General features: G+C 44.1%; 43 protein-coding genes and 1 pseudogene (2 of these 44 cut by a window edge). 21 read left to right on the top strand and 23 right to left on the bottom strand.

Going from position 1 to position 57,671, the window contains the following annotated elements; translation table 11 throughout:
- On the top strand, positions 1-18 hold the 3' end of the coding sequence (locus IOD06_RS05550) for a histidine phosphatase family protein (protein ID WP_194619796.1). Its footprint begins 741 nt before the window's first position; only the last 18 of its 759 coding nucleotides appear in the window; its start codon lies beyond the left edge, outside the window; the stop codon is at positions 16-18.
- A gap of 109 nt (positions 19-127) precedes the next feature.
- Entirely contained in the window at positions 128-997 is an 870-nt protein-coding gene (locus IOD06_RS05545; RefSeq protein ID WP_227669931.1) for an SDR family oxidoreductase, read from the top strand.
- A 140-nt stretch (positions 998-1,137) separates the two neighbouring features.
- Here IOD06_RS05545 and IOD06_RS05540 read toward each other — a convergent pair whose 3' ends face one another.
- The 5 genes from IOD06_RS05540 to IOD06_RS05520 form a co-directional block, all read right to left on the bottom strand.
- Entirely contained in the window at positions 1,138-2,841 is a 1,704-nt protein-coding gene (locus IOD06_RS05540) for an AMP-binding protein (RefSeq protein WP_194619794.1), read from the bottom strand.
- 768 nt (positions 2,842-3,609) lie between these two features.
- A complete protein-coding gene (locus tag IOD06_RS05535; protein ID WP_194619793.1) occupies positions 3,610-5,307 on the bottom strand; it encodes an AMP-binding protein in 1,698 nt (565 codons plus the stop codon).
- A 557-nt stretch (positions 5,308-5,864) separates the two neighbouring features.
- A complete protein-coding gene (fetB, locus tag IOD06_RS05530; RefSeq protein WP_194619791.1) occupies positions 5,865-6,656 on the bottom strand; it encodes an iron export ABC transporter permease subunit FetB in 792 nt (263 codons plus the stop codon).
- Positions 6,657-6,733: 77 nt separating this feature from the next.
- Positions 6,734-7,576: an ATP-binding cassette domain-containing protein gene (locus tag IOD06_RS05525; protein WP_194619789.1), complete on the bottom strand. Its 843-nt coding sequence runs from the start codon at positions 7,574-7,576 to the stop codon at positions 6,734-6,736.
- A 12-nt stretch (positions 7,577-7,588) separates the two neighbouring features.
- Positions 7,589-8,182 carry a hotdog domain-containing protein gene (locus tag IOD06_RS05520; protein WP_194619787.1) on the bottom strand — a complete coding sequence of 198 codons (594 nt, stop codon included), beginning with the start codon at positions 8,180-8,182 and terminating at the stop codon, positions 7,589-7,591.
- A gap of 221 nt (positions 8,183-8,403) precedes the next feature.
- On the opposite strand from IOD06_RS05520, the gene xthA reads away from it, so the two are divergent.
- From xthA to IOD06_RS05505, 3 genes are all read left to right on the top strand, one after another.
- Positions 8,404-9,228, top strand: coding sequence for an exodeoxyribonuclease III (xthA, locus tag IOD06_RS05515; RefSeq protein WP_194619785.1), 825 nt, complete (start codon positions 8,404-8,406; stop codon positions 9,226-9,228).
- Between the two features lie 47 nt (positions 9,229-9,275).
- A complete protein-coding gene (argJ, locus tag IOD06_RS05510; protein WP_194619783.1) occupies positions 9,276-10,499 on the top strand; it encodes a bifunctional glutamate N-acetyltransferase/amino-acid acetyltransferase ArgJ in 1,224 nt (407 codons plus the stop codon).
- Positions 10,500-10,879: 380 nt separating this feature from the next.
- Positions 10,880-11,278, top strand: coding sequence for a DUF4377 domain-containing protein (locus IOD06_RS05505; RefSeq protein ID WP_010202007.1), 399 nt, complete (start codon positions 10,880-10,882; stop codon positions 11,276-11,278).
- Between the two features lie 120 nt (positions 11,279-11,398).
- On the opposite strand, the gene IOD06_RS05500 is transcribed toward IOD06_RS05505, so the two are convergent.
- On the bottom strand, positions 11,399-12,832 hold the full coding sequence (locus tag IOD06_RS05500) for an L-serine ammonia-lyase (protein WP_194619781.1): 1,434 nt from the start codon (positions 12,830-12,832) through the stop codon (positions 11,399-11,401).
- A 541-nt stretch (positions 12,833-13,373) separates the two neighbouring features.
- Here IOD06_RS05500 and IOD06_RS05495 point away from each other — a divergent pair.
- Positions 13,374-14,792, top strand: a complete 1,419-nt coding sequence (locus IOD06_RS05495; protein ID WP_194619779.1) for a solute carrier family 23 protein — start codon at positions 13,374-13,376, stop codon at positions 14,790-14,792.
- 98 nt (positions 14,793-14,890) lie between these two features.
- On the opposite strand, the gene IOD06_RS05490 is transcribed toward IOD06_RS05495, so the two are convergent.
- Positions 14,891-15,823, bottom strand: a complete 933-nt coding sequence (locus IOD06_RS05490; RefSeq protein ID WP_194619777.1) for a DMT family transporter — start codon at positions 15,821-15,823, stop codon at positions 14,891-14,893.
- Between the two features lie 491 nt (positions 15,824-16,314).
- On the opposite strand from IOD06_RS05490, the gene IOD06_RS05485 reads away from it, so the two are divergent.
- Positions 16,315-17,355 carry a WG repeat-containing protein gene (locus tag IOD06_RS05485; protein ID WP_194619775.1) on the top strand — a complete coding sequence of 347 codons (1,041 nt, stop codon included), beginning with the start codon at positions 16,315-16,317 and terminating at the stop codon, positions 17,353-17,355.
- 104 nt (positions 17,356-17,459) lie between these two features.
- Here the strand turns inward: IOD06_RS05485 and IOD06_RS05480 are convergent, their stop codons facing one another.
- Together IOD06_RS05480 and IOD06_RS05475 are read right to left on the bottom strand one after the other, a co-directional pair.
- Positions 17,460-18,491, bottom strand: coding sequence for an alpha/beta fold hydrolase (locus tag IOD06_RS05480; RefSeq protein ID WP_194619774.1), 1,032 nt, complete (start codon positions 18,489-18,491; stop codon positions 17,460-17,462).
- Between the two features lie 27 nt (positions 18,492-18,518).
- Positions 18,519-18,683 (bottom strand): rubredoxin, encoded by a 165-nt coding sequence (locus tag IOD06_RS05475; RefSeq protein WP_010201990.1) that lies wholly within the window; start codon positions 18,681-18,683, stop codon positions 18,519-18,521.
- Between the two features lie 329 nt (positions 18,684-19,012).
- Between IOD06_RS05475 and IOD06_RS05470 the strand changes: the two genes are divergently transcribed.
- Complete coding sequence (locus IOD06_RS05470) at positions 19,013-19,582, top strand: adenine phosphoribosyltransferase (RefSeq protein ID WP_010201988.1); 570 nt, start codon at positions 19,013-19,015, stop codon at positions 19,580-19,582.
- Between the two features lie 82 nt (positions 19,583-19,664).
- Here the strand turns inward: IOD06_RS05470 and IOD06_RS05465 are convergent, their stop codons facing one another.
- Positions 19,665-20,132 carry a hypothetical protein gene (locus IOD06_RS05465; RefSeq protein ID WP_189585060.1) on the bottom strand — a complete coding sequence of 156 codons (468 nt, stop codon included), beginning with the start codon at positions 20,130-20,132 and terminating at the stop codon, positions 19,665-19,667.
- 108 nt (positions 20,133-20,240) lie between these two features.
- Positions 20,241-21,182 carry a transaldolase gene (locus tag IOD06_RS05460; RefSeq protein WP_194619771.1) on the bottom strand — a complete coding sequence of 314 codons (942 nt, stop codon included), beginning with the start codon at positions 21,180-21,182 and terminating at the stop codon, positions 20,241-20,243.
- A 492-nt stretch (positions 21,183-21,674) separates the two neighbouring features.
- Here IOD06_RS05460 and pheA point away from each other — a divergent pair, with 492 nt between their 5' ends.
- From pheA to IOD06_RS05430, 6 genes are all read left to right on the top strand, one after another.
- A complete protein-coding gene (gene pheA / locus IOD06_RS05455; protein ID WP_194619769.1) occupies positions 21,675-22,850 on the top strand; it encodes a prephenate dehydratase in 1,176 nt (391 codons plus the stop codon).
- A gap of 93 nt (positions 22,851-22,943) precedes the next feature.
- The gene (hisC, locus tag IOD06_RS05450) at positions 22,944-24,074 is read left to right on the top strand and encodes a histidinol-phosphate transaminase (RefSeq protein ID WP_194619767.1); all 1,131 of its coding nucleotides are present in this window, start codon (positions 22,944-22,946) and stop codon (positions 24,072-24,074) included.
- Between the two features lie 157 nt (positions 24,075-24,231).
- Positions 24,232-26,523 (top strand): bifunctional prephenate dehydrogenase/3-phosphoshikimate 1-carboxyvinyltransferase, encoded by a 2,292-nt coding sequence (locus IOD06_RS05445; RefSeq protein ID WP_194620400.1) that lies wholly within the window; start codon positions 24,232-24,234, stop codon positions 26,521-26,523.
- Between the two features lie 261 nt (positions 26,524-26,784).
- Positions 26,785-27,747 carry an EamA family transporter RarD gene (rarD, locus tag IOD06_RS05440; protein WP_189585068.1) on the top strand — a complete coding sequence of 321 codons (963 nt, stop codon included), beginning with the start codon at positions 26,785-26,787 and terminating at the stop codon, positions 27,745-27,747.
- A 50-nt stretch (positions 27,748-27,797) separates the two neighbouring features.
- Complete coding sequence (gene folB, locus IOD06_RS05435; protein ID WP_194619765.1) at positions 27,798-28,235, top strand: dihydroneopterin aldolase; 438 nt, start codon at positions 27,798-27,800, stop codon at positions 28,233-28,235.
- Positions 28,225-28,758, top strand: a complete 534-nt coding sequence (locus IOD06_RS05430) for a 2-amino-4-hydroxy-6-hydroxymethyldihydropteridine diphosphokinase (protein WP_227669930.1) — start codon at positions 28,225-28,227, stop codon at positions 28,756-28,758. Before folB ends, IOD06_RS05430 begins: the two co-directional genes overlap by 11 nt.
- Positions 28,759-28,797: 39 nt before the next feature.
- On the opposite strand, the pseudogene IOD06_RS05425 reads toward IOD06_RS05430, so the two are convergent.
- The 10 genes and pseudogenes from IOD06_RS05425 to IOD06_RS05380 form a co-directional block, all read right to left on the bottom strand.
- A pseudogene (locus IOD06_RS05425) lies at positions 28,798-28,878 on the bottom strand (IS5/IS1182 family transposase); the annotation flags it as partial.
- A 1,242-nt stretch (positions 28,879-30,120) separates the two neighbouring features.
- Positions 30,121-31,032, bottom strand: coding sequence for a serine O-acetyltransferase (gene cysE / locus IOD06_RS05420; RefSeq protein ID WP_194619762.1), 912 nt, complete (start codon positions 31,030-31,032; stop codon positions 30,121-30,123).
- Between the two features lie 195 nt (positions 31,033-31,227).
- Positions 31,228-32,094 carry an RNA methyltransferase gene (locus IOD06_RS05415; protein ID WP_194619760.1) on the bottom strand — a complete coding sequence of 289 codons (867 nt, stop codon included), beginning with the start codon at positions 32,092-32,094 and terminating at the stop codon, positions 31,228-31,230.
- A complete protein-coding gene (locus IOD06_RS05410; protein WP_010198455.1) occupies positions 32,094-32,474 on the bottom strand; it encodes an Hpt domain-containing protein in 381 nt (126 codons plus the stop codon). The genes IOD06_RS05415 and IOD06_RS05410 overlap by 1 nt, the downstream gene beginning before the upstream one ends.
- A 72-nt stretch (positions 32,475-32,546) precedes the next feature.
- Positions 32,547-36,284: a DNA polymerase III subunit alpha gene (dnaE, locus tag IOD06_RS05405; protein WP_194619758.1), complete on the bottom strand. Its 3,738-nt coding sequence runs from the start codon at positions 36,282-36,284 to the stop codon at positions 32,547-32,549.
- 289 nt (positions 36,285-36,573) lie between these two features.
- Complete coding sequence (locus IOD06_RS05400; RefSeq protein WP_194619756.1) at positions 36,574-38,022, bottom strand: sodium:alanine symporter family protein; 1,449 nt, start codon at positions 38,020-38,022, stop codon at positions 36,574-36,576.
- Between the two features lie 89 nt (positions 38,023-38,111).
- Entirely contained in the window at positions 38,112-39,608 is a 1,497-nt protein-coding gene (locus IOD06_RS05395; RefSeq protein WP_194619755.1) for an aldehyde dehydrogenase, read from the bottom strand.
- A gap of 106 nt (positions 39,609-39,714) precedes the next feature.
- Positions 39,715-40,581: a 4-hydroxy-tetrahydrodipicolinate synthase gene (dapA, locus tag IOD06_RS05390; protein WP_194619752.1), complete on the bottom strand. Its 867-nt coding sequence runs from the start codon at positions 40,579-40,581 to the stop codon at positions 39,715-39,717.
- A 104-nt stretch (positions 40,582-40,685) separates the two neighbouring features.
- The gene (locus tag IOD06_RS05385; protein ID WP_194619750.1) at positions 40,686-41,933 is read right to left on the bottom strand and encodes an FAD-binding oxidoreductase; all 1,248 of its coding nucleotides are present in this window, start codon (positions 41,931-41,933) and stop codon (positions 40,686-40,688) included.
- Between the two features lie 130 nt (positions 41,934-42,063).
- Positions 42,064-43,086 (bottom strand): proline racemase family protein, encoded by a 1,023-nt coding sequence (locus IOD06_RS05380; protein ID WP_194619748.1) that lies wholly within the window; start codon positions 43,084-43,086, stop codon positions 42,064-42,066.
- Between the two features lie 303 nt (positions 43,087-43,389).
- On the opposite strand from IOD06_RS05380, the gene IOD06_RS05375 reads away from it, so the two are divergent.
- Positions 43,390-44,205 (top strand): AraC family transcriptional regulator, encoded by an 816-nt coding sequence (locus IOD06_RS05375; RefSeq protein WP_227669928.1) that lies wholly within the window; start codon positions 43,390-43,392, stop codon positions 44,203-44,205.
- Between the two features lie 10 nt (positions 44,206-44,215).
- Here the strand turns inward: IOD06_RS05375 and ggt are convergent, their stop codons facing one another.
- Positions 44,216-46,162 carry a gamma-glutamyltransferase gene (gene ggt, locus IOD06_RS05370; RefSeq protein ID WP_227669927.1) on the bottom strand — a complete coding sequence of 649 codons (1,947 nt, stop codon included), beginning with the start codon at positions 46,160-46,162 and terminating at the stop codon, positions 44,216-44,218.
- 259 nt (positions 46,163-46,421) lie between these two features.
- Here ggt and IOD06_RS05365 point away from each other — a divergent pair, with 259 nt between their 5' ends.
- From IOD06_RS05365 to IOD06_RS05355, 3 genes are all read left to right on the top strand, one after another.
- The gene (locus IOD06_RS05365) at positions 46,422-48,494 is read left to right on the top strand and encodes a hypothetical protein (RefSeq protein WP_194619746.1); all 2,073 of its coding nucleotides are present in this window, start codon (positions 46,422-46,424) and stop codon (positions 48,492-48,494) included.
- A 44-nt stretch (positions 48,495-48,538) separates the two neighbouring features.
- Positions 48,539-50,176, top strand: a complete 1,638-nt coding sequence (locus tag IOD06_RS05360; RefSeq protein WP_194619744.1) for a hypothetical protein — start codon at positions 48,539-48,541, stop codon at positions 50,174-50,176.
- 79 nt (positions 50,177-50,255) lie between these two features.
- Entirely contained in the window at positions 50,256-50,609 is a 354-nt protein-coding gene (locus IOD06_RS05355) for a hypothetical protein (protein ID WP_194619743.1), read from the top strand.
- Between the two features lie 154 nt (positions 50,610-50,763).
- Here the strand turns inward: IOD06_RS05355 and IOD06_RS05350 are convergent, their stop codons facing one another.
- Positions 50,764-51,300: a Spy/CpxP family protein refolding chaperone gene (locus IOD06_RS05350; RefSeq protein ID WP_194619742.1), complete on the bottom strand. Its 537-nt coding sequence runs from the start codon at positions 51,298-51,300 to the stop codon at positions 50,764-50,766.
- 267 nt (positions 51,301-51,567) lie between these two features.
- On the opposite strand from IOD06_RS05350, the gene IOD06_RS13785 reads away from it, so the two are divergent.
- The 3 genes from IOD06_RS13785 to IOD06_RS05335 form a co-directional block, all read left to right on the top strand.
- Positions 51,568-52,266, top strand: coding sequence for a response regulator transcription factor (locus IOD06_RS13785; RefSeq protein WP_194619741.1), 699 nt, complete (start codon positions 51,568-51,570; stop codon positions 52,264-52,266).
- A gap of 14 nt (positions 52,267-52,280) precedes the next feature.
- Positions 52,281-53,882 (top strand): cell wall metabolism sensor histidine kinase WalK, encoded by a 1,602-nt coding sequence (locus tag IOD06_RS05340; RefSeq protein WP_227669926.1) that lies wholly within the window; start codon positions 52,281-52,283, stop codon positions 53,880-53,882.
- 429 nt (positions 53,883-54,311) lie between these two features.
- Positions 54,312-57,671: the 5' portion of a YadA-like family protein gene (locus tag IOD06_RS05335; protein ID WP_194619739.1), read on the top strand. The gene runs 2,649 nt beyond the window's last position; the window shows 3,360 of its 6,009 coding nt (coding positions 1-3,360); the start codon lies at positions 54,312-54,314; its stop codon lies off the right edge, out of view.

Below are 57,671 nucleotides of genomic sequence, written 5' to 3'. Positions count from 1 at the left end.
TTTGTCACTTGGCGATAGACGAGAAAACTGTTATTTTGGCGACATACAAGGCGCTGAATACATGACCGCGATTTAGTGGTTAGGGCGTGTGAAAGCTATTTCGTTATCGATATACAAAGGATTGTTTATGAAAAACCAATTAATGAGCTTAGTCACGAAAGGTACTAAGCAAAGTCAGCAGCAGGTATTGAGTGCGATTCAACCGTCACGCTATCTTAAAGGCTTAAATAAGCAGCAAGTAGGGCGTGATAAAACCATTTTAATCACTGGTGCTAGCTCAGGCTTAGGCGAGGGCATGGCTCGACTGTTTGCCAAGCTTGGCTACAACCTCGCTATCTGTGCCCGTCGTACTGAGCGCTTAGAGAGCTTGAAGTCAGAGTTGATGGCAGCTTATCCCAATATTCGTGTTGAATATCGAGTATTAGACGTCAGTGACTACGATGCAGTTTTTGAGGTTTTCGATGCTTTTGCCGCTGACTTTGGTGGTATCGATCGTGTTGTGGTCAATGCTGGTGTCGGTGAGAGTCGCCGTATCGGTAAAGGTCGTTTTGAGACCAATCGCCGCACTGCTGAGATTAACTTTATTTCAGCGCTGGCACAGTGTGAAGCCGCCATGGGTATTTTTCGAGCACAGAATAGCGGTCATTTGGTGGTGATATCGAGTATGTCAGCGATGCGCGGTCTACCTAGGCATCTGACCACCTACGGTGCGACTAAAGCCGGGCTGGCTCATTTGGCAGAAGGTATTCGAGCTGATATGATGTTGACCAAATTGCCGATTAACATTTCTACTATTTATCCCGGCTATATTCGTACTGAAATCAACGAAAATGCCAAGCCGTTACCGTTCGAAGTAGACGTGGATACGGGTACTAAAGCAATGGTTGCTGCAATCGAAGCGGGTGTTCAAGAAGCTTGCGTGCCTAGCTTGCCTTGGTCTATGGTCAGTCAGGCAATGAAACATTTACCATTACAAGTACTCAATAAACTGAGTTAATGGTGTTTAGATTGACATAAATTTAGACAATAAAAAGCCCTTTACAGATGATGCAGAGGGCTTTTTATTATGGAGTTATTACTGATGCATCCATTTAGCAATACATCAACAATAAACCTTATGGTAAGGCTTTATCTTCATTATGAGAAGGTTTGTGGGTTGTCTAGCATATGCTGCTCACGTAGCTTTTGACGCAGTACTTTACCCACATTACTCTTAGGCAGCTCACTCACAAACTCAATATGACGCGGACATTTATAACCAGTCAAATTATCTAGCGCAAACTCTTTGATATCGCTTTTGCTAACATTATTGTCTACAGGAACGATATAAATTTTAACCGCTTCCCCTTGGTTTTCATCAGGAATACCAATCACTGCACAATCAATAATGCCATCACAATCGAGCATGACAGATTCGATTTCATTCGGAAAGACGTTAAAGCCTGAGACCAAAATCATGTCTTTTTTGCGATCTAATAAGGTAATGTAGCCTTTTTCATCCATGCTAATGATATCGCCAGTACGGAAATAACCATCGCTAGTAAAGTCATCGCTGTTGTCTTTGTTGAAGTAACCTGACGTGACATTTGGTCCTTTGATGCACATCTCACCCGCTTGATGTAGACCTAAACGTTCACCGTTGTCGTCCACAACGATGATGTCGACGCTAGGGACTGGGATGCCGATTGTACCGTTGAATTTACGGTCAGTGATGACGTTGGCAGTACCTGCTGCGACACCTTCGGTCATGCCCCAACCTTCAACCATTGGACAGCCAGTCACTTCTAACCAGCGTTTAGCCGTTTGCTCGGTAGCAGCCATACCACCAGCTTGCGAAATACGCAACGAGCTAAAATTGAGATCTTTGAAGTTTGGTTGATCGAGCAGGCCTTTAAATAGTGTATTAACCGCAGGAAAAATATGGAAGGGTTGTTTTGACAGTGTTTTGACAAAGCCTGGCATATCACGCGGATTTGGTACTAAAATAAAGGTATATCCTGAACGCATACCCAATAGGCTAAGCATAAAAGCAAAAATATGATAGAGCGGCAGGGCCATAACCATATTGATATAAACTTCATTGATATCTGAAGTCACAGGGCGATACCACGCCTCTGACTGTAGCGCTGCTGCTACTACGTTACGCTGCGACAGCACAGCACCTTTAGACAGCCCTGTGGTACCACCAGTGTACTGTAAAATAGCCTTTTGCTCTAAAGAGGTCTTTTGTGCTTGAAACGGTAAGTTTCTGCCTTTTTTGAGAACGTCAGGGAATTTGGTTACCTCGTGCTTAGGGTCGTCAAGCTTGTACTTGGGTACAAGGCGTTTTACTTGACGAATAACCGTATTGACCAAGATCCCTTTGAGACCCATCATATCGCCCATTTTTGAGAGGACAATACGTTTGATGGCTGTCTCATCGATGACTTGCTCAAGTGCTTGGGCAAAGTTATCGACCACAAATATAATCTGAGCGCCCGAATCATTCAGTTGATGACGCAGCTCACGACCAGTGTAGAGCGGATTGATAGGTGTGCAAATATAACCTGCGCGCAAAATACCAATCATCGTTGGCAAGTACTGCGGCACGTTTGGCATCATGAGGGCGACCACGCTGCCTTTGGGAATACCTTGGGCTTGCAACCATGCAGCAACCGCTAGTGAGGCTTTATCAACGTCTCCATAAGTGTGTGTCACACCCATGCAGATAGACATTGGATGCAGACGGAAGCGATCAAAGCATTCCTCATAGAGTTCTATCAGGTTTTCGTACTGATCAGGATCGATTGTCTTGGGTACGCTTGCAGGATATTGAGCAAGCCAAGGTTTATTCACGGTCATATTTAGCGTCCTTAAATATTAATATAAGTTAAGGTCTTATAAGAAAGTAGTCACATCCCTGTCAACAACATAAATCATTGCATGGTAAGCAATGCAGTGCTGAGTGCTATCCTAACTATTAACTGACTGCTAACATACGGTGGCCTTTATACAATTTTGTCCAATCACAAAGAATGATCTGCCTTGTAGATTAAACGGTAAATAAGTACATTTGATGATTAAAATGTCACTTAAAAAATATCGTCATGCCTCAATAACCCTTGTAAGTCACTTTCAATAAAAACCTTATCAATTAAAACTTTAGAACATTGACTGACATATTTTGGCAACACACTAACACAACTACAACTGAATTCGATATTATGATAAGCGTACTTCACAGTCCATATATAAATTTGATAAATGAAGTCATATGTGTTGTAAATCAAAAAGGATGAGTGGTAGATAAGTTGGGATAAGCTGTTCTATATCGCAGAAAAAATAACTAAGTCTTATTTCTTTATGTCCTGTGCCGTTCTAAACGGCAGCGCTCAAGGAGTATGCTTTGAAGTTACTGTTACAATCTGTTGATGTTTTTTTCCGAACAGAATCCTATCTTGGTGGTTAGGATAATTTGCTCATTAGAAAAAGTAAGATGTTCAGCAGACTCTAAGCTTAGGGCTTGTCCTCATTTTGAATAGCTGAGAAAAAAAGCGCTTCACAATTTATGTGAAGCGCTTTTTATGTCTAGATTTATGTGACTGCTATATGTAAATCTATTCAGCTTGTTTATGACTGAGGATGATCTGCATCATGCCTTTCACGCAATTTTTGACGCAATACTTTACCGACGTTACTCTTTGGTAGTTCGCTGACAAATTCGATATGACGTGGGCATTTATAGCCGGTCAAATTATCCAGTGCAAACTCTTTGATGACACTTTTGGTGACGTTATTATCCTCTGGCACGATATAAATTTTAACCGCTTCGCCTTGATGTTCGTCAGGAATACCAATGACTGCACAATCAATAATACCGTCACACTCGAGCATCACAGACTCAATCTCATTCGGATATACGTTAAAGCCTGAGACCAAAATCATATCCTTTTTACGATCTAATAAGGTGATATAGCCTTTTTCATCCATGCTGACGATATCACCAGTACGGAAGTAACCATCGTTGGTAAAGTCATCACTACTGTCTCTGTTGAGATAACCTGACGTTGTGTTAGGACCTTTGACACACATCTCGCCAGCTTGGTTCAGACCCACACGATTGCCATCATCATCGATCATAATGACATCGACACTAGGAAGTGGTAAGCCGATAGTGCCGTTAAAATTGCGGTCAGTTACTAAGTTATTAGTACCTACTGCCACACCTTCAGTCATACCCCAGCCTTCAATCATCGGACAACCCGTGACCTCCAACCAGCGTGCGGCTGTTTGCGGAGTGGCTGCCATACCACCTGCCTGTGAGAGGTGCAGGGTGCTAAAATCTAAATTTTTAAAGTTTGGATTATCAAGCAATCCTTTAAATAAAGTATTAACGGCAGGGAATATATGGAACGGCTGTTTTGATAAGGTTTTGATAAAACCTGGTATATCTCGCGGGTTAGGTATCAAGATAAAAGTGTGGCCCGAGCGCATGCCTAACATACTAAGCATAGAGGCAAAAATATGATATAGCGGTAAAGCCATAACCAGATTGATGTATACCTCGTTAATTTCTGAGGTAATAGGGCGGAACCACGCTTCAGACTGCATAGCAGCGGCTACGATATTACGCTGAGTTAAAATGGTTCCCTTAGACAGACCCGTTGTACCACCGGTATATTGTAAAAAGGCAGTTTTATCCAAAGACAGTTTTGGTTTTTGGAATGGCAGGTTTCTACCTTTTTTGAGGACGTCAGGAAACTTGGTTACTTCATGCTTAGGATCATCAAGCTTGTATTTAGGTACGAGACGTTTTACCTGACGAATGATGGTATTCACTAAGATACCTTTTAGACCCATCATATCGCCCATTTTTGAGAGGACAATACGCTTAATATTGGTCTCGTCGATGACTTGCTCAAGCGCTTGGGCAAAGTTATCAACCACAAAAATAACCTTAGCACCTGAGTCATTTAATTGATGGCGCAGCTCACGACCCGTATAGAGTGGATTGACAGGCGTACAGGCGTAACCGGCACGCAAGATACCAATCATCGTCGGCAAATATTGCGGGACGTTTGGCATCATCAGTGCAACCACCGTGCCTTGAGGTAAGTCTTGAGCTTGTAACCATGCAGCAACGGCTAGTGACGCCTTGTCAATGTCATCATACGTATGAGTAACGCCCATACAGATACTCATTGGATGCATGCGGAAGCGATCAAAGCATTCTTCGTATAGCTCTACTATGCTGTTATATTTATCTGGGTCGATCGACTTCGGTACGCCTGCCGGATATTGGGCAAGCCAAGGTTTATTTAACGTCATAGTCAGCGTCCTTGCGAGTTAATATAGGTTAAAGTTTAGTGAGAAAGCAGTCATATCCGCATCAACAAAATAAATCAGTGCTGACGTGGACTGGTGTCCGCTAAGAGCGATAACATCCTTATTTATCAACTGGTTGGTAAAGTTTTCGCTATTATATGGTTCTAATTAACTATTTTTGGGGTAAATAATTAACTAAGATGAAAAAATGGCTGGGTAACAAAAACAGTATTTATTCCGAATATTTTTAATCTGTTATTTACAACCAAAGTATCAAAAGAACGATATATTTAAACAATACATTAGCATGAATATGGTTTAAAACAATACCAGTATGTGATACTGAGTAGTACATAAAATATACTAAGAGATACAGTTGATATGTGATGTAGGAGAAACAAGTCTAATTATGATGAGGTTGATAATCTATCAAAGCGCTATTTCAAAACTATAGCCGACTTTCAATAAAATAGATACGTCAATAAACATGTGTCACTAAAATTGAGGCTATGAAAATTTGTCACAGTAGACTGTATCAATTCTAAAGTCAGCCGCTTGTATTACGGTGAAAGGAACTGCTCACGTTTATTAAAAAAACGCCGATAAATAAGCAACGCACTAATAGTGCATCCTAAAGTGCTGCTAACACAGATTAAAAACATCGTGACAATTTGATAGCGTACCGCTTGAGTAGGATCTGCACCCGCCAATATTTGTCCTGTCATCATCCCTGGCAGGCTGACAATACCAACCACCAGCATAGAGTTCAACGTTGGGGTCATACCATTGATGATGGCCGCTCGTATCTGCTCATGCACGGCTTCAAAGGGCCTGGCAGAGAGGCTGAGCATCATTTCAATACGTCCTTGCTGCTCATGAAAAGCTTCAATCAACTGATTGCTGGTCAATGAGATGGCGGTTAAAGAGTTGCCTAGTATTAAGCCCAATATAGGGATGACGAATTGCGGCGTATACCACGGCTGCACTCTTAATATCACAAAGATGGCGATACTGGTGACCAATACGGCTGATAGGCTGACAGCGAGGAGGGTATCGATGAATAAACCTTTGTAGCTGCGTTTGACACGATTTTTGGCTGCACCTCCTGCAATCAAGGTCATGATAGTCAGTATGAGGAGGACTTCATACCATTGCTCACGAGCAAAAATCCATGCCAGAATCAAACCGATAAAGCTCAGCTGAACTATAGTACGAACAGCCGCCGTTAATAGTGTTTTGGTTAATGTTAAGCGTAGTCGCCATGACAGGATAAGGACGATAATAATTAAGCTGCTGGCAAGCGCAATATCACCGTAAGTGAGGAATATTTGCATATCATCCGTACTGCTCATAGCTGCTCATTATTAATGTCGTTAAGGTGAGGGAAATAAGTATTAGGGGCAGTCACGATTAAAAGTCGATTATGAGATTAGCGCATTTTGGTTAATACGCCTGCCTGCATGTGCCAATGCCTGTCGGCTAATGGCATGATATCTTGTGTATCATGAGTCACCCATAATATGGTGCGCTGTGCATCGCCGCGCAACCAGTTAACCAGTAGATTCACTAGCTGGGTTGAGGTATCGATGTCTAAAGCCGCTGTAGGCTCATCTAATAACAATACCTGTGGATTTAGTTGCAAAAGACGTAAGGTATTGACCAGTTGGCGCTCGCCACCAGAGAGATGACTTGCCTCTTGTTGTAAAAAGTCAGCACTGCGCTCTAGCTGAACAAGCTGAGCGATATGCCAGTCGATATCAAAGTCAAGATGTTGATGCGCTTGTAGGCGATAGGGCATCTGTAAGTTTTCAAGCACACGGCCTTCTAGCAGCTGTGGGTTTTGAGCCAGTAGGGCGATGCGTGTGCGCCACTGGGTCGGCGGTGTATCATGAATGCTTTTATAACTGTCGCTATTTGATGCATCATGACGGCGCAAACAAATCTCACCGCTGCTCATCGGTAATAATCCTGCAAGCACACGTAGCAGTAAAGATTTACCGCTGCCAGAAGCGCCTGTCAAAACGGTTATTTCCCCTGCTAACAGTGTACCGCTAATGTCATTTATCAATACCTTTTTATGCGTCGGCAACCTCTGATCGGGGGTCGAGATTTTTTTAAACTTGGTCATCCATTTATCGTAGATGGCAGACACATTATGGATTTTCGTTTTAACTGCACGCTGTTGATCACCAGTGTTGATTGGCGTGATACGTTTGCTATGTACCCAGAGGTGTTCAAATTCAACAATAGGTGTGTCAGTATCAAGGCTCATAGGTCAGAATCATTATGCATTTATAGGCTGGTCGATGGCTTCTTGTAAAGCATCACGTAGCTTTTTTGGGACACGAATCGGTCGCATGGGCGAGGCGCTAGCCACGGCAGTATCCGACTCGTCATGAGAGACAGGCTCTGTCCTGACTTGATTTTGCACACAAGCGATGACGATTTTGGTGCTGCTCAATAAACTGTTTTTAGCGTTGGCATTGTCATTCGTATGATCGGTAGAGGAGCTGTCTGAGACATGACGATGAATGCTCTGGTAAAAAATAATGCTGGCAGGTTTTAATTCGACTTTATCGATACGTACATTAATGATTTCATCTAAAAGAATGGCTCTTTTGTATTGCAAGTCTGCTTGACTCACGACAAAATGCTGTACTTGACCATCATCGGTCTGCAAGAAATACCCATTTAAACCCAGTTGACCAAACCAGTCACGGCGGCAGTTTTCAAAAAACACCAAGTGATTGGCATGGTAGACTATACCGCCAGCGTCAGTATGATTAATATAGACATTGTAGTCTTTGGCAAATAACGGCGTAGTTTCATTTGCTGTCGTTGGTAAGGCGTTGGTAGTTTTGCTAATAGTGGTTGTCATAACAATGCTCAATAATTATTTTAATAAGTGTTCCGTGATAGCCATGATTCGATACACAAGATTTGATAGCAATCATACGAATAACAACTACTCTAGCGTAAGATATCAGGGCGCGCAACAGCTAGGTCAGTCTGCCTCTGTTATGATAGGGTTTTATGTATAGTCACATCTCAGCTCTGTATATTAGCACCGTATTTTCATCAATTAGTATAGGATAATTTATGACCCGTTTTGTCAGTTTTAATATCAATGGTATTCGTGCTCGTCAACATCAGCTGGAGGCGGTACGTGAGGTAATCGATCCTGATGTGATGGGTCTACAAGAAACCAAAGTACACGATGAGCAGTTTCCATTAGAAAACATAGAAAGTCTTGGTTACCACGTAGAGTATTTTGGGCAAAAAGCCCATTATGGCGTGGCACTCTTGTCCAAGGTTGCGCCAATATTTGTACAAAAAGGTTTTCCTGGCGAAGATGTCGAGTCGCAGAAGCGTTTTATTCATGCACGATATGAGTTTGACGGTCGTGAAATCGACGTACTCAATGGTTATTTTCCACAAGGAGAAAGCCAAGATCATCCGACCAAATTCCCTATGAAGCGGGCTTATTATGCAGATTTGATGGCTTATATTGATGCTTTGAAGGCGGAAGGGCGCTCGCTCATTATTATGGGTGATATGAATATCGCTCCAGAAGATATCGACATTGGTATCGGCGAAGTCAATGCAAAGCGCTGGCTTAAGAATAGAAAAACCTCATTTTTACCAGAAGAGCGCGAATGGTATGCAGCCCTGATGTCACGCGAGCTGACTGACACATACCGTCTGTACTATCCAGAGAGTACAGAGTTATACAGCTGGTTTGATTATCGCAGTCGTGGTTTTAACGACGAGCCTAAGCGCGGTCTACGTATCGACCATATCTTGTGCACCTCAGACCTAGTCGATGACTGCGTTGACTCTGGTATCAGCTATGAGCTACGTGCCATGGAAAAACCGTCTGACCATGCACCGATTTGGTCGGCATTTAACTTAAGCAAACCCTAATAGTATTCTATTTATAACTATGAAAATTGAAAAATAAGGATGCCTCTATGGCTGTTGGAAATATTGCAGTACCGAATACCATTTATCCAATTGACGGTATCAAGTTAAGTGCTACTGCCGCAGGCGTACGCTACAAAGATCGTGATGATTTGGTCGTGATTGAAATTGCTGAGAACGCAACCAGTGCGGTCGTCACCACTAAAAACACCTTTTGTGCCGCGCCAGTGCGAGTGTTACGTGAGCATTTTGCTAAGGCTAGCCCACGTTATTTGGTCACCAATACTGGCAATGCCAATGCAGGGACGGGCGCTGATGGCAAGCGCCGCGCTGTGGATATCTGTACAGCGCTGGCAAGTAAAGCTGGCGTGGCTGTCAATTCTGTATTACCGTTTTCTACTGGAGTGATTGGTGAGCCATTAAACAGCGAGGCGGTCATCGCTGGTTTAGATGAGGCACTTGCCAGTTTAGCTGCTGATAATTGGCTGGCGGCGGCGAATGGTATTCGCACCACAGATACGATTCCTAAGCTTGCTAGCCAAAAAATCGACGTGGCGGGTGTCAGCTATCATATTACGGGCATGTCAAAAGGCTCAGGTATGATACGACCAAATATGGCGACCATGCTAGGCTATGTGGCAACAGATGCCAACATTGCTGCTGACTTATTACAAGAGATGTTAAGCGCCATTAATGAGCAGTCTTTTAACCGCATTACCGTCGATGGTGATACGTCAACCAACGACTGTTGTGTGTTGATCGCCACAGGTACAGCCAGCACTGATATTATTGACAGCACAGAACATTCCCATTATCAGCCTGTTTTTGAGGCATTAACCGAAGTATTTGTTCGTCTGGCACAATTAATCGTGCGTGATGGGGAAGGCGCTACCAAGTTTATGACTGTCAAAGTCACTGGCGGTAAGATGACGCAAGAATGCTGCGATGTGGCATACGCGGTTGCACATTCACCACTAGTCAAAACCGCATTCTTCGCCAGTGATGCCAACTGGGGTCGTATCCTCGCTGCAGTAGGTTATGCGGGTATCGAAGATTTAGATACCGAGCAAGTCGATGTCTATCTAGATGAAGTCATGATTTGCCAAAATGGTGGTGTTGCGCCTAGCTATACGGAAGCGGCGGGCAAAACGGTCATGAGCCGTCCTGAAATTACCATTCATATTGATTTGGCACGTGGCGACGCTAGCGATACGGTTTATACCTGCGATTTGTCTTACGATTACGTCAAGATAAATGCCGATTATCGTAGCTAATTATCGAAATGGATGTTAATTAAGGCGTCCTCTTAATCTGAACGAAAGCGATTAAATGGTCGGAGTAATGATTACTTCGGCCATTTTTTTGCAATGTCAAATATATATTGGATTGGTCTGCTTTTTAATACGTTTGACTAACATGAGTTGCAAAAGCTGACGTTACTTTACAAACCAGTCATAGAGGATAAGTCGCTTTGCGACATATACTAGTCTCAGTAAACAATAGACGATACTGCTGAGAAATTATCAGCTTTGTTTGGTTGTCTAAATTGACTTTGCCAGTATGGTCACAAATGCCTTACGTTTTGAGCGTCTATAAATGATTAAAACGAGCTCAAACGGGCAATAATGAATATTACTTAACTGAGGATTGAATAATGAAAAAATTAGCACTTGCCGCATTGATGACTACTTTTGCCCTGTCAGGTTGTTCTACTATGGGTATGGACAATGAGCGTACCATGGTCGTTGAAGGTCAGACTATGAATGTTAAAGTCATTAATATTCCAAGCTTTGAAGTAGAGATTGCACCGCGTAAAGCAGTTTGTGATCTTATGACTGCGAATGGCACCAAAGTTGAATCAGAGTGCTTACAGTATCGCCAAACTTATCAGAAAAACTATACAACTCTAAACGGTAACATCCAAGGCTTCACTTATGAGCCAAATTACCGCTATGTTTTGGACGTACGTCAAGAAGCGATGATGAATGAGACCACCAACATGGTTAAGCCAGTTTGGATTTTAAACGAAGTGGTTTCAAAAACTGCTGAGTAAATGATGACACGCCCTAGTCAGAACAAAAAAGACCTCTAACGAATTAGAGGTCTTTTTTTGTCATGAGTGTTTATGAAAATCACATCACGACAGTCTACACTGATATTAATTATAATTATATTAGCATTGACTATATTTTACACTGACACCATGACTCACAGTGGGTATGCGGTTATCAGCATAAACAGCAAGACCCCCACGTGAGGTTTCTTTATACTTATCTAGCATATCAGCCCCAGTTACTTTCATCGTTTCAATCACCTTATCTAAAGAGACAAAGTGCTGACCATTGCCACGGCAAGCGAGACGTGCCGCGTTGATCGCTTTTACCGCGCCCATCGCATTGCGTTCAATACAAGGGACTTGAACTAAGCCGCCAACAGGGTCACAAGTGAGACCTAAATTATGCTCGATACCAATTTCAGCAGCATTCAAGCATTTGGCAGGATCGCCGCCCATAATCTCAGCCAATGCAGAGGCGGCCATTGCACATGCAGAGCCAACTTCACCTTGACAGCCAACCTCAGCACCAGAGATTGAAGCATTTTGCTTGATAAGGCTACCGATGGCAGTGGCATTTAATAAAAATTTATAGACACCGCTTTGGCTGTAGCTTGGTAAAAAATCACGATAGTAATGTAGGACTGCCGGTATGATGCCAGCGGCACCATTGGTAGGAGCGGTCACCACTTTACCGCCATTAGCGTTTTCTTCGTTGACGGCGAGCGCATACAAATCCACCCAATCCATTGCTGCTAATTTATCGGTTTTTGTGATGGGTTGGTTCTTCTCCGCACACAGTTGTGAATATAGATCTTGAGCGCGGCGTTTGACATCTAAGCCGCCAGGCAAAATACCGCCATTTTCACAGCCTTGTTTGACGCAGTCTTGCATCACGTCCCAAATGCTATCTAAGTAGGCAAAAACCTCTGTTTGATCGCGGTAATGACATTCATTCGTGAGGACTAAGTCACTGATACTCAGCCCATGCTGGCGACATTGCTCTAATAACTCAGCGGCGCTATTGAAAGGATAGGGAATACTATCAATGGTGGGGCTAGCATGGTCTTCATCTGGATTGGTGGCATTCTCTTCATTAATCACAAAGCCACCTCCAACTGAGTAGTAGGTCTGCTGATAACGAGTACCATCTACCAATAATGCTCGAAGCGTCAGAGCATTAGGATGATAGGGTAGGACGGTATCGTCGTACCAATAGATATCACGCTCTGTGTCAAAAGCAATCGTATGAGCACCTGATATGTCCAGACTTTTTTCTGAAAATATGGGTGCCAAGTAGTTGCTGGTCAGACGCGTATCGATGGTGCTGGGCGTATGTCCGAGTAACCCTAATAAAATGGCGGTATCCGTTGCATGTCCTTTACCGGTCGCAGCCAATGAACCATAAAGCTCAATCTCAATACTGTCTATAGCGGTCAGCTCTGCTTGCTTGAGCAAAGACGCCAAAAACAAGTTTGCCGCTACCATCGGACCGACGGTATGTGAGCTTGAGGGTCCAATACCAATTTTAAATAAATCAAAAACACTAATCATAATAAGCTACCAAAAATTTTAAGTGCATCAGCATAGGTTATCGATTGGCTTCAGCACTGGCATGAAAAATATAATAAACCGCCCCAACCAACAAGCACCGATAAGTGTTTAGTTTGGGGTGTTGTCTATGAAAGTATGTAAACATGGAAGTACATGTGACGAGTGAATAATAACTTTTATTTATTATTAAACTCCGTTATGATGCTTGGAGCCAACGTTTATGTAACATCCTGTAAGTTGGTTGTCGCTGTGAAATACGTCAGGCAAAAATGATTTAGACGGTAGTTCAAGTAGAACATATCCGACCTTATACATCTAGCAAAACATAGCTATCATACCAAATAATACTTTTGGTTTGCTACCTTACAACATAAATGAATGAATTGGGTGACATATTATAAGAGGCATGGTGTTGAGTCTCGGTTTTTATCGTTATTTTTAGCCAGCTACTTCTATTTATTGACGTTCAACTTTATCTCAGTTTTTATTCATTCAGTTATTTTAGCCTATTATTAGCTCCGCCCACATAGGACAAGCATGCATGACATCTCCCACCGATAATTCCTCTCAATCAGACAAAAGTGCTGAATCATTACCTGCTCATAATGCATTAGAAGCGGCTGGTATTCCTTCAGCAGCCATGAGCTATCCAAAAAATCCAGATTTTGAAAATGGTCGTTGGTTTCCGACATGGCGACCTTATGGCGGCGATTTAGATCGTGATCCGGTCGGCATCAATGAATATTTGCCACCGTCAAAAAGCATATTACTGGGTGTGCAGCATACTTTTGCGATGTTTGGTGCGACGGTGCTTGCGCCACTGTTAATGGGTTTTGATCCTAACCTCGCTATTTTGATGTCAGGTATTTGTACTGTGATGTTCTTTATGATCACGGGTGGGCGCATGCCGAGCTATCTGGGCTCCAGCTTTGCCTTTATTGGCCCCGTCATCGCTGTGACTGCGTATGCAGGCGTAGGCTTCAATGACAACTTAAATGTCGCCTTGGGCGGTATTATGGCCTGCGGCATCATTTATGCTTTGATTGGGCTGCTGGTGATGAAAACGGGCACAGGCTGGATTGAGCGTCTGATGCCACCTATCGTCACGGGTGCTATCGTGATGATTATTGGTCTAAATTTGGCGCCAGTGACCATTCAAGGAGTGTCTGCGAATCAGTTTGATGCTTGGATGGCCACGTTAACCGTGTTGCTGATTAGTGGTGTGGCTGTGTTTACGCGCGGTATGTTGCGTCGACTTTTACTATTGGTTGGCTTGATATTGTCATACGTCGCTTATTTTGTGATGACCAATGTACTGGGTTTTGGTACGCCCATTGATTTTAGTGGGGTGTCTGCTGCTTCATGGTTTGGGTTACCAAGCATTCATACGCCTCGTTTTGAGATGAGTGCCATCATCTTGATCGCACCAGTGGCGTTTATTTTGGTTGCCGAAAATCTGGGACATTTTAAAGCAGTAGAAGGCATGACTAAGGCTCGTGTTACCCCTTATATGGGTCGAGCATTTTTAGCGGATGGCTTAGCAACGACTTTTTCAGCAGGATTTGGTGGTACAGGTGTCACCACTTATGCAGAAAACATCGGTGTCATGGCGGTAACCAAGGTGTATAGCACTACGATTTTTGTCGTAGCAGGTTTGGTTGCTATCATATTGGGACTTTCACCAAAATTTGGTGCAATCATTCAGACGATACCAGCGGCCTTATTGGGCGGTGCGTCTATTATAGTATTCGGACTTATCACTGTTGCTGGGATCAAAATTTGGATAGACAGCCACATTGATTTTAGCAAAAACAGCAATCTAATCATCGCCGCTGTCACTGTCATCATGGGAACGGGTAACTTTAGCCTGCATTTAGGTGGCTTTGATTTGGGCGGTATCGGCACGGCTACCTTGGCAGCTATCGTACTCAATGCATTATTCAATCGTCAAAAAGACTGATTGATTGTCGTTTAAGCATCACGTTTCAAATGATGACACGCCCTCATTAAAGCTATACGCCAAATAAAACGTAAATATAAATCAGTGTACCTGTATAACTATTTATATTTACGTTTATAAAACCGTGAGAAAAACCGATAGCGACGTAGTGCGCGCGGCTTGGGTTTTAATGAGCCTAAGTAAATGGCAAACATCGTCAAGAGCGCGCCGCTCCATTGCAAAGTATTAATCGGTTTGTCCAGCCAAGTATAATCAATGACCAATGCGGCAATTGGTTCAGATAGCAGTAGTAATCCAGTCAGCGCCAAAGACAGCTTGGGGATAGAGTATGCAATCAGACCCCAAGCCAAGCACTGCATGACCGTACCATAAATAAGTACCCAAACAATCTCAGACCAACTGTTGGGCAAGATATTGCCCATGTCAAACAAAAACATCGGAATAATCATCGCCAGCACACCGCCGATACTAATCAATTGCATGAGCATAAATATCGGTGTTGGCTCGGTGTCATGCGTCTTACGGATAAAGGTCATCGACGCAGCCAGCATTGCCCCTGAGACGATACCCGAGATAAACCCCCAAGTTGCGGCACTGTTATGTGCAAATTCAGGGCTACCTATCATCGCCACTCCAGCCATCGCTAGAAATAGACTGATAAGCTGTAATATAGATTGCCGTTCATTAAAATATAAAAACCCAATTGCCGCTAAAAAGAAAATCTGTAAGCTATTGAGTAGGGTTGAAATACCAGGCCCGACAGCATAGATACTCTCGTGCCAAAGTGCCAAATCGAACCCCAAAAATGCGCCTGACAATAAACCATAAAAAATGGCACGTCTTGAGCGTGGCAAACGTTGTCCCATGATTTTTGCCAAGATAGCAAAGACCACTCCTGAGATGGCGAGTCGCCAAAACGACATGGCCCAACCGCCGATATCAACGTGCGCGACGATTAAACTGCCCAGACCAAATATAATGCAACCAATAACCAAGCCAATAGGTGCAGAGCGTGAAGCGGCAATAGCCATAGGTTGTCCTTAGATTGATCACGTTTAGTGGATGGTGTTCTTTTTTTAATCTTACTGTGCTCACGGTACAATGCACATACCCCGTATTGTCGAGGTTTTAGACTTAAAATGAAATGGTTGAAACATAATTTATTCTTATGATGACTGTATTTTTGAAAGAATCGAGTATGGTAAGTGTGTTGGAAAATAGATGCTGATAGTCAGCTAACGTTAACTATAGTGAATGAAAAGTAATATCGATACATCACGCACTGCTGATATCAATTTTTCTTGCTTGCTGTGCCTGCGCAGACAGAGGCGACAAAAAATTAATATCAGCAATACCGTCGCGTTTTTAGGATATTTTGACTATATATAATAGTGCTTATATCATCGAGTCGCATCCTTACAGGAATAGCATTGGCGTGAAGGTCGCGATTTGCTAATCTGTCTTTCATTACTCTCTTAAAGTGTTCAACATAGTTTCTACTACTTTTAGCCTAGGTTTATTTATGCATCGACGTACTCAATCAAAAAAGTCGCTTTCTTTGATATTTGGATCGCAACTAAAAATGGCACGATATAGCATTCCTATGGGCTTATTCGTCAGTGCGCTATTTATGATGCCAACTGCACAAGCTGCCAGCTGTAAAATACCCAAAAGCTATTATAAGAATGTCTCTTGTACCGCGAGTAGCGGTTATTTTTTGGCAGTCAAGGACTTCGGTGCGCCAGTGGCGCTACTGAATAGTAAAGGCAAAAAAGTCGTTGATTTATCACGCTATCAAAAAGTCGATGCAGATAAGATAGCTGGTGGTTTATTACCCGTGCTGCGCAATAGTCACGTCGGTTATCTCAACATGCAGGGTCGTGAGGTGATACCGGCGACCTACGACATGCTAAAGGAAAGTCAGGGTTGGGCGCGTCCGGTATCTGATGGACGTATCGTAGTCAAAAGAGACGGCAACTATGGAGTTATCGATACAGCAAATAAGACCATCGTGTCGTTTTCTGCGTCAATCAGTGATATTGATGATTATCGTGGCGGTGTGACGCAAGTACGTAAAAATCAAGCGATCAGTTGGGTGGACAAAAACGGCAAAGTGACTAGCAATCCAAATGGTAGTGACAGTAATAATAATGAGCCGTCGTCTGCAAAGCAAACCGCCAATAGTAGGTCTGCTACAGCGTCAGCACAATCTAGGCAATCAGCGCCCAATCGTTTTACGACGTTACAGCCACGTCAGCAAGATGGTCGATGGGGGTTTGTCGATGAAAACAATGTGACGATGATTACTTATTCATTTGATGATGCTCGTCCTTTTTCAGAAGGACTAGCTGGCGTGCGCATTGATGACAACTGGGGCTTTATCAATTTGGGCGGTGAGCTGGTGATTCCTTTTCGCTTTGATAAGATGGGTGTGTCGAGTGGTGACAGTTATCAAGGCAAGCCCGCTTTTACATTTGCAAATGGTAAAGCGTGGATTGGTAACCTAAAAAATGGCAATAAGATGTGCATTGATAAAGAAGGGGTGAGTGTTGGTTGTGATTGAAGCGCTTACTTAAACTAAGAGACAAAAAAGCGTGTCATGCTTATGAGTAATACATAGCATGGCACGCTTTTTTATCGCCAATGATTGACGGTGTTAACTGCGTATTAAGCCAATAGGTGATTGCGAATCAAATCAATCATATAAGGCTGATAGTACTCTGGGATATCGTGTGCCATGCCTTCGATTAAATGAAACTTAGCATTGGGAATGGTCTTAGCGACCACGCGTCCTTGTGAAGGCGGCAATAGCCCATCTGCACTGCCATGTAGGACGATAGTTGGTGCTTTGACTTGCTTGCTAAACCGGCTAATAGAGCCAGAGGCCAAGATCGCATTGAGCTGTTGCACGGTGCCAAGCGGATGGAAGTTGCGCTGATAACGTAACTTGGCAATTTCACGCACCATACGAACGTTGACGTGTCCTGGCGTACCGACTGTTTTCATAAACCAGACGCTATGGCGCACAATATCGCGCTCAGAATGACTTTCAGGGCGATTGATAAGCGTGTATAACTGCTTAGGCTTGGGTGGCTTTAGAAAAGCCCGATTGGTGGTGGTAAACATCAAGGCCATGCGTTGTACTAAGCTTGGATAGCGTGCCGCCACGATTTGAGCAATCATACCACCCATAGAAGCACCCAGCAGATGTGTCTTACCCAGCTGCAACGCCTTAATCAAACGTGCGGTATCTTCTGCCATATCGGTCAAATTATAAGCAACCTGCGTACTCTTATTGGACAATCCGGTTTGCAAACGCATCATCATTTTTAGCTGACTGATACGCGGTAGGCCGTCAATCTGTACTTTGGAAGACAAGCCAATATCGCGATTGTCAAAACGAATCACAAAAAATCCTGCATCAATAAGGCGCTTGATAAAATTGTTTGGCCAAAATATCATCTGCGAGCCAAGTCCCATAATCATCAGCAGTGGGGGATGATTGGGATTACCGCCTGCCTCAACGCACAACTCAATGCCATCACCGATATTTATCATCGCTTGATGGAGGTGTTCGCTAAGGTCTGATTCGCGCCATTGGTGTTGACCAAATCGTTGCCAGTCAGGAGTAGGGTATACCCCAGCATCTCCAGAGGTTTTAAGCAATGCCGCATTATTGATATTATTGGATTTTGTCATGAAGTGTCCTAATTAGAGAGTCGTCTACTAAATCTCAAGCATCTCAAAATCAAGCTTGCCAACACCGCACTCTGGGCAAATCCAGTCTTCAGGGATGTCTTCCCACTTGGTGCCAGGCGCAATTCCTTCTTCAGGACAGCCAAGCGCTTCATCATATATCCAGCCACAGACGATACATTCATAACGTTTCATAAATAGTCCTATCGATCATTACCAGTGTTACAGGGTGTTTTTAGAGCGTCTACTGAGCATTACCGCTCATCTTTGGACGGTAAAAACGCCCGTAGTTTAGCATATAACCGTTGTTTTGATAGTTAAGTTTACACTTGTATGTTGAGATGACTCAGCTTTTATCAAGTCCATGATTGGCATTTTATTGATTCAGGCGATTGTATGATTGTTCGTCTCGCCGCTATATTACACCAAATTATGTTATAGTAATCGCCACTAATTTCACGGTGATGTCTGTCATTTATCACCGTCACTTATTACCATCTAAGCCATATGAGATAAGGGTTATTATGAGCGTTAATGCTGCCGCTACATCTGCTAATACCGAAATTGATCTGTCTAATATACTCAATACTGACCACCCGTTTTGGCAGGTTATCCGCACAGTACCAGACTTTCCAAAAGTCGGCATTGATTTTTATGATATCACCCCGTTACTGCGCAGTCATATTAATGCGGTCATTGATGCACTGCTTGCAACCTTGCCAGAAGGGCTGATGGATGAAGTGGACTGCTTGGGTGCTGTAGAGGCGCGTGGCTTTGTGTTTGCAAGCTTGCTGGCAGGTCGCTTGGGTAAAGGCATGATTTTGCTGCGTAAGCCGGGTAAGTTGCCACCGCCTGTTGCCAACAAAGCCTATGCGCTAGAATATGGTAAAGACACGCTTGAGATGCAAAACAACTTGCCACCTGAACGGGTATTGTTGGTCGATGATATTTTGGCGACGGGCGGTACGCTAACCACCGCTTATGAGCTGTGCCAGTCAGCGGATCATACGGTCGTCGGTGCTTTGGTACTGCTGGATTTGGTTGAGTTGCATGGTGAATTCCCCGTGCCTGTTTATACGGTATTAAAAGCTTAGAGAAATAGTTTTTAGCATAATAAAAAAGCGCGCTGAATAGTTCAGCGCGCTTTTTTGGTATTAATATATTTTATTTGGTATTTTATTGGTCTTGTTGATAACGCTCACAAGTTTGCTCTACTACTTTTCGACCGATTGTTTTTGGCATCGTAACCTTAAAATCCTTGGTGGTCAATATGGGTTTGTCGGATTGCCAAGATTTGATAACCTTGTTGTCAGTGCCATAATTGACATAGGCTCTTTTATAGTAACTGGCATCTTTGCAAGATATCAATAACTGCTGATCGCTATGATGAATATAGCTTTCTTTTTTGTCCTTTTTGCCTTTTTTATCCGTCTGTTGTAACTGCGGTGGATAGGTTCTGCGAATGGATACCGAAATGTTTTCGACGTTATGCTCGTCTATGATATTGATGTCAGAGCTTTCAATAGAGTCTGAATCTAAGGTGAAAATCGAACCAGAATCAGTCTCAGATATCTCTACCCAGCTGACTGCATGTGCACTAATCGCTAGCGCACTACCTGCTAATACCACTGATAGCCGTCTCATAATCAAGCCTTGCTTCTTGTTATTTGAAGTGGGTTATAATAACGAACTTACTATTAGCAGGCAAATTTCTTTTATTCGACAGTGTTTAACCATCCATTATCGCAACGATTAATTGCGCATCGCTGCCAATGCCTGAGCAAGCTCATCACGCGCATCGATAAAGCCGTCAATACCCTTAGGTAATAAATCTTGAGTGACGGTATCTTTTTGATAAGCTTGACTAAATTCTTCATGCGTCAAACTCACTCGGGTCATATCATCTAACGCCATCGACATACTTGGTGACAGCTGACGAGGGACCTCTATATCCATCGCTGCCAACTCATCAATGAGGTTGGGGGCAATGGTCAATAGATCACAGCCTGCTAATGCCAATATCTGCTCAGTAGAGCGGAAGCTTGCGCCCATTACTTGCGTGTTGTAGCCATGCTGTTTGAAATATTGATAAATAAGCTTGACCGATTGCACACCCATGTCATCAGAGACTGGTACGTTCTGACGGTTTTGCTGGCGTTTTTGCCAATCCAAAATGCGTCCAACGAAAGGTGATATCAGGGTCACGCCAGCATCGGCACAGGCAATCGCTTGATGTTGTCCGAAAAGTAGCGTTAGATTACAGTGAATACCTTGGGTTTCCAGATAACGTGCGGCCTCGATACCTTGCCACGTTGCTGCCATCTTAATCAATACCCGCTCTGAGTCGATACCTGCTTGTTGATAAGCTTCCATGAAGTTGAGCGCTTTATCGATAGTCGCTTGGGTGTCATAAGACAAACGCGCATCGACTTCAGTTGAGACGCGACCCTCAATCAACGATAAAATATCGCAGCCAATTTTTATGGTTAACGCATCAATTACCGCATCGATGTCACCGCGATGTCGACTCATGGTTTCTGAGAGCATGGCTTGATTGTCAGAGTGAATGAGCGCCTTAGTAATGAGACTGGGGTTGGTGGTCGCATCGACAGGTTTTAGGCGGGCAATAGCGCTAAGGTCGCCAGTATCAGCGACAATGGTGGTCATGGTGCGAAGCTGTTGTAATGCGCTCATCAGGTATCCTTGTGTGAATCAATTGACATGGTTATGTTCTAAAGACTGGATCTGTTGTTAAACGTGTTTATATTTTTAAACATGCTTATTAAAGGTGCTTTTGACCATTAGTTTTGAACTGTAACATAGTTTTGAGGCGGTGTTCTCTCATAGTTTTGCCGCCTATCGCTGCCATATCACATAACTGTGCTAATATTTATAGCCGTTAGCCAGTTTACACGCATTTACGAATGGGCACTGAGCGTAGTTTTTGCTATAGTAGAGCCGGTCGTGTCCTTGTCTGCTGTATTGGCTGATGAATCCAATAATCGTATAGACGAGTAGGACGTGATATTTTTGATAAACTGTTCTATTGAACAGTGACTAGCAATATGGTCAGAGCTAATCTCAAATAAACTTAAGTATAGATAGACCCAAGTATAGATAAATTTAAAAAGTCACACCAAATAGTTATAAAACTCAGCAATAATATTAGAAAAAGGATGGGCGGTAATGAGTGAGCAGTCACCAGAGCAAAAAATGGACAATCTAAATCAAACTAGCGTAAGCGACCACTCAAACGAAAAAGAGTTTTTAGATCAGCTGCGTCATAGTATTGATAGCGTAGACTGCGAAATCCAGACATTGATTAATAACCGTGCCAAACTGGCTCAGCAAGTGGCGACGGTCAAAAAAGAACACATCGCAAAAAGTCCTGCTGCTGAAAAAACCAATCCTATTTTTTATCGCCCAGAACGTGAAGCGCAAGTCCTAAAAGCGGTCATGGCGCGTAATACTGGTCCAATCGCTGATGAAAAAATGGCGCGATTGTTTCGTGAAATTATGTCGGTATGCTTAGATCTAGAAGCACCGCAACGTATTGCCTTTTTGGGTCCAGTGGGTACTTTTACTCACGCCGCTGCCCTCAAGCATTTTGGTAAAGCCGCTGATACAGTACCGATGACCACCATCACTGATGTGTTCCGTGAAGTCGAAGCAGGTACAGCGATGTATGGCGTCGTACCGGTTGAGAACTCTTCAGAAGGCGTGGTCAACCACACGTTAGACGGTTTCTTGTCTTCTACCTTAAAAATAATTGGGGAAGTTGAGTTACCGATTCATCAGAATTTCTTGGTTGCAGAGCATACCAAGCTTGACGGTCTCAGCCGTATTTATTCGCATCAGCAATCACTCGCTCAGTGCCGTCATTGGCTAGATGTTAATTATCCCAATGTGGAGCGCGTTGCCGTATCTAGCAATGGTGAAGCTGCACGTCGACTCAAGAATGAATGGCATTCGGCTGCGATTGCAGGGGATGTCGCTGCCGCAGAGTATGATTTGCATAAACTTTACTCAAATATTGAAGACAATCCAAGCAACACCACACGATTCCTTATCATCGGTCACGAAGCGATCGCGCCATCAGGACAAGATAAGACCTCTATCGTCGTCTCAGCACATGACAAAGCGGGCGCGCTTATCGAAATCTTAAAACCATTGTCTTATCATGGCGTGTCGATGACCAGTATCGAGACGCGTCCCGAACGTCCTAATAAGTGGGCATACGTGTTCTTTATTGATATGGATGGTCATGTTAATGATCCAAATGTTAGCGCAGCCATTAATGATATTCGCCCATTGGTAAAAGATTTACGTGTACTGGGCTCATATCCCAAAGCGGTACTGTAAGCGTTTTAAAAGCTAGACCATTTATAGCAGATAGCTGTCATAAGCTCTTGTTATTATTAATAATAGATGGTTCATTACATCTAAGGATACAACATGCAGACAACGCCATTGACCGAATCAAGCTTATTACCACTCGTGCCAGCGTACGACAGTATATTAGAGCTGGCTCCTTATCAAACGGGCAAGCCGATTGAAGAGTTGACTCGCGAGTACGGCATCTCAGATGTGGTGAAGCTTGCTAGCAACGAGAATCCAATGGGCTGCTCACCGCGAGTGACGTTGGCAGTGACAGAGCAGCTCGGTCAGCTGGCGCGTTATCCTGATGGCAATGGTTACTATCTAAAGCAAGCACTGGCTGACTTCAATGATGTCAATATCGATCAGATTACGTTGGGCAATGGCTCTGACGATTTGCTCGATATCTTGGCGCGTAGTTTTGTGGGTGCCAATGATGCTATCGTTTATAGTCAGTATGCCTTTGTGGTCTATTCGATGCTGGCAAAAATGCAAGGTGCTACAGATATCGAAGTGCCCGCCCATCGATTCGGTCATGATTTAAAGGCCATGAGTCAAGCGGTTCAAGACAACCCTAATACCAAGATTGTCTTTATTGCCAATCCTAACAACCCAACTGGGACACAGCTTGAGCATAAAGAGCTGCGCCAGTTTGTTGCCAGTCTGCCAAGCTCGGTATTGGTGGTATTGGATGAAGCCTATATCGAGTACAGCCCTGAAAGTAATAATAGGGCACTCATAGATGAGTTTGACAATGTGATCATCGTCCGTACTTTCTCTAAGGCTTATGGACTAGCAGGTCTGCGGGTTGGCTATGCGTTAAGCTCGGTAGCAGTGGCGGATTTATTAAACCGTATTCGTCAGCCATTTAACGTCAGTCGTATTGGGTTGGCGGCAGCGGCAGCAGCACTTGCTGATCAAGATTTTATCGAAAAAACTCGTCTGATGAATGATGAGCAAATGCGCTGGTTAGAGAAGCAGCTCGACGCATTAGGGTTGGGGTTTATTAAATCACATGCCAACTTTATAATGGTAGAGATGGATGATGAAGATGCGCTATTGATCAATCAAGCGTTGCTCGAGCAAGGGGTCATCGTACGGCCACTGGTAGGTTACGGCTTACCCACTTGGTTGCGCATTACGGTAGGCGTCGCAGAAGATAACATGCGCTTGATTGATACCTTGCGTTCTATCTTGACCGATGATTAAACGCATCAATAGATGTTTTTTTAGTCAAGTTAATGATCTTAATTAGCCATTAAATTTTATAACGCTAAGATTGGCTTTACCCAAACTGATCCTAGTGTGTTCAACGAGAAAAGCCGTGAGTAGTCAGAAAAAAAATAAAATTCAACCGTCTCCAAATATTCAGCTACCTATGTTTAGACAAGTTTGCGTGATTGGGCTTGGTCTCATTGGCGCCAGTTTTGCGCAAGCCATTAAAGACAGTGGCTTAAGTGAGCGTCTAGTAGCGGCAGACAGGCATGTACCCAGTATTACTGAAGCCATTGAGCATGGTTTGTTAGATGCTGGTAGTGCTAACTTACAAGACGTCATCGGTGGCAGTGATTTAATTATCATTGCAGTCCCAGTACAGGCCGTCGAAGCAGTATTTGTTGACATTAAACAGGCAATGGATGACGAGCAGCTTGCCACTGATTGCATCATGACGGATGTCTGTAGTACTAAGGTCAACATCATTGATGCAGCCAGGACAGTATTTGGCTCGTTGCCGACAGGACTGGTGCCCGCGCATCCGATTGCTGGTGCTGAGAATTCAGGGTATCATGCTCGCCGCGCCAATTTATTTGTCAATCATAGCGTGATTATCTGTGAGCTACCTACCACAAGCAATGTAGCCATCACCAAGCTGCGGCTACTATGGGAAGCGGTGGGCGCAAATGTTATATCGATGGATGCTAATCACCATGATCGCATATTGGCGCACACCAGTCATTTGCCGCATTTGCTTGCCTTTAATTTGGTTGAGCAGTTGGCAAGCCATGATGATAATTTAGATATGTTTCGTTATGCAGCAGGTGGCTTTCGTGATTTTACGCGTATTGCCGCCAGCGATCCTAAAATGTGGCACGATATATTTTTTGCCAATCAAAGCGCCATTGTGAGCGCCCTTGATGAGTATGGTGTCTACTTACAGACTATGCGCCAGCTTATCATTGATAAAGATTCAACCGCCCTGATGGGACTTTTGGGCCGCGCGCAAGCCGCACGGCGACATTTTGGCCATATGTTAGCCAGCACCCCTTATACGGATACTTCTGCCATGTCAGCTTCTTATATTATTACGCCTAGCAATACTGTCTCTGGCACCATTGCCATCCCTGGTGACAAATCCATCTCGCATCGCAGCATCATGCTGGGCAGTCTTGCCACAGGCGTGACGAATGTTACAGGATTTTTGGAAGGGGAGGATGCGCTTGCCACATTGCAGGCGTTCCGTGATATGGGTGTGAGCATTGAAGGCCCTGATAAAGGAAGATTAACCATTCATGGTGTTGGTATGAATGGCTTAAAGCCAAGCAAAACACCTTTATATATGGGCAATTCAGGCACCAGCATGCGCCTGCTGTCAGGTATCTTGGCGGCACAATCATTTGATAGTGTGTTGACGGGTGATACGAGCTTAAATAAACGCCCGATGGAACGTGTGGCAGCGCCGCTACGCGCCATGGGAGCAGTCATTCAAAGCACTGGTCATAGTGGCACGGCACCGCTCAGTATCACTGGTCGTGATACGGTCGGCAAGCCACTCAAAGGCGTTGAATATGATATGCCAGTCGCGTCTGCACAGGTGAAGTCTTGCTTGCTATTAGCAGGTCTATGGGCAGAAGGTACGACAACGGTCACACAGCCTGAAGTCAGTCGCGACCATACCGAACGTATGCTATCCGCCTTTGGTTATCCGGTGACCGTTGATGGCAATCGTATCAGCGTTGAAGGCGGCGGTACATTGACAGGTGGTGATATCGCTGTGCCTGCTGACATATCCTCTGCGGCCTTCTTTATGGTAGCCGCTGCTATCAGTCAAGGTAGTGAGCTGACCTTGACGCAAGTGGGCATCAACCCGACACGTACGGGTATTATTGATATCTTAAAGCTCATGCAAGCAGATATTAGCTTGAGTAATGAGACGCATGTCGGCGGCGAGCCAGTCGCTGACATTACGATTCGTGGTTCAAACTTAGTTGGTATTGAGATACCAGAGCATCTCGTACCGCTAGCGATTGATGAATTTCCTGTATTGTTCATTGCTGCCAGCTGTGCGCAAGGTCGCACAGTATTGACGGGTGCCAAAGAGTTGCGTGTCAAAGAATCTGATCGCATTGCGGTGATGGCAGAAGGGCTACATACGCTCGGCATCGACTGCACTGTTACGGATGATGGACTAATCATCGAAGGTCAAGGTATTGGAAGTGAGAATGGTGATGTCAATAATAGCCAGCCTGTATTCGGTGGCGGTCACATTACGTCTCACCATGACCATCGTATTGCCATGAGTTTTTCTGTTGCCAGTCTGCGTGCCTCCAAGCAAATTACCATTGAAGGAGTTGAGACGGTCAATACCAGCTTCCCAGGATTTGCTGAACTTGCCAACCAAATCGGTATGTCTATCGAAGTGGATGCTGGCGCTGAATAAATCATTGAGTGCTGATTAATGTTCTTCTATGATTTGCACTGTAAAATATAAACAGATGGTGGCTAGCTGATCAAATAGCCACATTAGCCTAAAAATCTAATCTAACATCGTTAGCAATGTACTCATGTCACTATTGGCATGAGTACATTGCTTTTTAATTTATAATCTCACTGTAGTAACCCTGTGTTCTCGCCACTAAATCGATAATAATACTCAGAATTAGGTGAGGGCGCGCTTTGCTCTAAAAAGTTGTCCTATATTATGACTACCCAAAATGTCATCAAAAAACCCGTTGCCCCGATAACCACAACCAGACGCGGCATTATCACTGCGCTTATTGCGTTTTTTATCTGGGGCGGATTTCCGTTATACTTCAAACAATTATCCGATTATGATGCGACTGAGATCATTGGTCATCGCATCATATGGACATTCCTGTGTCTATTGATTGTGCTAGTAGTCACTAAGCGCTGGCAATGGATTGAAACGCTCAAACAAAACCCAAGATGGATAGCGCTGTCATTGATATCTGGTTTGATTATCGCAACCAACTGGCTGACCTATGTATGGGCGGTCAATCATGACCGTATTCTTGAGGCCAGTTTGGGATACTTTATAGGGCCATTGGTAGGTGTTGCGCTATCGATGATTCTATTCAAAGAGCGCTTACGACCTTTGCAGTGGGTGGCTATTGGATTTGCACTCTTGTCTGTCGTGATCCAAGTGGTGATGATTGGCAGTCTGCCGTGGATATCATTGATTTTGGCATTTAGCTTTAGTACTTATGGCACTATTCAACGGCAAACCCCGTTGACAGCTGTCGATGCGATGTTTGTCGAAACAGCGATGCTAGTACCTTTATGTCTTTGGTGGTTTTGGCAGTCCGATGTGGTCAGTCATCAGCTGAGCTTTTGGTTTAGCTCAAACATTTGGCTACTTATGATCGCAGGGCCGATTACGTTGATACCGCTATTATTGTTTAATAAATCTACCAAGCTCGTCGCTTATAGTATTCTAAGCTTTATGAATTACCTGACGCCGACCTTTATTTTCTTCTTGGCAGTGTTTTATTATAACGAGCCATTTGATTTAAAACGCTTGGCAGTCTTTGGCTTGATTTGGCTAGGCTTGCTATTATTCAGCATTGACTTATGGCGTCATCGTCCAAGTAAAGCGTTAAAAGCCGCGCGTCTGCGTGAAGAGGCTTTGAAGCAAGTTAAATAAAGTTTAAATTGAATCTCTGAATTAAAAATGTAGCAAACAAGGATGGAAGCATGTTTCATACTGAATCTGATGTGGTATTTGTAAAAGGTTTAAAAGTCGAAGCCGTCATCGGTGTTTACGCGTGGGAGCGGGCGATCACGCAACCGCTGCTGATTGATATTGCGCTTGAAACCGACATTAGCCGTGCTGCTGTATCAGATGATGTCAATGATGCGCTAAATTATAAAGCGGTCTGCGATGATGTCAGCGCGTGGTGCAAAGAGATTCAAGCAAAACTGCTTGAGCATTTGGCTGGGCAAATTTCTGATAAGCTGCTTGCAAAATACGCTTGTCATAAAATAACGTTAAGCGTTGCCAAGCCGACTGCTATTGCGCAAGCGGATGCAGTTGGCGTTCAAATCACGCGCTATGCTTCAACGTCAACCAACGAGCTAGCTATTAAAGAAGCTGCCAAAGAAGCTAATAATAGCCAAGCCGATGATGTATAACACATTGATGCATTTGAATTTGGAAATGCTAACACAATGTCCACCTGAGACTTTGCAGGCGCAGCCCGTGGTAGAGATAATAGTAGCGCTGGGTAGTAATTATCAAGCCGAAAAATATCTGCCACTTGCTCTAGAGTGTTTGGCAACGCTAGGTCAGATACGGCTATCTACTGCTTTTCAAAACCCTGATTTCACCGCAACTTTAGAACAAGCAAAGCCTGATTACACCAATCAATGTGTACATCTCATACTAGCAATACCGATGAGTCTGCAGCAACTACAGCAAACCTTTAAAAACCTTGAAGGAGATTGTAATAGATGTCGACAGACTGATTCGAACCAAGTACGGCGAGTGACAATGGATATTGATATTTTGCTAATCAAGTTGGCTGAAGAAAAAAATAGCCTAAGCAATAAATCGACATTTAAACCAACGTCTAATTGGATTGTAATGGCAGATCGCTATCCATTTAAAGCACATGAGGCGGCGGGGATTGAAGAGCTTGCAGTGACTGATGTTTGAAGCGGCTGAGATACTATTCACGTATGAGACCTGTTTACAATGTAAAATGACTGGCGCTTTTAAGGTATGTCGCTTCTTTTTTCCACTGTAGTAGTCGCTTTGGTTTTTTGGTTGTTCAATGCCTATTCATGCATCATCAAACACGCCCTCATATAAGTGGTTCCATTATGGCAGTCTATTTTAGGTGGTCTGTTAATAGGTTTGAGGGGTGAATTAGTTGGTATCACTGGGATATACCTATGGCAAACCAATCAGGTGCTTTCACTTAAGGAAAATAATTCGACAGTTTGCCCAGCTTTAATAAGCTTTGGCTAAATATTCAAAGCAAAACTCAATAACACGCGTTTACCAGACTGAATTCGTGAAACACTGTGCTCGTACTTATCGGGACGAAATAAATAAACTCTGTTAAACAGGTTTATAATGCAGTTTGAACACCTGAACACACCACCGACTTTAGGCTGAATTAAGATAAAGTTTAATTTGTAATAACGGCCTTTTTGCACGGGGTCACAGTGCTTCATAACGCTGTGGTTAGTAGGGTAGGTGACATAATTAATTGAAAAAATTCTACTACTGAAAATTGCTTTGTTGGTTACTCTTTCGGTCATATCTAATCCATTGTTTTACGTGTATTAAACGTCGCTTAACGCATTTCAAGCTAATTGTATTGGTTGTAACTTAGTTAAATACTAGCGCGAATAATGTAATGAAATGTTCTATTGAATCTGAATTTTCGACAATGAATACTTGATAGGCAAGCGAATCAGCAACTTATGGATGATTACATTAGTTTTTCCACAAAGAGATTATGAACTGCCCCAAATATATTGGAGAGTAGCTCTTTTAAAAGGTAATGGCAATTTGGGTATACTCTATAGAAAATTATATAACTAACGTTATTTCAGAAAAATCGATAGGGAAATAAAATGTACATCTTTAGAATAAAAGAACGACATTTTTTCCCTATGATCAAAGTCTGTGGTCAATTAATTTCGTACAATTTAGGAGGATAGACGAAGGAATGCTAATCATATAGCCGATGCTTCGCTACCTGTATGGCAAACGGAATATGTTCCCATAATGGTGTTAAATTACTACCTTTTTATTGTCTGAATTGGACGGTAGAGAATCCCCAAAACCACCTATTGCTCCCATAACAGACGTTATGTCCATTAGCCACTACCTTCTGCTTTTTAGCATGAATTTTGTCCATTACGCCAAAATATCTCAAAATAAAAGCTGGGCAATATAAATGCCCAGCCTACATCATATCAGTTAATACAACTTTAGCGCCTTTCTTGATGTATGACGCGCATGAACACACGCCCGTACCTTTTATGTTTTCAGCAACTGTCTCAGCTATTTTTTCTCATCATTAATATCATCTACATCAGCACGATCAATCACATCTAAATCTTCTAAGCACAGTTTATCGTATTGTTTTTTGCAAAAATCAGGATCGATCTGGCACATTGCTGATTGTAATTGGTCTAGGCGGTTTTCTGATTGCTGAATATGTTCGAGCATTTTAGCAAAGGCTTCAGCGACAGGGTCTTGTGAAGAAGGGTCGATACCATAAGCTTGAAAGGCTGTGGCACGTGCGGCACTGGTCGTATTGCTTTCAATATTGTCTTGATTTATCTTACCCGTTTGAGCCGCTTTTTCTTGTTGTTTGGCATCTTGCACTTTGGTTGCAATAGGATTGCCTTTTTCATCATGATAGTCTGAAATCATACGAGCCGCACTACCGACCATCGTGGCGTTTGCTGGTACGGGTTTGACGACCACGGCATTGGAGCCAATTTTAGCATTTTTGCCAACAGTAAATGGCCCCAATACTTTTGCCCCAGCACCGACCGTCACGCCATCTTCTAGGGTCGGGTGACGTTTGCCGTTATTTTGCGAGACGCCGCCGAGGGTGACGCCATGATAAAGCGTGACATCATTGCCGATTTCTGCCGTTTCACCAATGACCACACCAACGCCATGATCGATAAAGAAGCGCTTACCGATTTTGGCAGCCGGATGGATTTCAATACCGGTGATGATACGCGAGCCGTAAGAAATAACGCGAGCTGCCAGCTTTTGGTCATGTTGCCACAGATAATGCGCACCGCGATGCAAAATAAGTGCATGAATACCGGGATAGGTCAGAATGACTTCCAAGCTATTGCGTGCTGCAGGATCACGGGTAAATACCGCATCAATATCTTCTGTTAGGTCTTTTTTGATGCTGGCAAGAGATTTGAACAGTTTGGCTGGCAATGGCATAAAGCGTCCTATCTATTCGTCGGTAGAGTGTCGTTGCTAAAACAGCGATGCCTCTAATCTGTGGTCGTAAAGTTCGGATAATAAGGAATACATGTTTTCGCTAAGCTTCTGCAAGTTATAACAGCTTTATACTGCAAAATATAGTAAAAAGCTGTCGAATGAAGGTGAGCTGATAAACAATAACAATGATTTGTTTTAGTCTTTTGAGAGTTTGGCAATCAAAGCGCTCAATAGCTGATACTCTTTTTGATCAAGCTGTAAACGCGAGCCAAGTCTAGACAGTCGTGAGGGCAACGATTTTAAATGCTCGCTATTTGCTAGACCACGGTGCACCATCAGGTCAGTGGTACGCTGAGTAAGCTGTTGCAACTGCTGCTGAGTAATAGCAGGCTCATCCCACTGCTGACGTAAATGCACATCAAGCGTTGGCTGAGCAGTAGCACTCAAACCATTATCTAAATCATCTGCTGTCTGAATATGCGTTTGGGCATAAGCAAAAATAAAGCTGGCAATCACTTGGACGGCTGAGGCAACATTTAAAACAGGGTAAGCAGGATTGGCATCGATTTGGATATGATAATCAGCACAAGCCAACTCTTCGTTGGTTAGACCACGATCTTCACGTCCAAACAAGATAGCGATGTTTGGTTTACCATTGCTATGAGCGCTTTGGTTATCGTCGGTACGGTCGCTTGTAATGAAAGCGGATTGTTTATCAAGAAAATCGAACATGATTTTGGCGGCTTGCATGGGTGTCACCACAGGGCGCGGCAAGTGACGGCTGCGACTGCTGGCAGCGAATACCAACTGACAGTCTCCAATAGCAGACTCTAGTGTGGGCGCTATCAAAGCTGATGACAGTACCTCACTGCCGCCTGCTGCATGAGAGACACTGGTTTCATCGATTGGCAGTTTGGGATTTACAACGGTTAAACGCGACAGACCCATAGTATGCATTGCCCGTGCTGCCGAGCCAATATTGGCAGGCAAAGTCGTATTGACCATAACCACTTGTAGGCAATCAAGGTAGTCATTTACTGCTCGTGCAGAGTCGTTACTCATTATTGTCCCAATCTCTGATTAATTTCTTGTTCAGCACGGTGTAATGCAATGGCAATCTCTTCAATAAGCACAGCTTGCTCACCGACACGGCGTTCACGGCAGCGCTCTTGCAATTGACAGCTCAAGTTTATCAGTTGAGTGGTGCCCAAGTTGGCACTAGCGCCTTTTAGGGCGTGAGCTATCTCAAACCCAGCGGCATCATCGTTTTGTTGTTGAGCCGTTCGCAAGTTTGTGATGCGCTGTTTACTATCAGTGATATAAACCTGTATCAAGTCGGCAAAATCTTCTTCTAGCAAGTCACGCATGTCTTCGAACTGTTCGTGATTGATAATTTCTTCGTCAGTTTGTCCAATCATATTATTATTTGTAGTTTTGTCCATGGTTACTGTCCAATTTTTAAAAGTTAAAGCAATAAGATTACTATAATGAAGTTTCGAAAAGTAAGGTACGTCTTAGCTGTAATGGAAATGTAAGTTGTCTTCGCTCAGCATGTTCTTTAACTGCTGCAAATTATCATCGTTAGGGTAGACGCGCCAATGCTCGGATAGCCCCACATTAGCGATGCCAAATTCCTCATAAATGCTCAGTCCCAGTGGCAGACAATTATCATTAATGGAGGCGTCGGTATTGCTCAAAGCATTATTGGCATAACTTTGACCAGCATGGTTTTGATGGATACCGTTTTGAAGCACATCTTGGTTCAGGTCATTTTCTAGCGCCAATAAATCATTGCCATTTTCATCAAACAGACTTCCGCCCATTGCAGCATCGTAACCACTATTGCCATTGAAGCTGCCATTTTGCTCGTCTTGCTCGTTGTCATAAGACATTTTTGGTGCTGGAATAATACTGGCTTGTGCAGACTTAAGTAACGGTTGCAGGCGTGTCAGTAAATTAATATCGCTACCGTGAATCTTAATACTGATTTTCTTCATCCATCTTAGACGGGCATCTACCATACTCATCGCATTATCAAGGCGCGCAAACAGGCGTCCATCACGCTCACGGATACTGCCTTTAATGATGACGACTTCATCGATTTTCAACTGTTCTTTGACACGATTAAAGCGCTCTGCATAACAGCTGACTTCCAGTCTTGAGGTTCCATCATCTAAGATAATCACATTACGATTGCCAAAGTTGGCGATATCGATAATCAAACCTGCAAAATAGCAGCTGCCGTTATAGCCGGTATCCGTTAGCTTATCGAGACGTGCACCTGAGGTATAGCGTTTAATTTCCTCTAAGTATTCATTGATTGGGTGTCCAGTTAAGTACAGTCCTAACGTGTTCTTTTCCGCTTTTAGGCGGTGTTTGTCACCCCAAATTAGCTCTGGGGTCATCACCAACGGCGGCGCGGCGACGACACCATCCATTTCACCAAACAAATCCATCATACCGATTTCACGATTTTGACGGTCTTGCTCGGCGGCTTGCACGGCGCTTGGCAACTGACTCATTAATGCGCCGCGAATCTCGTAAGCTTCATCGGCTGGCAAGTCAGGTCGCAAAGTTGCCGCGAAGTCATCAAAACAGCCAGCGTTTATCAGTCCTTCAAGGGTGCGCTTGTTGACCTTTTTGATATCAACGCGGCGGCAAAAATCATACAAGTCTTTGAATGGGCCTTCACGGCGGCGCGCATCAACGATAGATTCAACTGCCCCTTCGCCAACGCCTTTAATCGCCCCCAAACCATAAATGATATTGGTTGGCGTGTCAGCGACGAAATGCCATTCACTGCGATTCACGGATGGATTCACCACGGTTAACTCAAAGTTTTCACGGCAATCGTTGATAAAGAACACCACGTTGTCGGTGTTGTTCATATCTGAGGTCAATACCGCCGCCATAAATTCGGCAGGGTAGTACTGTTTTAGATACGCGGTCTGATAAGCAAGCACGCCATATGCAGCAGAATGCGAACGGTTAAAACCGTAACCGGCGAACTTTTCCATCAAATCAAACACGCCGCCCGAGGTAACTTCATCAATACCTTGTGCCGTAGCACCCGTGACGAAGATATCGCGCTGTTTAGCCATCTCTTCAGGTTTCTTTTTACCCATGGCGCGGCGTAACATATCTGCACCGCCCAAGCTATAGCCTGCCATCACCTGTGAGATTTGCATCACCTGTTCTTGATAGACGATAACGCCATTGGTGTTTTCTAAAATTGGCTCAAGGTTGGGATGGTCATAAATGACTTCTTCGCGACCATGCTTACGGTCGATATACATCTCTACCATGCCTGCATCGAGCGGACCCGGACGATAGAGCGCACACATGGCGATCACATCTTCAATGTTGGTCGGTTGTAATTTCGCCAGATATTTTTTCATGCCCATACTTTCTAACTGAAAGACAGCAGTGGTCTTGGCATCTTGCAAGAGCTTGTAGGCTTTAGCATCATCTAACGGCAGGTCTTCTAACACCAACGCATCTTTGCCTTCTTTTGCACGGCGCAGGTTGATATTTCTGACAGCAGCATCAATCACGGTCAAGTTACGTAGACCCAAAAAGTCAAACTTTACCAGCCCAACGGCTTCAACGTCATCTTTATCAAATTGGCTGACGCGGTGACCTTCATCATCACAATAAATGGCGCTAAAATCCGTGATTCTGTGCGGTGCAATCAATACGCCGCCGGCATGTTTACCCACGTTCCGGCAAATACCTTCAAGCTTGATAGCCATCTCCCATACTTCGATGGCATCTTCATAATCCATATTATCAGGATTGGAAATTAAGTCTTTCAGCTGCGGCTCTTGCTCAAGCGCTTGACTGAGGGTAATCCCCGGTGTTTTGGGAATAAGTTTAGACATTTTACTGGCAAGGAAGTAGGATTTACTTTGCGCGCGTGCCACATCTCGTACCACTGCTTTTGCCGCCATGGTACCAAAAGTGATAATCTGCGAAACCGCTTCACGGCCATAAGTTTGCGCGACATAATCAATAACGCGGTCACGACCTTCAATACAAAAGTCAATATCGAAATCGGGCATTGAGACACGTTCAGGATTTAAGAAGCGCTCAAAAAGTAAATCATAATGGATAGGGTCGAGATCGGTAATGTTTAACGCATAAGCGACCAAGGATCCTGCACCAGAACCACGACCGGGTCCAACGGGTACACCATTGGCTTTTGCCCAGCGAATGAAGTCCATGACAATTAAGAAGTAACCGGGAAAGCCCATCGATAAGATAACTTCCAGCTCATATTCTAAGCGTTCATCATACTTTTGGCGGAAGTCGCTCCAATGTTCAGTACGCTCGGCGACAGGGAAGAGCTTGTCCAATCGATTATTAAGCCCACGTACTGACTCCGCGCGGAAAAACGTTTCAATCGTCTCACCTTCAGGCACAGGAAAGTCGGGTAATACGTTAATACCCAGCGTCAAGGTCACATTACAGCGAGTTGCTAAGCGTAAGGTATTGTCAATTACCTGCGGAATATCAGCAAATAGCTGTTCCATCTGCGCTTGGGTTTTTAGGTACTGTGCATCGGAATAAGTTTGCGGACGATTTTGGTCGGCAAGCACGTAGGAGCCTGCGATACAGACACGTGCTTCGTGGGCATCAAAATCATCTTGCTTTAAGAAGCGCACGTCATTATGGGCAATAATGGGGATATTGTGCTTAGCACCTGAGTGAATAGCCGCCTGAATAAAAGTGTCTTCGCCTGAGCGATTGGTGCGCTTGATGGCAAAATATAAGCGATTACCAAACTGCGCTTGCCATTCTGTCAGCAGCTCGTCGGCTTTTTCTGGCATGGAGCCGACCAGTGCTTGACCCACATCTGACTTTTCGGTGAGGAGCACGATCACGCCAGCGGCATGTTCTAAAATATGGCTACGCTTGACGACCGGCACCCCATGATTGGCATCGTCGGCGCGCCCTTCGGTAAAGCCGAGCGAGACGATACGAGTGATGTTTTGGTAGCCCTCGTTGTCCATTGCGAGCAGGGTGAGCCGTGTGTCTTCATTTTCCATGATGACTTCGCTGCCGATAATTGGCTTGATACCAGCACCTAGGCAGGCACGATAGAACTTTACCGTGGCATAGAGGTTGGACAAATCAGTTAATGCGAGCGCGCGCTGATTATCAGCCGCAGCGGCTTTCACTAGCGGCTTGATGCGCACGATAGAATCGGTAATCGAATATTCGCTGTGAATGCCAAGGTGTACAAATGCCATAGAGGACTCTTACTAGTACGATCAAAGGGGAATTAGCTACTAAGGAAATAAATTTATTATTATCAATGCTTTATGTTGACTTTTGGAAGCGAATAAGACGTCGATAGCCATATTTATTCATTTTAGATTTAGCTGTTAATAATAGCATTGTTTGGCACAGACAACCACTGATTCAGGGGTATCAAATTGAATTGAGTGTTTTTGGCCATAGGTTTCATTATACAAATAACCCTTCTATATCATGGTGATATAGAAGGGTTATTTGTATGAGATAGCACTGATAGTTTAATTAACGCTTATGATATTTATCACTATAGGCTATCCAGAAGTCTGCGTTTTCAACGCCTGCTTTTCTAGGGTCAAAGATAGGATCGAGTCCCAGCTTCATTTGCTCGTCGTAGTCTTTTAGCACTTTTAGCGCCGTTTTACTGAGTAATACGATGGCGATGAAGTTAAGGTAACACATACTGCCAAAACCAATATCACCTAGCGCCCACATCACGCCAACAGACTGCATGCTACCGGTAAAGCAAACTATTAAGAATATTATTTTTAATAATGGTTTTAAAACAGGGTAGCGCAATTTATTGTCTAAGTATACTAGCGTGGTCTCAGCAATATAGTAATAAGCAATCAAGCAGGTAAAGGCAAACAAGAAGATGGCGATAGCGACAAAGCCACTTCCATATTGGCTAAACACCGTTGAGACAGCGGCTTGGGTAAATGCCGTGCCCGCTTCGATACCTGGCATGTTTTCGACCAAAGTCAAGCCCTCTTCTGGAATGACGTTGTACATGCCTGTCGATAAAATCATCAATGCAGTAGCGGTACAGACGACAACCGTATCGATATAGATAGAAAAACTCTGTACTAAGCCTTGCTTGGCAGGATGAGAAACCTCTGCAGCTGCAGAGCTGAAAGTAGCTTCGCCTGCACCAGCAACGTTAGAGAATACCGCACGGCGAACACCCCAAGATATGGCTAGACCGACGATACCGCCAAACACAGCATCCATACCAAACGCACTTTTGAAAATCAAGGCGAACATAGCAGGTAGGTTTGAGGCATTGAAGGCTAAGACGATAACCATCATCAAGATGTAACCAATGGCCATGAAAGGCACAACTTTACCAGCAAAACTGGCGATTCGTTTCACACCACCAAAGATAATAACGGCTAGCATAGCGACGATAATTAACCCTGTCACAGCAGGTGAGATGTTAAAGGCGGTATCGAAAGAATCAGCGATGGTATTGGCCTGTACGCCGGGCACCAAAACGCCATAAGAAAGACAAGTCACCGTAGCTACTAAAATAGCAAAGGGTTTCATCTTGAGTCCGCGCTCGATATAAAAGGGTGAGCCGCCGCGGTATTGACCATCAACGGTATGCTTATAAACCTGTGCAAGGGTAGACTCAATAAAGGCGCTAGCACCGCCAAGCAAGCCCATGACGACCATCCAAAAAACGGCACCAGGACCACCCGCTGCGATAGCGGTGGCTACCCCTGCAATATTACCAACACCAATGCGACCTGATAACGCCATACAAAAGGCTTGGAATGAGCTAATGCCTTGGGTTGAGGTTTGTTTGTCAAACAACAGCCTAACCATTTCTTTGAGATAGCGAAACTGGACACCGCGAGTCATCACGGTAAAATAAATGCCGACACCGAGTGCCAAATAAACTAACGCATCGCTCCATATATAGCCGACGATGGTATCAATAATCGCTTCCATGGCCTTACTTCCCTGTAAATATTTGACTAAAGGCTTAAATCATTTAAGCTGTTGTTTTAATCGATGACTGTACTGACTGAATACGTTTGTTAATTGACCAGCCAAATGGTTTTGGTCTGTGCGTATTGTGCTAAGGCTTCTAAACCATTGTCACGACCGCCAAACCCTGATTGCTTATAGCCGCCAAATGGCGTGGTGATATCACCTTCTGAAAAACCATTAATAGAGACCGTGCCTGCTTTGATGGACGATGCCACACGATAAGCGCGCTTGATGTTCTGTGTATAAAAAGAAGCGGCGAGTCCATAGTTGGTTTCATTGGCTAATTTGATGGCTTCTTCTTCCGTCTCAAAGCTTGTCACCGCCAGCAACGGGCCAAAGACTTCTTCTTTAAATAAAGTCATGTCAGCGCTGACATCATCAAAAATAGTCGGCTCGATATACCAGCCACTGCCTAAATCTTCACGAATGTTGCCACCTGCAACGATCGTTGCACCTTCCTCTTTAGCGATTCGCAGATAATGACAAACCTTGTCAAAATGCGCTTTTTCAATCATAGGACCAATGGCGGTATCAGGGTCGTAAGGTGAGCCGACCTTCCAATCTTTCAGACCGTTTTTTAATTGCTCAAGTAGCGCTTGTTTTTGACTGCTGTGGACTAATAAGCGTGAGCCGCAACTACAGTTTTCACTCATATTCCAAAACGCGGCTGATAAGATATCGTTAATCGCAGCGTCATCGAGTACGGCATCATCAAAGACGATTTGTGGGCTTTTACCACCGCATTCTAAGACGATTTCTTTTAGATTGCTTTGTGCCGAATACTGTAAGAACAAACGTCCGACCTCAGTCGAGCCAGTGAAAGACACCATATCGACATCCATATGCTGACCGAGTGCGGCACCGACATTTTCACCAAGGCCACAGACCATTTGCAGCGCTTCTCTGGGCACGCCCGCTTCATAGGCAAGCTCAGTTAAACGGTAGGCAGATAAAGAGGTCAGCTCAGCGGGTTTAACAATAACGGAGTTACCCATAACAAGAGCAGGGGCGACTTTCCAAGCGTACATTTGGGCTGGGAAGTTCCAAGGTAATACCGCACCAACGACACCAATGGGCTCTTGCACGATAAGTCCTAAAGCCGCGCTACCTGTCGGCGCGATTTTACCAAATACTTTGTCAGCTGCTTCGGCATACCATTCAAAGGTCTCAATAGTCGCTGGCATGTCAGTGTTTAAGCATTCGGTAATCGGCTTGCCCGCATCCACACAATCTAATGATGCCAGCTCCTCGACGTGCTCATGCATCAGGGCACACCAGCGCTGCATAATAGCCTTGCGCTCAGCAGGAGCCAGACGCCGCCATTCACCGTTTTCAAAAGCATCGCGAGCGACTTGCACGGCAGTATCGACATCATCGCTAGTACCTGAGGCAATCTGACCGATAATACTGTTATCAATCGGCGTGTAATTGTCCAAAGTAGCTTCTGATAAGCCATCCGCTGCTATTAAGTGACCCGCCCATAATTGCTGCTGTTTTGCTTTCTCAAATACTTGTTCTTTGGTAGATTGTTGTTTAGTGCTCATTTTTCTAATCCTTATCTGCTAAATTTGATGCCATCGATTCGAGATTTGAATACGGCATCAAATTTAGCGTGGGTTATCCTTAACATTGTTTTTACTAAGCTGAGCGCTATTTAGACAGTAGGGCTAAAAACTCTGCTTTTTCGTCTGCTGGCATATCAGTTAATGGCACACGCACTGAGCCAACATCTATGCTGCCTTTTAAGCAGCCCGCTTTGGCTTTCTGGTTGTAGTTGCCAGACTCCATAGAATGGATAGCAGGATAAATCTCGCTCATAATTTGCTTGGCTTTATCCCAGTCACCTTGTTGAGTGGCATTAAATAGTGCAACTTGTTCTTCTGGGAAAACGTTGGCTGCGCCTGCAATCCAGCTCTTTGCACCCCAAAAGAAGAAATCGACCGGTTGATCATCACAGCCACAAACCACCTCAAAGTCATCAAAATTAGCTTGCAGCATGCGTAGCGCATGACTAAAGTCGCCGCTGCTTTCTTTTACGCCGACGATATTGGGGTGTTTAGCTAGATGAGCAACAGTATCAAATTCAATGGCAACGCCAACACGATCAGGGAAGTTATACATAATGATTGGCAGCTCACTGGCATCCGCGACTTTTTCAAAGTGAGCGATGATGCCATCTTGCTCGGGCAAACTATAAGGGGTGGCAGACAGCATAAGGCCGTCATAACCTAAGGCTTTGGCTTGTGCGGCAAGCTCAATAGAGTGGTCAGTCGATAAGCTGTTGATACCAGCGATAAGAGTCACCTTATCTTTTGCAGCTTCAGCGATAGTGGTTAATACCAGCTCGCGCTCCGCTGCCGAAAACGTATAGTATTCCCCTGTGGTACCGCAAGCGACGATACCGGCTACGCCTTTGTCGATAAAGGCTTCGACCAGTGTCGTTAATTTTTGCGCATCAACGTCGCCGTTATTGTCAAAAGGGGTGACGATTGGGACTAAAATTCCATTTATGTTCATGAGACTATCCTTATTGGGGTTGATATTGTTGGTGATTTAACGAGTGATGATTCAATGCTGAATCGGTTGGTTTTTGCTTGGTTCATAAACGTTTAATAAGATGCTTATTTAAAGCGGGCAAGTTGATACGGTTTTGGATCGATAGTGTGGTCTTCATCAAAATAGTAGTTGGCAATCATTTGCGCACTAACGACAGCTTGCGTTAACCCTAAATGCTGATGACCAAAGCTTAAAAATACACGCTCGATTTTGTCGATGACTGGCAAGGAGTCTGCGGTCGATGGACGAAAACCCATCCATGACACGCTATCGCTAGCATCTAACGGTGCTTTTAACATAGGCTGCGCATGTTTTAATAGCATATGTGCACGCTGCATATTGGCAGGCGCGTCCAGTCCTGCGTACTCCACCGTACCCGCCAAACGTAGGCCATCTTGCATCGGGGTCATGACAAAGCGTCGATCCAAACTCGATACGGGAATCTGTAAGCGCGCGCTTTCATGAGGTAGCATTAAGTGATAACCACGTTCGGTATCTAAAGGGATGTTGACGCCCGTTAATTGCTTGGCCAAGGCTTTAGAGTGAGCGCCTGCTGATAGCATCACTTTGGACGCTGTCATGTCACCTTGACTGGTGGTCAAATGAATACCATCTGCATCATTGGTCGCTGCAAGGACGCTACAATGTTCAATGACATGACCGCCCAATTGTCTAAAGGTATCGTGAAGCTGATTGATAACGGCTTTTAAATTGGTGATATGTCCTGTATTTGGGAAAAATAACGCCGCTAACTGGTTATCTTGTAAAGCAGGTTCACGCTCTAATAGCGCTTCTTTGGTCAATAGCTCATTAGCCACACCAATATCGTTAAGTCGACTGCCATGTGTTATGAGAAAATCGACGCTACTTGTCTTTTCGACCGTCAATAATGAACCTTTTACTTGCACCCATTCTTCCAATTGCCATTGATTGGCAAAACCTTGCCAGGCTTGCAGGCTATTTTTATTTAAGCTTAACAACGCTTGATGAATCCGCTCAAATGGCTCAGGGCGCATATTCATTAGCAACTGCATTGCCCAAGGCATCAAACGCGGCAGATAGCGCCAGTCTATGCGTAGCGGTCCAGTCGGATTCAATAACATGGCGGGTACATGACGGAGCATGCTCGCATCAGCAATGGGGAATACTTGCTCGGTAGCGATATGACCGGCGTTACCTAATGATGCGCCTTGACCCACTTCATTGGCGTCCAGCAATACGACCTTTACGCCTCGCGCTTGCAATGTCACCGCAGCCGCTAGACCGATAATGCCGCCACCAATGATATGCAAGTCGACGTTTGAGGTAGTCATAATTTTTCTCGCTTACGTTCGTCGATTAAGCGGTTTTAAGAGTGTTCACGCGTTTATCAATACATATGTCACTTAATAAGTTAAGCCACTCAATAAATCAGGTCATTTCATAAACAATGCTACGACCTCATTAAGACGGGATGCCCCATTTAAAAGGATCATTTTCTTGCACAATGAGTGTGGTCTCAGCACAAACATAAGCATGACCACGAATCGTTGGGATAATGGTCTGTGCAGGATAAGCCGTACCAGCTGCATTATTGAGCTTAGTACTAAGATCGGTATTCAACTCAGTATTAAGCTCAGTTGCATGCTGATAACTGCCAGTGAATACGCTGCCGACTATGCCTTGCTGCTGCCAAAGTTGTTCAGGTGCTAGACGGTTATCAGCTGCTAGGCAGGCAAGCTTGGCACTAGTACCGGTACCACAAGGGGAGCGATCGTAAGCTGAACCTGGACACAAAACGAAGTTTTTACTATCGACTTGGTCATCATCGCTATCGGCAAATAACTCGATGTGGTCAATCTCGCCGCCGTTTTCGCCGGTGATATTAGCAGCGATTAATGCTTGCTTAATTTGCATGGTTACTTGAGTCAATTTTTCGACATTACTCGCTTGAATGTCTTGTCCATGCTCACTCACTAAAAAGAACCAGTTGCCACCCCAAGCGATGTCGCCACTAATACGCCCTAATTCAGGAACGTGAACGTCAACTTGCTTTTTATAAGGGTAAGAAGGGACGTTTTGTACACTACAGCTGCCATCATCATGTAAGGTTGCTTTAACCAGACCCACGGGAGTCTCTAGCCAGTGCACGCCTGCCGATATCTTTCGTTGATAAGCCAATGAGACAATAACGCCAATCGTACCGTGCCCGCACATGCCTAAATAACCAGCATTATTAAAGAAAATAACGCTCGCTGTGGCTTTGGGGTTGGTAGCAGGGAAGAGTAATGCACCGACAAGAACATCATTGCCGCGTGGCTCTAAGATGATACTTTGGCGCAGATGATCGAAGTTTTGTTTGAAGTATTGCAGCTTATCTTGAAGAGTGTCGCCGACGAGTTCAGGAAAGCCGTCATAGACCATACGAGTGGGCTCACCGCCCGTATGCGAGTCAATAATTTTAAAATTAAATAGTATAGAAGACATGACCGACGCCCTAATTCATCCGTGAAAAAGTTATATTCCGCTTTTTATGCATGAGACCTAATGGTTTTAATTTAACAGCCAATAGTTGGTTATTATTTGCTGAGGTCTATATATAGAGTGGACTTTTTTAGAGAGAGCGTCTTGCTGTTTTTTCATGGATAAATGCGTATTTCTGCATAGTGGCTCGGTGTACACTAGAGAAGTCTTTGCCTAAAAATTGGTAATAATAGATATACGCGACATAGCCTGCGAGTTATGGATGTTTGGCTGAATGTAAAATTGATATGACAGGGATGAGATGCGATGACTGAGGTAATAACAGATGTAATAGAAGATACCGCGCTTGCTATGCTTACCACGTCATTGCAGCAGAGTATGACTGTTTATCGTCCTGATAGCCGTGAGGCTTTTATCGGTAATGTCTCATTATTACTGCCGCTGCTGAATACTTTGACCAATGTGGTATTTTTTGTGAAAGATGAGCAGGCACGTTATCAGCTGGCAAACAAAACCTTGTTAAAACGCTGTCAGTTGAGTCAGCACGAAGATATCGTAGGGTTTACCACAGAAGAGGTGTTTTCTCATCGACAGAGTAGGGATTATATTTTGCAAGATATGAAGGTATTGCGAGAGGGGAAGTCTATCGTTGATAACTTAGAGCTGCATAGTTATGCGTCTGGTCAGTTAGGATGGTGTATTACCAACAAACTGCCTATCTATAATAAGAGCCAACAAGTGGTCGCCATGGTTGGGATATCGGTCGATATTGATGAAGATAATGAGCGCGTTTTACGTAAACACGCGCGCTTGGCTGAAGTCGCTCAGTTTGTACGAGCGCATCTTGATCAAAAAATAAATATCGCCCAATTGGCTGACTTGGCTAATTTAAGCGTATCGCAGCTAGAGCGCACCTTTAAGGCCGTACTGAATATGTCGCCATTACAGTTTGTGCAAAAGCTGCGCTTGGAGTATGCGGTGAAGTTATTGGCTAGTCATGAGGTGTCAGTGACTCAGATATCGTTGAACTGCGGCTACAGCGATCACAGTGCTTTTAGCCGTCAGTTCAAACAATTCACGGGTTTGTCGCCCAGCCAATTTCGCCAAACGCATTTATCATAAAAAAATCAAATCAATACCCAACCACTGCCGCATCGACGATACGTGGATCAGAAGAACCGTAAACACCATTTGGAGTCAACATAATCGACTGAGTCGAACCCATGGCTGCTTTTGGACTGACCGTATGACCCATTGATTCAAGCTTTTTAACTGTATCAACATTCAGTGCCTTTTCCACTCGAATTTCATCAGGCAGCCATTGATCATGAATACGCGGTGCATGTGTGGCCTCAGCGATATTCATATCATGATCGATGACGTTTGAGATAATCTGAGTGACAGTGGTGATGATGCGACTACCACCGGGGCTACCCGTGACGATATAAGGTTTATTGTCTTTAAAGACTAGCGTTGGGCTCATCGAAGATAGCGGGCGCTTATTGGCTTCAACGGCATTTGCTTCACCGCCTAATAAGCCATAACCATTCGGCACACCGGGCTTGGCAGAGAAATCATCCATCTCATTGTTGAGTAAAATCCCTGTACCTTCAGCGACGAGACCTGTGCCGTAAGAGAAGTTCAGCGTATAAGTATTGGCGATTGCATTGCCGTCTTTATCAACGATAGAGAAATGTGTGGTTTGATCACTCTCGTAGGGCAGAGGGTTGTTGGCTTTGATGGTAGACGCTGGTGTGGCTTTGTCTGGATTGATTAAGGTGCGCAGTTTATCCGCATAAGCCTCTGAGGTTAAGCCGCTGGCAGGCACATCGATAAAGTCAGAATCACCTAAATACTCTGCGCGATCCGCATAAGCCAACTGCATGGCTTCAGCCATTAGGTGAATGGTTTGCGCGCTGTTTTGACCGTAGTCTTTTAGTGGGTAGCCTTCTAAGATATTTAAGATTTGCACGATATGGATACCACCAGAAGACGGTGGCGGCATCGAGACAATCTCATAACCACGATAGTCGCCTTTGACTGGCTCGCGAGCGATGGCTTCATAATTAGCTAAATCGCTTAAGCTCATGCTACCGCCAGCCTCATTGACCGCTTTGACCAACTTACTCGCGGTTTCCCCTTTATAAAATCCATCTGCGCCTTTTGCCGCAATCAGCTTAAGGGACTTTGCCAGCTCCGGCTGTTTTAAACGCTCACCGGGTTGATAGGCGCTGCCGTCATGTTTAAAGAATATCTTTTTGGTGCTTGGCCATTTTTGTAAACGATCGCTCAAGGCGGTGAGCGACTCGGACAAGCCAGCCGTGACTTCTATACCGTCCTCAGCCAGTGCAATCGCAGGTGCCATCACTTGCCCGCGACTCATGGTGCCGTGATCTTCTAACGCTTTAAGCAATCCTGCGACCGTCCCTGGCACACCGATGGCTAAACCATGATAGCGAGACAAGTCGCTGACTGCATTACCATCTTCATCAAGATACATATCACGCGAGGCGCTACTCGGCGCTTTTTCACGGTAATCGAGAGCCACTGTTTTGCCTTGCTTGGCGTCATAAATCATCATAAAACCACCGCCACCGATATTCCCAGCACGCGGCAAAGTCACTGCTAAGGCAAAGCCAACCGCGACCCCAGCATCAACCGCATTACCGCCGTCTTTTAAAATCTTGAGTCCAATATCAGAGGCGAGCGCTTCTTGGGTGGCGACCATACCGTTCTTTGCCCAAACCGGATGATGAATCGCATCTTCAGAATAGATGGCTTGATCGGCATTGGCGTTGTTAATCGTGGAGGTAAGCGTGTTGGTTTTGGCTCGTGTAACACGTTTGGTTTCAGACAACACAGTAGGATTATCAGCCATAATAGCGAGATTGATGGCGCTGGTATTAATCGATGTTGGGTTGATGGTAGTTGATTGATTGGTGGTTGGTTCAGCCGCATGAGCAGATAGCGATACTAAAAACGTACTGCTGATTAATAGAATAGCGGTTTTGATTTTTGCTCTGTTTTTAAAGTTACTTTGAGAAGCGTTAATTTCATCTTTTGATATTGGATGTTGCATTATAAATTCCTTTTTGAGCAAATGATGACGTTGGGTCTGTAAAAATAAGACTGTAAAAATGAAGAGGCTTGAATGTTAAGGCGTGTCCTAATTGACATAATGATTAGTGCCACGTTTGCTAGATAAACAGTCCTATCAAAAATGCTGAAAATCTTTAAGAAATAGGTTCTAATCTTACTAAATTGTAACGCATTGTGATATAAATAATAGTGCTAGAATTTATTCATTATTGTCTGTCTATTTATAAGAAGAAATTACTATGTCATCCAACCACACTCATAAACGCGACCAACAGCGTCACTCTGGAATGACTCATCATCAGTCATCTGCCCATAACCATAACAATCATAACAAGCATTCATATCAGTCGCGCAAATTAACCTCTATTGCAGGGTGCGCATTACTGCTTGGCAGTACGTTTGGGTTGGCAGGTTGTCAATCAAGCCCGGCGGTATCATCGTCTACGGCATCAAAAAGTATGATGGATTTTAGTACCGCTGATAGCGCGCAGAGCCAAGCCCAAGGCCGCGCATTTAATGCCAGCCGCACTGCCAAATCTGAGCGTTATCAACAATTATTTAACCAAGAAAAACACCCCAATACCGACAATCAAGCCAAATCGCATTTACTGGCGGCTATTCGTCAGCATCTGGCAACAGAACATGTGGCAGTCGCGCAAGCCAATTATCAAGCCGCACCTTTCATTGATCCAGATAGCATTGATGCAGGCTCTAGTAGCTTACTTAGAACGATTATAGAAGCCTATGCTTATGAGCCTGATGGCGATTATGATGAAAGTAGTTATGATGAAAGTGCTTATGATGAAAGTGATCATGAGGACAGGCAAACTGAGGCTATGGCAGAGTTAGCAGCGGTAAGTATAGAGTCGAATAAATGCAATAAAAATGATGACGATGACGCTTATGAAGTCTGTGTTGTAGAGGATATTAATTATGATGAAGATGGCTATGATCCAGACGATTACAACGAATATGGCTACAATCGAGAGGGTTACGACAGAGATGGCTATAATGAATATGGCAATGCAGAGGGCGGCATTCTCTCAGGGGTCTCGAACTTAAAGTCTAAAAATCTGTTAAAAAACTATGAAGCCATACAAATGGCAAAACAACAATCAGAGGCTGTAGAAGGTAGCCAATCATCAATGCCATCTACGGGCGTCATTGGTCAAATGCTGAGTATGTTCCATCGCACGCCGGAACAGATAGCCGCGTCAAATGCTTATCAATATCAAAATTTAACGTTCAATAGTGTCAGTCAGTACAGACCCAAACAGCGACAACTGCAAAGCGTCTATAGCTATGATTATGTGACACCAACGATTGCCTCATCCGTACAGATACCGCTAGCGTTCGATTTTAACCATAGTACAGTTACGGTAGACCCATCAGCAATCATGCCTATCGTAGCATTGGTTAATCCTGAAAATACCCCTTTACCTAACCAAATGACCTCACATACCGTCAGTTTTGGGTTGCCTGAGAGTATTACCGCGCAGCTGCCGCCAGCAGTGCTGTATGATGCCGCCATTACTGCCATACAGAGCAGCATGGCAGAGCTAGCGCCTGAGCACTTTAGCGCGGTAGATATTCGCAGTGATGCCTTTGCCAAAGAAGTTGGGGCGAGCCGTGCGGTAAAAGTCTATTTTGGCAGTAAGCAAAGCGGTGAGATGATTGGCAAAACCCTAAAATACATGACAAAGTCGCTACAGGATTATGTTGATGCCAATCCACAGAAATATCCTGATGGCGCTATGCTAAAAACCGCGCTGGCGAAAGTTCAGCTATACAATAAAGGCTACCAAAGTGCGGATGTGGGTTCGCTTTTGCAGCTAATTGAAGCCATTGGTCCGATCTCTTTTAATCAGATAAATTACTATTATTTAGACAGCTCAGATCGTCTGCTTGCCAAGCAGCAGCGGATAAACATCGGTGGCGATTTGATGGGTTCTACGACCAGCGTGCTAAACCAAATACGCTATGATAAAAGCAGCTTTAATAACCATGCACTAACGCCTTTATTGGCTGAGTCTTTTGGCGTAAATGCTAAAGCGGCTATCGATGGCAATGCATGGATGGCAGAGCAACGCCAACAAAAAGACAGGCTGCAAACGGCACGTTATGCCCGCTATGATTATAGTGGTCGCAGTGGTAGTTACGATAACTACAATGATGACGACTATGGTAGCGATTATGCGGATGATGATAGCAGCTATGAGGCAGCAGAATATGACAGTGTTGATCGTCAAGATGATAATGATATCGAAGACGATGCCGCAGATGATGCTGAAAACAGGGTAGACGATCAATAACGCTATCTTGTCATGTTCAAGCCAATATTTATTAAGGATAAAAAATGAGAAAAGTACATCAAATCATTGCAAATCATCTTCCGTCAGCGAGCACTGCGTCCGTTTTTAATGGCAATCATTTATTTGTTGGTGCATTGGTCACAGGGGCGCTATTGTTAACGGGTTGCCAATCTACCAGTCTCAACCAATCTAACGCGATGACTGCCAAGCAAACGCCAGTGGCAGCCAAGACAGCATTGGCGACGGCGTTACAAAAAAAGCGCCGCCAGTCTTTTAGTTACCATAGTAATCTTGAGATTAGTAACGAGCAGAAATTTAGTGATATAAACACTAAAATAGATGCCAAAGCGCCAGTCGCCTCAGGCTATATCGATGAATACTGCGAAGACACACACGATCAAGCATATGCCGCCTTACTTACTCAAGCAGAAGCGCAAAATAAAGATATTTTGGTGGCAGATTATGACGCTGAGCGAACGACGCTGAAAGACCGCTACCTTGAGTGTACAGATGCCTATGAGGCATGGGTAGACAGCAACTATGATAGTGAGATCACCGTGCCAGCGTCTTACCAACAGTTATTTGACAATTATGATGACCGAACGACAGCGCAAGATATCAAAAAGGCAAAGCTGCTAGATGCTTATGTGCTAAAGCCCTTGTCTATCAATGCACAAGGCGTCTATCAACCAATGGCTGGCAAGGCGACGATGTTGGCGAGCGTTCAGTATCACGCGCGCAATCATCAAAGCAGCGTTAATCAGCCTATTTATCTAGATTTGAAAAACGGTAATATTTATCTGTGGGCAGATAATTTTGCGATGTTTAATTCAGAAATGTTAGACGATAAGCTCGGTACAAAATGGCGCAATAAATGGCTAAAGCTAGCCATTAATGATGGCACCTTACCCAAAGGTTTTGGTAGTGAGTTGATAAAAAGCCATTTTGCAGCGTTAGATACCACATTTGATGCGGCACCTGTTAGCCAGTTTGATTATGTCGCCCCTAATACGCTAGCTTCGCTCTCTCCCAAGTTACCCGCGCATCAGCTACCAGCAATGCTGGCAAGTAACCAAGTCATTCGCCGTGTACAAAGTGCTGAGAGTTATGAGCAGTTTTATCAAGATTATATGCGCATCGTTTACGAGCGGATTAGCCAGCGATATCCTGAGCTGGTCAAAGAAAGCGCGGCTTACGAGATAGGCGACAAAAATGCTGATAAATTTACCAGTAAAGCGTTAGTGCAGCAAATGCTAGCAATGATAAAGAGTGGCATGGGTAGTGGCAGTGAGACAGTAGAGGAAACAATGGCAGAGGCAAAAGAAGAGACGAAAGAAAGTGCAATGCTAGCGAAAGCAGAGACGCAGCAGTTATATGGCTTTGATAAGCGTGGTCAGCTCAAATGGCAGCATCTGCGTAGTGAGCTTCCGAGCGAGACTGCTTCCAATAAGAATATGGTCATAGATGTTTTGCAGCAATACTCCGCTATAAGCGCTACAGACATGGCATTTCCGAACTTACCAAGTAATGTGCAAGTTCCCAATGCCAGTAATAGTATTGATGTGCGCGAGTATGGTAGCGAGTTGATGCAGTATTATCGTGATGGCAATGGTACTGCGATAGGAAAGATGATGTTTAGTGTCATGCCGATGGCTAAAGAGAAGTTTGGGGCGATTGATTAGAGTAATGTTTTTATGTTTTAAACTGCTATGTTCTAAAACTTCAAAAATTGAATGATATTGATATTAAAAAAGGAAAGTTATGAAACAGCTTTTAGTAGGATTTATTTTTACTATAGTTGCATGTGGATCTGTCCAAGCAGGATGTATTGGTAGCTCATCTTTTTCTACATGCTCTGATGCTAATGGGAATTCTTATACAAATAATAGAATAGGAAATACAACTTATACATCAGGATATAATAGTAGTACAGGAAGCAGTTGGAGCCAAAATACTAACAGAATTGGTGATACCTCTTATACTAATGGTACTAGTGCTGATGGTGGTAGTTGGAATAAGTCTTCTCGAAAAATTGGTTCATATACGTACCATAACGGTAGCGATAGCGATGGAAATAGCTTCAACTATTCATGTAATCAGTTTGGATGTAATTGATGTGGCTAGTTGTTGAAAGTGAGTAATAAGATTGATTTAAACCTCAACATTAAAACTAAAAAGCGCACCGTTTATACGATGCGCTTTTTTATGTGTTCATAATCAGTCTTATAGGACATTCAGCATGAATGCTAAATAGTCTATTAATGACGAATTACATGCCTTGGCGCTGTTTGCCATGCATTTTACCGTGCTCTGAGCCTTTATGACCTTTCGCCATTTTTTCAGCCTTCAATGTAGCAAGTTTGGCGCGTTGCTCAGCGGTCAATACCTGAGAAATAGCGTGTTGAGTTTGTACGCGCTCAATAAAGCGCTGTTTGGTTTTAGCCGCTTGTTGATCAGCTAAGCGGTTGACTGCTGCTGTATTTAGAGTGTTAGCATTGGTCAATGCTTGCATTTGTTGCTGCATCTGCGCCCGTTCTGCTTTGTTTTTTGTGCGGTCAGCTTTACGGTCACCGTGTTGTGCTTGCATGATGGCTTTGATTTGCGCTTGTTGCGTTGCTGTTAGATCTAGCTGCGACATTGGACCTCTCATGCCGCCTTTTTTCATACCACCTTTTTTCATGCCATCTTTATGCTGCATTTTGCTGGTCGTTGGTGTGGTATCAGTAGTTGCATTAACACTGGTACAAGCCGTTACGGTGAAAATGCTAGACATTGCTAATACTGAGCCCATTAATAATTTTTTCATCATCATTACCTTAATTTATGGTGCATACATTATTGGTTGCGAAAAAGTCAGTTTTTATCTGATCAGCTTATGAACAGTAAGTGTCCCGGATAGCCACTATCCATCACAGCTTGTTATCAGTATTTGTCGCTGATAGACGCTATATTACGACAGTTAAAGGTTACGAACATTTATGAAGTATTAAGAAAGGTAACGTTTATAGCGAATCGATAAGTAATTGACTGATAATATGGCTAATAAAGCGATCCAACGCTCAAGGAGAAAGATGTGCCACACATACTACTAGGCGATGATGACGAAGAATTGACCCAGTTATTACAAGAATACTTGCACAATCATGGGGTGACATGCGACTGCGTTCACGATGGCGAGGCTGTCATACAAAAACTCAAAACCGCGAGCAATAATGTGCTTAATGGCACTGCTGCTTATGACTTGCTGGTGCTAGATATTATGATGCCAAAAATTGATGGATTGAGTGTCTTGCGTCAATTGCCCAATATCAGTGATATACCTGTCATTATGCTGACGGCAAAAGGGGAGGAGATTGATCGTATTATTGGTCTGGAGCTTGGTGCTGATGATTATATTACCAAACCTTGCAATCCTAGAGAACTGCTGGCACGTATCAATGCCGTCATCAAGCGCACCAATGCGGCGGCATCAGAGCATACGCCGTTACCAGAGAGTCGTTTGCATTTGGATCAAAACCAGCGGCTTTGTCAGATAGATGGCATAGAGCTACAAGTTACTGGCACAGAATTTGATTTGTTGGTTGCGCTACTGAAACAAAAAGGCGAGGTGGTAAGCAAAGCATGGCTGTCAGAGCATGTCTTACAACGTGAATTACAACCCTTCGACCGTAGCCTTGATGTGCATGTCTCGCGACTCCGCAAAAAACTCCAACCTTTTCACGAAGAGCCTATCAAGGCAGTTCGTGGTAAAGGTTATCAGCTGGTGTTGTAATGACGGAATCATCGATGAAGCCTCCAAGATTTAAGATACGTATGACCCTGTTTTGGCGTTTGTTTTTAAGCTTATTAGTGACGATTCTGATAACCTCAGTTTTATCCATTATGGTGGAGCGTTGGCTGGTCGAAAAAGCACTAACCGCTCGTATGGATGTGCAAATTGATAGTTTATTGATTAAGCGCCAAGAAATGACTGAGGCGCTACAAGTGGGTGATTTAACCACTGTCAGGGAGATGTACCGTCAAGATCGGCGGCTTATGAATCAGATCAGAGTCTATGATGAGCAAGGTGCCATTATATTTCCACGTTATCGTGATAGAGATGGGCGTAGGCAAAAACCTATGAATAGCGATCGACAGGTAATGGGGTATTCATCAATGCTACCAATACAGTCAATGCCTAATGCGGATAATAAAAAACCTGATAATAAAATGTCTGGTAATCACAATGATAGGGTATCGAATAACGAACCGTCACTTTTAAATCATATCCTGTCACCGATGACCCCGAATCGCGCGAAGATGGCTGATCCTGATAGTCGTCCTGAACTGGCGGACATGACAGTCGTCTTACCAGATGAGCAGGCTGTGATCATACAGTTGCGTCCGCATCTACGATTTTCAGACGTCGTGGCGCTGCAACGTGGCAATTTTCCCATACGTTTACTGTTGATTATTATCTTTAGCGTCTTGGTTTGTGTTTGGCTGAGTCGTACATTGACCCAGCGTATTCGCCGTGTGCAAAACACCGTACATCGTATGATTGACGGCGACTATCAGGCCCATCCAAATCTATCAAAAATGGGCGACGATGAATTGGGTTTGCTGGCTAAAGATGTGGACAAACTCTCAACGCGGTTGGCTGAGAGTGAGCTGGCACGCAAGCAGATGCTCAGTGATATCTCGCACGAGCTACGATCGCCACTGGCGCGTCTTGACGTTGCGACTGAGCTGACTCGCGACTTTGCACCGAATGCCAGTCGTTACCTAGACCGTATCGATAAAGAGTCGGCGCGGATGAATGAGTTGATTGAGCAAATCATTCATATTCAATCTCTACAGATGCAGCAATATACGATCGATAATATAGAAAACGAAGCGGTTGATCTCTCTGATATTATCAGTGAAATTGGTCAAGACGTTTGCTTTGAGTTTCAGCATAAAAACGTGCGCTGGCAATGGCAGCCGAGTCATACACGCGTGACAGACTCTTTATCAACGGCTTACTTAGCCACTCCTTGGACTGTGCTTGGCAACCAAGAGCAGCTACATAGCGCGTTTGAAAATGTCATCCGTAATGCTTTTATGCATACTGCCTCCGATTCAACAGTAATTGCTGATATTAAAGAAGTGGAGATGGAGGATAAGAAACCCGCGATTCAAATCAGCATAATGGACGAGGGCGGCGGCGTCGCGGATAAAGATGTAGAGCGTATTTTTCAGCCCTTTGTACGGCTTGATTCGGCTCGTCATCGTGAAACAGGTGGCTATGGTTTGGGATTGGCAATTGTCCATGCGGTTGTGATGGCGCATAAAGGTCAGATTCATGTCTACAATCGCCAAGATGGCTTACAAGGGCTGGTGGTGCAGATAATTTTGCCTAGCAGATAAGAAGATAAATGGTTAAGAAACATTTTATGGGAAATTTATGTGCTTATCATGTGTTTACAATACAAATAAGCGCATATCCTACCTATACTAAAAGCTAATTTTTTTTAAAAAATGGTCCTAATTTAATGTGAATACTCAAAAATTAAAAGTTTATATTCGTTTTTATGAATATAAACGACAAATGGTAATAAATGCCAGACAGACGACATTGTCACTCTCTATATATTCGGTAATACTAATATATAGAGAGTGCTAAAGATTTTACGAGACAAAACGTATTATTCCTTAAACATTCATACAAATAATTTTCTAAAAAAGCTTCGTGATTATCAGTTTATATCCCGTTTTATTTTGTGATATCGACTCTCTGCGATATAGATTTTATCTCTGATTTTTTAAATCTGACAAGTCTGTAAGGGAGTACATATCATGAACCGCATCTATAAAGTCATCTGGAATGAAGCCTTAAATTGCTTTACTGCAGTCGGTGAATATGCAAAGGCGCGTGGCAAATCTTCCAAATCTAGTGTTAGCTCTAACACTGCTATCAACACAACATCTAACCTATCTACAATCAAGACATTACGATTAAGTGCCATAGGCCTTGGGCTATTGGCTGCTGGTTTTGGTATGCAGACGAATGCTACGGGTACAGAAAATCACCATGATGGCGATTATACTCATAGCCATGGTAGTCACGGCGTACATGCCCATACCTCTGGTAACAATAGCCACAACAATAACTCTGATCAAGACAATCCTGAAGGTTCAATAACACTAAACTTCGAAGGTGATAATCCTACAACTATCACACGCAGTAATGGCGAGACACTTAATATTTTAGGTGGTGCAACTGGACCACTGACGGATGGTAACATCGGTGTATTCGGTATTGGTAACACCTTAACTATCCAGTTAGCTGAAAACATCGATCTTGGTGCTGATGGCAGCCTCAAAAATGGTGATACTTTGCTCGATAGCTCTGGGGTCAAGATCACGGCTATCAATGCAGCCAATAACGTTACGCTTAGTAATAACGGTCTTAATAATGGTGGCAATCAAATTACAAACGTCGCCAGTGGTGTTGGTAATAATAGCAATGCTGCAAACATCGGTGATCTGAACAATGCAGTCGCAGCTAACAAAACCAAGTACTATAGTGTCAATTCAACAGCTACTGGTAATGCCAATAACGATGGCGCAACCGGACCAAATGCTATGGCTATGGGCGGTAATGCTAGTGCTACTGGTGGACAAGCCATTGCAATTGGTAGCGGTCAAAGTGGACAGCACACGACTGCAAGTGGACAACAGTCTATCGCGATTGGTGCAAACGTTGTATCGAAAGGACATTCATCTATTGCTATAGGCGGTGATGATTTAGATGCTGCCTCAAAAGCAAATATCAATGGTACCTCAGCCTTTACTATCAATGGTGGCGATGTTAATGCTACCTTCGTTTCCTATACGGGTCGAGATCTTGTTGAGACACCTCCTTATATGGTGAACACCGATTCAGGTGGTGCCGCTTCCATAGCCATTGGAGTAAAATCGCTATCTGAAGGCGCACTATCTACCGCTATTGGCGTACAGTCCTCTTCATCTGGTGTTGCGTCTTCTGCCTTTGGTATAGGTGCCTCAGCAAGTGAAAAAGGATCAGTCGCACTTGGTGCGGGTGCCCAGTCTAATACTCAAGAGGGAGTGGCTCTAGGGTCACAATCTGTTGCGAATGTTGCAGGTGGTGCAATTGGCTTTGCTCCCACAAGTGCCAGTATCGCAGACAAAGCAGCTATCACAGCCACTAACAGTACCAGCCTTGGTGCAGTCTCTATAGGTAATGCCAAAGACGGTACTCGTCAGATTGTCAATGTCGCTGCAGGTATAAATAACAGCGATGCAGTGAACGTATCTCAGCTAAAAGCATTAGACACTATCGTTGCTGATATTGATTTTCCTATCCGCTCCAGCAGTTCACAGCCATACACCACGTCAGTAACAGGGACTAACGCTCTTGCTGTTGGCTCGAATGCCAATGCAAACGGTAGTAACTCAACCGTTGTTGGAGAAAATGCATTTGGGAACTCAAATTCAACCGTCATCGGTGAAGGCGCAAGATCTTCATTCAACGGCTTTGCTGGTGGTCAAGATGCAAAAGCAGGTGTTAATTCAATTGCGATAGGTCAAAGAGCCACAAACGGAACCAGCGCAAGTCGTGCGGTTGCGATAGGCTACGAAGCCAAAGCAACTGCCAATGACTCCGTTGCACTTGGTCTTGATGCACAAGCTCAGGCTTTAGGGGGTGTTGCACTAGGTAAAGGTTCTAGAGCAAATGCTCTAAACAGTGTTGCTTTAGGTCAAAACTCTGTTGCAACAGTACAAAGTGGTGCTTCTTTCTTAACCAACGTTGCTGCTGATGCAAATAATGGCACAGTCTCGGTAGGAGCTGTTGGAAGCGAACGTCGTATCGTTAACGTTGCAGGTGGCTCAGCAGATACTGATGCAGTGAATGTATCTCAGCTAAAAGCTGTCACAGACATTGCAAATGAGGGCTGGAACATCAGTGCACAAGGTAACAGTGCTACTGCAAGCAATGTAGGACCTGGCGATTCAGTTGACTTCAATAGTAAAAATAACAACATCACTGTCTCTAAAAGCTCAACGAGCAATGATGTGTCATTTGAGCTCAATAATAACCTCGATCTAGGTAATAACGGCAGCATAAGCACAGGCAATATCTTTAGTGGCACTCAAGTTAATCGCTTGGGCATGGTTACAGGTGGTCTGGCAATGGGTGGCGTCACTACAGTCAGTGGCGCTGGTGTGACCGTAACAGGTATAAACCCTTTTAATCCGTCTAATGCCACGTTGACCAGTGATGGTCTAACCATTCTGAATGGTCCAAGCATGACCAGATCTGGTGGTATCAATGCTGGCAATAAAAAGATCACAAACGTTAAAGCTGGTACAACTACCACTGACGCGGTGAACTATGGTCAGCTAGAAAATGTATCAAACGTGTCTGACAGCGCTATGCAGACGGTTATCACTCAAATAAATGGCAATGAGGTTAAAACACTGGATAAAACGAACAATACGGCCAACTTCCTCACAGGAGACAACATCGTTCTTAGTGCTGAAGATGGTGGTATTAAAGTGGCGACAGCAGAGAATGTTACCTTTACCAGTGTCACCGCAGGGGATACCTTGTTGAACACAGATGGCGTCAGCTTCTTGGGTAGCAATACGGTTAGACTAAGCAGCATGGGTCTCAACAATGGCGGCAACAGAATCACTGAAGTAGCTGATGCTACTGAATTAGATGACGCCGTCAACCTCAGTCAGCTAAATGGTGTGACAGACACGGCTAATAGAGGCTGGGATATCAGTGCACAAGGTAACAGTGCTACTGCAAGCAATGTTGGACCTGGTGAAGCAGTTGACTTCAATAGCAAAAACAGCAACATCATCGTCTCCAAAACAGCAAACAGTAATGATGTCTCGTTCGAGCTCAACAACGATCTTGATCTAGGAAATAACGGCAGCGTCAGCACAGGTAATATCTTTGGTGGCACTCAAGTTAATCGTCTGGGCATGATCACAGGTGGTCTGGCAATGGGCGGTGTGACTACGGTCAGCGGCATTGGTGTGACAGTAACAGGTACAAACCCACTGTCTAATGCAACGTTGACCAGCGATGGTCTAAGCATGGTCGGTGGCCCAAGCATCACTAAGTCTAATGGTATTAATGCTGGTAATAAGAAAGTGACAAACGTCAAGGCGGGTGTCTTA

It is taken from the genome of Psychrobacter sp. N25K4-3-2 (genome assembly GCF_015351755.1).
Lineage (GTDB): Bacteria > Pseudomonadota > Gammaproteobacteria > Pseudomonadales > Moraxellaceae > Psychrobacter > Psychrobacter glaciei.
This window is presented reverse-complemented; position numbering and strand designations above follow the sequence as displayed.

What these genes read in the sequence shown, in the direction of transcription:
- IOD06_RS05525 (WP_194619789.1), bottom strand. Translation starts at nt 7,576, where the DNA reads ATGAGCCTTGATACTGACACACCTATTGTTGAATTTGAACACCTCTGG.
- IOD06_RS05460 (WP_194619771.1), bottom strand. Translation starts at nt 21,182, where the DNA reads ATGAGCGCATTACAACAGCTTCGCACCATGACCACCATTGTCGCTGAT.
- IOD06_RS05410 (WP_010198455.1), bottom strand. Translation starts at nt 32,474, where the DNA reads ATGGACAAAACTACAAATAATAATATGATTGGACAAACTGACGAAGAA.
- fetB (WP_194619791.1), bottom strand. Translation starts at nt 6,656, where the DNA reads ATGAGCAGTACGGATGATATGCAAATATTCCTCACTTACGGTGATATT.
- IOD06_RS05415 (WP_194619760.1), bottom strand. Translation starts at nt 32,094, where the DNA reads ATGAGTAACGACTCTGCACGAGCAGTAAATGACTACCTTGATTGCCTA.
- IOD06_RS05360 (WP_194619744.1), top strand. Translation starts at nt 48,539, where the DNA reads ATGAGAAAAGTACATCAAATCATTGCAAATCATCTTCCGTCAGCGAGC.
- hisC (WP_194619767.1), top strand. Translation starts at nt 22,944, where the DNA reads ATGCAGACAACGCCATTGACCGAATCAAGCTTATTACCACTCGTGCCA.
- IOD06_RS05465 (WP_189585060.1), bottom strand. Translation starts at nt 20,132, where the DNA reads ATGAGACGGCTATCAGTGGTATTAGCAGGTAGTGCGCTAGCGATTAGT.
- xthA (WP_194619785.1), top strand. Translation starts at nt 8,404, where the DNA reads ATGACCCGTTTTGTCAGTTTTAATATCAATGGTATTCGTGCTCGTCAA.
- IOD06_RS05535 (WP_194619793.1), bottom strand. Translation starts at nt 5,307, where the DNA reads ATGACGTTAAATAAACCTTGGCTTGCCCAATATCCGGCAGGCGTACCG.
- ggt (WP_227669927.1), bottom strand. Translation starts at nt 46,162, where the DNA reads ATGCAACATCCAATATCAAAAGATGAAATTAACGCTTCTCAAAGTAAC.
- IOD06_RS05500 (WP_194619781.1), bottom strand. Translation starts at nt 12,832, where the DNA reads ATGATTAGTGTTTTTGATTTATTTAAAATTGGTATTGGACCCTCAAGC.
- argJ (WP_194619783.1), top strand. Translation starts at nt 9,276, where the DNA reads ATGGCTGTTGGAAATATTGCAGTACCGAATACCATTTATCCAATTGAC.
- IOD06_RS05355 (WP_194619743.1), top strand. Translation starts at nt 50,256, where the DNA reads ATGAAACAGCTTTTAGTAGGATTTATTTTTACTATAGTTGCATGTGGA.
- dapA (WP_194619752.1), bottom strand. Translation starts at nt 40,581, where the DNA reads ATGAACATAAATGGAATTTTAGTCCCAATCGTCACCCCTTTTGACAAT.
- rarD (WP_189585068.1), top strand. Translation starts at nt 26,785, where the DNA reads ATGACTACCCAAAATGTCATCAAAAAACCCGTTGCCCCGATAACCACA.
- IOD06_RS05340 (WP_227669926.1), top strand. Translation starts at nt 52,281, where the DNA reads ATGAAGCCTCCAAGATTTAAGATACGTATGACCCTGTTTTGGCGTTTG.
- IOD06_RS05545 (WP_227669931.1), top strand. Translation starts at nt 128, where the DNA reads ATGAAAAACCAATTAATGAGCTTAGTCACGAAAGGTACTAAGCAAAGT.
- IOD06_RS05395 (WP_194619755.1), bottom strand. Translation starts at nt 39,608, where the DNA reads ATGAGCACTAAACAACAATCTACCAAAGAACAAGTATTTGAGAAAGCA.
- IOD06_RS05480 (WP_194619774.1), bottom strand. Translation starts at nt 18,491, where the DNA reads ATGACAAAATCCAATAATATCAATAATGCGGCATTGCTTAAAACCTCT.
- IOD06_RS05350 (WP_194619742.1), bottom strand. Translation starts at nt 51,300, where the DNA reads ATGAAAAAATTATTAATGGGCTCAGTATTAGCAATGTCTAGCATTTTC.
- IOD06_RS05470 (WP_010201988.1), top strand. Translation starts at nt 19,013, where the DNA reads ATGAGCGTTAATGCTGCCGCTACATCTGCTAATACCGAAATTGATCTG.
- IOD06_RS05490 (WP_194619777.1), bottom strand. Translation starts at nt 15,823, where the DNA reads ATGGCTATTGCCGCTTCACGCTCTGCACCTATTGGCTTGGTTATTGGT.
- IOD06_RS05430 (WP_227669930.1), top strand. Translation starts at nt 28,225, where the DNA reads ATGATGTATAACACATTGATGCATTTGAATTTGGAAATGCTAACACAA.
- IOD06_RS05365 (WP_194619746.1), top strand. Translation starts at nt 46,422, where the DNA reads ATGTCATCCAACCACACTCATAAACGCGACCAACAGCGTCACTCTGGA.
- IOD06_RS05380 (WP_194619748.1), bottom strand. Translation starts at nt 43,086, where the DNA reads ATGTCTTCTATACTATTTAATTTTAAAATTATTGACTCGCATACGGGC.
- IOD06_RS05400 (WP_194619756.1), bottom strand. Translation starts at nt 38,022, where the DNA reads ATGGAAGCGATTATTGATACCATCGTCGGCTATATATGGAGCGATGCG.
- cysE (WP_194619762.1), bottom strand. Translation starts at nt 31,032, where the DNA reads ATGCCATTGCCAGCCAAACTGTTCAAATCTCTTGCCAGCATCAAAAAA.
- IOD06_RS05520 (WP_194619787.1), bottom strand. Translation starts at nt 8,182, where the DNA reads ATGACAACCACTATTAGCAAAACTACCAACGCCTTACCAACGACAGCA.
- IOD06_RS05505 (WP_010202007.1), top strand. Translation starts at nt 10,880, where the DNA reads ATGAAAAAATTAGCACTTGCCGCATTGATGACTACTTTTGCCCTGTCA.
- IOD06_RS05385 (WP_194619750.1), bottom strand. Translation starts at nt 41,933, where the DNA reads ATGACTACCTCAAACGTCGACTTGCATATCATTGGTGGCGGCATTATC.
- IOD06_RS05475 (WP_010201990.1), bottom strand. Translation starts at nt 18,683, where the DNA reads ATGAAACGTTATGAATGTATCGTCTGTGGCTGGATATATGATGAAGCG.
- folB (WP_194619765.1), top strand. Translation starts at nt 27,798, where the DNA reads ATGTTTCATACTGAATCTGATGTGGTATTTGTAAAAGGTTTAAAAGTC.
- IOD06_RS05495 (WP_194619779.1), top strand. Translation starts at nt 13,374, where the DNA reads ATGACATCTCCCACCGATAATTCCTCTCAATCAGACAAAAGTGCTGAA.
- IOD06_RS05485 (WP_194619775.1), top strand. Translation starts at nt 16,315, where the DNA reads ATGCATCGACGTACTCAATCAAAAAAGTCGCTTTCTTTGATATTTGGA.
- IOD06_RS05375 (WP_227669928.1), top strand. Translation starts at nt 43,390, where the DNA reads ATGACTGAGGTAATAACAGATGTAATAGAAGATACCGCGCTTGCTATG.
- dnaE (WP_194619758.1), bottom strand. Translation starts at nt 36,284, where the DNA reads ATGGCATTTGTACACCTTGGCATTCACAGCGAATATTCGATTACCGAT.
- pheA (WP_194619769.1), top strand. Translation starts at nt 21,675, where the DNA reads ATGAGTGAGCAGTCACCAGAGCAAAAAATGGACAATCTAAATCAAACT.
- IOD06_RS05540 (WP_194619794.1), bottom strand. Translation starts at nt 2,841, where the DNA reads ATGACCGTGAATAAACCTTGGCTTGCTCAATATCCTGCAAGCGTACCC.